The organism is Alteromonas sp. G4i13 (assembly GCF_054960505.1).
Genome location: NZ_JBHNYX010000025.1, coordinates 1 through 57,671 on the forward strand (window position 1 = coordinate 1; position 57,671 = coordinate 57,671).

47 protein-coding genes (1 of these 47 running past the window's edge) are annotated in these 57,671 nt (G+C 45.0%); 19 read left to right on the forward strand and 28 right to left on the reverse strand.

Annotated elements, in window-relative coordinates; all coding sequences use genetic code 11:
• Positions 1–593: hypothetical protein (locus tag ACFI6J_RS13155; protein WP_278344581.1), on the reverse strand; the 593-nt coding region annotated here is incomplete at its 3' end.
• A gap of 460 nt (positions 594–1,053) precedes the next feature.
• Between ACFI6J_RS13155 and ACFI6J_RS13160 the strand changes: the two genes are divergently transcribed.
• From ACFI6J_RS13160 to ACFI6J_RS13170, 3 genes are all read left to right on the forward strand, one after another.
• Positions 1,054–2,175, forward strand: a complete 1,122-nt coding sequence (locus ACFI6J_RS13160) for a zinc-binding dehydrogenase (RefSeq protein WP_039228082.1) — start codon at positions 1,054–1,056, stop codon at positions 2,173–2,175.
• Between the two features lie 206 nt (positions 2,176–2,381).
• Positions 2,382–3,203, forward strand: coding sequence for an endonuclease VIII (gene nei / locus ACFI6J_RS13165; RefSeq protein WP_321824725.1), 822 nt, complete (start codon positions 2,382–2,384; stop codon positions 3,201–3,203).
• Positions 3,204–3,297: 94 nt separating this feature from the next.
• Positions 3,298–4,233, forward strand: coding sequence for a bifunctional helix-turn-helix transcriptional regulator/GNAT family N-acetyltransferase (locus ACFI6J_RS13170; protein ID WP_462558383.1), 936 nt, complete (start codon positions 3,298–3,300; stop codon positions 4,231–4,233).
• A 242-nt stretch (positions 4,234–4,475) separates the two neighbouring features.
• On the opposite strand, the gene ACFI6J_RS13175 is transcribed toward ACFI6J_RS13170, so the two are convergent.
• The 6 genes from ACFI6J_RS13175 to ACFI6J_RS13200 form a co-directional block, all read right to left on the reverse strand.
• Complete coding sequence (locus ACFI6J_RS13175) at positions 4,476–4,898, reverse strand: TraR/DksA C4-type zinc finger protein (protein WP_039228088.1); 423 nt, start codon at positions 4,896–4,898, stop codon at positions 4,476–4,478.
• Positions 4,895–5,113, reverse strand: coding sequence for a hypothetical protein (locus ACFI6J_RS13180; protein ID WP_014979965.1), 219 nt, complete (start codon positions 5,111–5,113; stop codon positions 4,895–4,897). Before ACFI6J_RS13180 ends, ACFI6J_RS13175 begins: the two co-directional genes overlap by 4 nt.
• 11 nt (positions 5,114–5,124) lie before the next feature.
• Positions 5,125–7,290 carry a M3 family metallopeptidase gene (locus ACFI6J_RS13185; RefSeq protein ID WP_321824723.1) on the reverse strand — a complete coding sequence of 722 codons (2,166 nt, stop codon included), beginning with the start codon at positions 7,288–7,290 and terminating at the stop codon, positions 5,125–5,127.
• A gap of 160 nt (positions 7,291–7,450) precedes the next feature.
• Complete coding sequence (locus tag ACFI6J_RS13190) at positions 7,451–8,620, reverse strand: sugar efflux transporter (protein WP_462558388.1); 1,170 nt, start codon at positions 8,618–8,620, stop codon at positions 7,451–7,453.
• 190 nt (positions 8,621–8,810) lie between these two features.
• The gene (locus tag ACFI6J_RS13195) at positions 8,811–9,485 is read right to left on the reverse strand and encodes a nitroreductase family protein (protein ID WP_014950337.1); all 675 of its coding nucleotides are present in this window, start codon (positions 9,483–9,485) and stop codon (positions 8,811–8,813) included.
• Positions 9,486–9,680: 195 nt separating this feature from the next.
• On the reverse strand, positions 9,681–10,049 hold the full coding sequence (locus tag ACFI6J_RS13200; protein ID WP_014977175.1) for a hypothetical protein: 369 nt from the start codon (positions 10,047–10,049) through the stop codon (positions 9,681–9,683).
• A 332-nt stretch (positions 10,050–10,381) separates the two neighbouring features.
• Here ACFI6J_RS13200 and ACFI6J_RS13205 point away from each other — a divergent pair, with 332 nt between their 5' ends.
• Positions 10,382–10,840 (forward strand): aspartyl protease family protein, encoded by a 459-nt coding sequence (locus ACFI6J_RS13205; RefSeq protein ID WP_462558391.1) that lies wholly within the window; start codon positions 10,382–10,384, stop codon positions 10,838–10,840.
• A gap of 92 nt (positions 10,841–10,932) precedes the next feature.
• Here the strand turns inward: ACFI6J_RS13205 and ACFI6J_RS13210 are convergent, their stop codons facing one another.
• The 3 genes from ACFI6J_RS13210 to ACFI6J_RS13220 all read right to left on the reverse strand — a co-directional run bounded on the left by ACFI6J_RS13210 (position 10,933) and on the right by ACFI6J_RS13220 (position 12,467).
• Positions 10,933–11,343 (reverse strand): hypothetical protein, encoded by a 411-nt coding sequence (locus tag ACFI6J_RS13210; RefSeq protein ID WP_462558393.1) that lies wholly within the window; start codon positions 11,341–11,343, stop codon positions 10,933–10,935.
• A 267-nt stretch (positions 11,344–11,610) separates the two neighbouring features.
• Positions 11,611–11,919, reverse strand: a complete 309-nt coding sequence (locus ACFI6J_RS13215) for a hypothetical protein (protein WP_462558395.1) — start codon at positions 11,917–11,919, stop codon at positions 11,611–11,613.
• Complete coding sequence (locus ACFI6J_RS13220) at positions 11,919–12,467, reverse strand: YaeQ family protein (protein WP_039232321.1); 549 nt, start codon at positions 12,465–12,467, stop codon at positions 11,919–11,921. The genes ACFI6J_RS13215 and ACFI6J_RS13220 overlap by 1 nt, the downstream gene beginning before the upstream one ends.
• Positions 12,468–12,723: 256 nt before the next feature.
• Here ACFI6J_RS13220 and ACFI6J_RS13225 point away from each other — a divergent pair, with 256 nt between their 5' ends.
• On the forward strand, positions 12,724–13,365 hold the full coding sequence (locus tag ACFI6J_RS13225) for a peroxiredoxin-like family protein (RefSeq protein ID WP_049587913.1): 642 nt from the start codon (positions 12,724–12,726) through the stop codon (positions 13,363–13,365).
• 185 nt (positions 13,366–13,550) lie between these two features.
• Here the strand turns inward: ACFI6J_RS13225 and ACFI6J_RS13230 are convergent, their stop codons facing one another.
• Positions 13,551–14,459: a hypothetical protein gene (locus ACFI6J_RS13230; RefSeq protein ID WP_462558398.1), complete on the reverse strand. Its 909-nt coding sequence runs from the start codon at positions 14,457–14,459 to the stop codon at positions 13,551–13,553.
• A 304-nt stretch (positions 14,460–14,763) separates the two neighbouring features.
• Between ACFI6J_RS13230 and add the strand changes: the two genes are divergently transcribed.
• Positions 14,764–15,759, forward strand: coding sequence for an adenosine deaminase family protein (gene add, locus ACFI6J_RS13235; protein ID WP_462558400.1), 996 nt, complete (start codon positions 14,764–14,766; stop codon positions 15,757–15,759).
• A 141-nt stretch (positions 15,760–15,900) separates the two neighbouring features.
• Entirely contained in the window at positions 15,901–17,331 is a 1,431-nt protein-coding gene (locus tag ACFI6J_RS13240; protein ID WP_435786709.1) for a glycoside hydrolase family 28 protein, read from the forward strand.
• An 85-nt stretch (positions 17,332–17,416) separates the two neighbouring features.
• Here ACFI6J_RS13240 and ACFI6J_RS13245 read toward each other — a convergent pair whose 3' ends face one another.
• The 4 genes from ACFI6J_RS13245 to ACFI6J_RS13260 form a co-directional block, all read right to left on the reverse strand.
• On the reverse strand, positions 17,417–17,986 hold the full coding sequence (locus ACFI6J_RS13245; protein WP_462558403.1) for a sortase family protein: 570 nt from the start codon (positions 17,984–17,986) through the stop codon (positions 17,417–17,419).
• Positions 17,987–18,029: 43 nt separating this feature from the next.
• The gene (locus ACFI6J_RS13250) at positions 18,030–20,027 is read right to left on the reverse strand and encodes a marine proteobacterial sortase target protein (RefSeq protein WP_231513101.1); all 1,998 of its coding nucleotides are present in this window, start codon (positions 20,025–20,027) and stop codon (positions 18,030–18,032) included.
• Between the two features lie 389 nt (positions 20,028–20,416).
• Complete coding sequence (locus tag ACFI6J_RS13255; protein WP_342340387.1) at positions 20,417–21,112, reverse strand: LytR/AlgR family response regulator transcription factor; 696 nt, start codon at positions 21,110–21,112, stop codon at positions 20,417–20,419.
• A complete protein-coding gene (locus tag ACFI6J_RS13260; protein WP_156086741.1) occupies positions 21,109–22,968 on the reverse strand; it encodes a sensor histidine kinase in 1,860 nt (619 codons plus the stop codon). The genes ACFI6J_RS13255 and ACFI6J_RS13260 overlap by 4 nt, the downstream gene beginning before the upstream one ends.
• 200 nt (positions 22,969–23,168) lie before the next feature.
• On the opposite strand from ACFI6J_RS13260, the gene ACFI6J_RS13265 reads away from it, so the two are divergent.
• Entirely contained in the window at positions 23,169–24,611 is a 1,443-nt protein-coding gene (locus ACFI6J_RS13265) for a serine hydrolase domain-containing protein (protein ID WP_156086740.1), read from the forward strand.
• Positions 24,612–24,639: 28 nt separating this feature from the next.
• Here ACFI6J_RS13265 and ACFI6J_RS13270 read toward each other — a convergent pair whose 3' ends face one another.
• The gene (locus ACFI6J_RS13270) at positions 24,640–25,800 is read right to left on the reverse strand and encodes an MFS transporter (protein ID WP_156086739.1); all 1,161 of its coding nucleotides are present in this window, start codon (positions 25,798–25,800) and stop codon (positions 24,640–24,642) included.
• Between the two features lie 162 nt (positions 25,801–25,962).
• Positions 25,963–26,916, reverse strand: a complete 954-nt coding sequence (locus ACFI6J_RS13275) for a YihY/virulence factor BrkB family protein (protein WP_101565449.1) — start codon at positions 26,914–26,916, stop codon at positions 25,963–25,965.
• Positions 26,917–27,314: 398 nt separating this feature from the next.
• On the opposite strand from ACFI6J_RS13275, the gene ACFI6J_RS13280 reads away from it, so the two are divergent.
• From ACFI6J_RS13280 to ACFI6J_RS13295, 4 genes are all read left to right on the forward strand, one after another.
• A complete protein-coding gene (locus ACFI6J_RS13280) occupies positions 27,315–27,869 on the forward strand; it encodes a type 1 glutamine amidotransferase domain-containing protein (protein ID WP_156086738.1) in 555 nt (184 codons plus the stop codon).
• Positions 27,870–27,885: 16 nt separating this feature from the next.
• Positions 27,886–28,578, forward strand: a complete 693-nt coding sequence (locus ACFI6J_RS13285; protein WP_156086737.1) for an SDR family oxidoreductase — start codon at positions 27,886–27,888, stop codon at positions 28,576–28,578.
• Positions 28,579–29,014: 436 nt separating this feature from the next.
• Positions 29,015–30,406: a peroxidase family protein gene (locus tag ACFI6J_RS13290; protein ID WP_231506540.1), complete on the forward strand. Its 1,392-nt coding sequence runs from the start codon at positions 29,015–29,017 to the stop codon at positions 30,404–30,406.
• 413 nt (positions 30,407–30,819) lie between these two features.
• A complete protein-coding gene (locus tag ACFI6J_RS13295; RefSeq protein WP_014977153.1) occupies positions 30,820–31,707 on the forward strand; it encodes an SDR family NAD(P)-dependent oxidoreductase in 888 nt (295 codons plus the stop codon).
• A gap of 67 nt (positions 31,708–31,774) precedes the next feature.
• On the opposite strand, the gene ACFI6J_RS13300 is transcribed toward ACFI6J_RS13295, so the two are convergent.
• The 4 genes from ACFI6J_RS13300 to ACFI6J_RS13315 are packed head-to-tail and all read right to left on the reverse strand — an operon-like array spanning position 31,775 to position 36,649.
• Complete coding sequence (locus ACFI6J_RS13300) at positions 31,775–33,190, reverse strand: ABC transporter ATP-binding protein (RefSeq protein ID WP_156086736.1); 1,416 nt, start codon at positions 33,188–33,190, stop codon at positions 31,775–31,777.
• Positions 33,187–34,056 (reverse strand): ABC transporter permease, encoded by an 870-nt coding sequence (locus tag ACFI6J_RS13305; RefSeq protein WP_156086735.1) that lies wholly within the window; start codon positions 34,054–34,056, stop codon positions 33,187–33,189. The genes ACFI6J_RS13300 and ACFI6J_RS13305 overlap by 4 nt, the downstream gene beginning before the upstream one ends.
• Complete coding sequence (locus ACFI6J_RS13310) at positions 34,053–35,036, reverse strand: ABC transporter permease (protein ID WP_156086734.1); 984 nt, start codon at positions 35,034–35,036, stop codon at positions 34,053–34,055. Before ACFI6J_RS13310 ends, ACFI6J_RS13305 begins: the two co-directional genes overlap by 4 nt.
• A 2-nt stretch (positions 35,037–35,038) precedes the next feature.
• Positions 35,039–36,649, reverse strand: coding sequence for an ABC transporter substrate-binding protein (locus ACFI6J_RS13315; protein WP_156086733.1), 1,611 nt, complete (start codon positions 36,647–36,649; stop codon positions 35,039–35,041).
• A 375-nt stretch (positions 36,650–37,024) separates the two neighbouring features.
• Here ACFI6J_RS13315 and ACFI6J_RS13320 point away from each other — a divergent pair, with 375 nt between their 5' ends.
• Both ACFI6J_RS13320 and ACFI6J_RS13325 read left to right on the forward strand, forming a co-directional pair.
• Positions 37,025–40,279: a VPS10 domain-containing protein gene (locus ACFI6J_RS13320; protein WP_156086732.1), complete on the forward strand. Its 3,255-nt coding sequence runs from the start codon at positions 37,025–37,027 to the stop codon at positions 40,277–40,279.
• Between the two features lie 159 nt (positions 40,280–40,438).
• The gene (locus tag ACFI6J_RS13325) at positions 40,439–42,454 is read left to right on the forward strand and encodes a TonB-dependent receptor (protein ID WP_231506537.1); all 2,016 of its coding nucleotides are present in this window, start codon (positions 40,439–40,441) and stop codon (positions 42,452–42,454) included.
• On the opposite strand, the gene ACFI6J_RS13330 is transcribed toward ACFI6J_RS13325, so the two are convergent.
• Positions 42,449–43,006: a PepSY domain-containing protein gene (locus tag ACFI6J_RS13330; protein WP_156086731.1), complete on the reverse strand. Its 558-nt coding sequence runs from the start codon at positions 43,004–43,006 to the stop codon at positions 42,449–42,451. The genes ACFI6J_RS13325 and ACFI6J_RS13330 overlap by 6 nt on opposite strands.
• Positions 43,007–43,119: 113 nt before the next feature.
• A complete protein-coding gene (locus tag ACFI6J_RS13335; RefSeq protein WP_156086730.1) occupies positions 43,120–44,163 on the reverse strand; it encodes a catalase family protein in 1,044 nt (347 codons plus the stop codon).
• Here ACFI6J_RS13335 and ACFI6J_RS13340 point away from each other — a divergent pair.
• From ACFI6J_RS13340 to ACFI6J_RS13350, 3 genes are all read left to right on the forward strand, one after another.
• Positions 44,162–45,520 carry a radical SAM protein gene (locus ACFI6J_RS13340; RefSeq protein ID WP_156086729.1) on the forward strand — a complete coding sequence of 453 codons (1,359 nt, stop codon included), beginning with the start codon at positions 44,162–44,164 and terminating at the stop codon, positions 45,518–45,520. The two genes, ACFI6J_RS13335 and ACFI6J_RS13340, sit on opposite strands and share 2 nt — an antisense overlap.
• Positions 45,521–45,530: 10 nt before the next feature.
• Positions 45,531–47,327 (forward strand): DUF1223 domain-containing protein, encoded by a 1,797-nt coding sequence (locus tag ACFI6J_RS13345; protein WP_462586210.1) that lies wholly within the window; start codon positions 45,531–45,533, stop codon positions 47,325–47,327.
• A gap of 123 nt (positions 47,328–47,450) precedes the next feature.
• On the forward strand, positions 47,451–48,380 hold the full coding sequence (locus tag ACFI6J_RS13350) for a dienelactone hydrolase family protein (RefSeq protein ID WP_156086727.1): 930 nt from the start codon (positions 47,451–47,453) through the stop codon (positions 48,378–48,380).
• A gap of 38 nt (positions 48,381–48,418) precedes the next feature.
• Here the strand turns inward: ACFI6J_RS13350 and ACFI6J_RS13355 are convergent, their stop codons facing one another.
• From ACFI6J_RS13355 to ACFI6J_RS13365, 3 genes are read right to left on the reverse strand one after another with little or no spacing between them, the layout of a single operon-like run.
• Entirely contained in the window at positions 48,419–50,632 is a 2,214-nt protein-coding gene (locus ACFI6J_RS13355; protein ID WP_156086726.1) for a xanthine dehydrogenase family protein molybdopterin-binding subunit, read from the reverse strand.
• Positions 50,619–51,644: an FAD binding domain-containing protein gene (locus ACFI6J_RS13360; protein ID WP_156086725.1), complete on the reverse strand. Its 1,026-nt coding sequence runs from the start codon at positions 51,642–51,644 to the stop codon at positions 50,619–50,621. Before ACFI6J_RS13360 ends, ACFI6J_RS13355 begins: the two co-directional genes overlap by 14 nt.
• Positions 51,644–52,153 (reverse strand): (2Fe-2S)-binding protein, encoded by a 510-nt coding sequence (locus ACFI6J_RS13365; RefSeq protein ID WP_039228167.1) that lies wholly within the window; start codon positions 52,151–52,153, stop codon positions 51,644–51,646. Before ACFI6J_RS13365 ends, ACFI6J_RS13360 begins: the two co-directional genes overlap by 1 nt.
• Before the next feature lie 60 nt (positions 52,154–52,213).
• Between ACFI6J_RS13365 and ACFI6J_RS13370 the strand changes: the two genes are divergently transcribed.
• Positions 52,214–53,047, forward strand: coding sequence for a YehS family protein (locus ACFI6J_RS13370; protein WP_231513097.1), 834 nt, complete (start codon positions 52,214–52,216; stop codon positions 53,045–53,047).
• A gap of 169 nt (positions 53,048–53,216) precedes the next feature.
• Entirely contained in the window at positions 53,217–53,765 is a 549-nt protein-coding gene (gene gloA / locus ACFI6J_RS13375) for a lactoylglutathione lyase (RefSeq protein ID WP_156086724.1), read from the forward strand.
• A 170-nt stretch (positions 53,766–53,935) separates the two neighbouring features.
• Here gloA and ACFI6J_RS13380 read toward each other — a convergent pair whose 3' ends face one another.
• Positions 53,936–57,370, reverse strand: a complete 3,435-nt coding sequence (locus tag ACFI6J_RS13380; RefSeq protein ID WP_231506534.1) for a DUF748 domain-containing protein — start codon at positions 57,368–57,370, stop codon at positions 53,936–53,938.
• Between the two features lie 145 nt (positions 57,371–57,515).
• Positions 57,516–57,671 carry the 3' end of a DUF2780 domain-containing protein gene (locus tag ACFI6J_RS13385; RefSeq protein WP_014950298.1) on the reverse strand. 435 nt of this gene lie beyond the right edge of the window, so the window shows 156 of its 591 coding nt (coding positions 436–591); its start codon lies off the right edge, out of view — the gene reads right to left on this strand; its stop codon occupies positions 57,516–57,518.

The following is a 57,671-nucleotide window of genomic DNA, read 5'->3' on the forward strand; positions in this document are numbered from 1 at the left end:
TATTCATATCCCCAGGGGGCGCTTGGCGTTGCTATAGGGTTTTTGAGATCAAAATCTACCTGTACTTCGCGGGCAGGGCGAATTAGTCGGTAGCTAAAGCGGCTAGGGTAGATCATCATTTGCCAGACGTTATCTGTTGATGCTGCAATTCCCGATTCTATAAATAACGCTTTTGAATATACATCTGCAGGAAACGACTGCACTTGGGGGAACCCTTCATCTACGGTGTGGCCGCCATACATGGTTGAAGAATGAAAGCTGCCATCTTCATTTCTATGATCGTGCTTCAGCATAAGACCCGCGCCGGTTTTCGTTAGAATCCAAGTGCGGGATGCATCTTCACCCACGTGAAATGGAATTTGAATTTCCGAGTCTGTGCACTTTCTTATGTGCATAACAAGCTTCGCATCACCGAACGTATTACCCACATTGTCTTTGCTAACCTTGCCCTGAAATGCTTTACCGCAGTGGGCCTTTATCGCATTAAAAAATGCATCGTGAGTAGGAATCGAGACCAACGGTGCCTCTTTAGCAAGAGCAGCATTGCTTATTACAGCAAGCCCAAGTAAGACATACGCACAATACTTTTTCATTTCTTAATTCATCATAGCAAGTTGATACAGGCTTAGCAGTGTAACCCATCTGAGTAATGGGGTCAGAGTACTTTATTGATAAAGACTGTGGCGTATTGTGCTATAGAGAGTGGCGGTATCAGTTGGTGTAGCTGTTGGGGTGCTACTCGTAAACACTCGCAAAAAATGTACTCTGACCCCATTTTTCTGAGGGGGCAGTTCAATACTTGAAGTAATGGGGTCAGAGTACTTTATTGATAAAGACTGTGGCGTAATGTGAGATAGGAGAGTGGCTGTATTACTTGGTGTAGCCGTGGGGTTGCTACGCGGAAAAACTCGCAAAAATGTACTCTGACCCCATTTTTTGGGGTGTATAAGTGGTCGAAACGCATATGTATTCGCAATATAAATATTGCTGATAGTTGTGGCGTGTTAGCTTAGCACTACATTCAGCGTTTAATTTTCAGGGCGAAATAATCACATGAATAAATCAAAACAACTGTTTACGCTAATTACCTCAGAAGGTGAACTTCAGGTATCGTTAAAAGAAGTTGATGTTCCAGAGCCGAAGCCGCACGAAGTGATAGTGCGCATGGAAGCTTCTCCCATCAACCCTTCAGACATGTGGCCGATGTTTGGCCCAGCAAGCCTAGATAAAGCGACCTTCGATACAGATAAAAGTGCGTTGGTTGCGCCGGTGCATAAGCCTTTGTTAAATCGTATTAAGTCGCGTTTAGACCAGACTCTGCCTATCGGAAACGAAGGTGCAGGTACGGTTGTTAAGGCGGGTGATAGCCCAGAGGCACAAGCTTTAATGGGCAAAACCGTATCTATTCTTACTGGTGCAGCGTATACCGAGTATGCCTGTGTGCCTATGCAGGCATGCTTGCCTCACCTAGATAGCACAACGCCACAACAAGCAGCGTCGTCATTCGTTAACCCTCTGACCGCGCTAGGTATGGTTGAAACCATGCGTATGGAAGGTCACAAAGCGCTTGTACACACCGCAGCGGCATCGAACCTTGGGCAAATGCTGAACAAGATTTGTTTAGAGCAGGGCGTAGAGCTTGTAAATATTGTTCGCAGCCAAAAACAGGTGGATATGCTTAAAGAGATCGGCGCGAAAATTGTGCTCGACTCAAGTAGCGAGAATTTTAAAGCCGAACTTTATCAAGCTATCGACAGCACGGGCGCAACACTAGCGTTTGACGCCATTGGCGGCGGTGAGCTAGTTAGCGATATCCTCACTATGATGGAAGCGTCGGGCAGTAAAGATGCAAAAGGCTTTAACACTTACGGCTCTGACAGCAATAAACAAGTGTATATCTACGGTGGCTTAGATTTCTCGCCTACTATTTTGAATCGCGCTTACGGCATGACGTGGAGCATTGGTGGTTGGCTATTAATGCGTTTCTTAGGCAAGCTTGATAAGAAGCGTGTAGGCGAGCTTTACCAGAAAGTTGCTACGGAAATTAACACTACCTTTGCGTCGTCTTACACCAAAGAACTGAGTCTTGAGGAGGCATTACAGCCTGAGAATGTAGCGCTTTATAACGCTAAAAAAACCGGTGAAAAATACCTGATTGTGCCAAACAAGGGCTAATCAGCGCAGCGTTTAAATACGGCATTTTCAGCTAAACTTTGATTAATAAAAGGGTCTGTTGATCTTTGATGTACAAACTTCGGTTTAAAGTACATCAAAGGGCTACAGGCCTTTTTTGTATTCGTTATCATCCAGCTGCAAAGAAGCTGAAAATGATGCGAAGTAACCAGTAAACAGTAACCGAGATAAAAGGTATTTGAGACAGCATGCCTGAAGGCCCAGAGATTCGTCGCGCTGCAGATAAAGTTGAAGCGGTGATAAAAGATATCCCCCTAGAAAAAGTAGAGTTTGGATTAGCTCAGCTAAAACCCTATGTTAAACAGCTAGAAGGCGAAAAAGTCTTGCGCATGGAAACCCGTGGCAAGGCGCTAATTACCCATTTTAGCAATGGGCTCTCTATATATTCACACAATCAACTCTATGGCGTGTGGCATACCTGTAAACGCAACGAAATACCGGGTACTACCCGCCAGCTAAGGGTAGGGCTTCATACCGAAACACACAGTGCTATTTTATATAGTGCGTCTGACATTAGCATTTGGCCAACACAAACTATTCATGAACACCCTTTTTTACAAAGAGTTGGGCCCGACGTACTCAACAATTCGGTGTCAGAAGAAATGGTATTAGAACGTTTACGTTCAAAAGCTTTTTATAACCGCGCACTAAGCGGCTTGTATTTGGATCAGCGTTTTATGGCGGGGCTGGGCAACTACCTTCGCAGCGAAATATTGTTTGCAGCAGGTGTTCATCCTTCACTCAAACCTTCTCAGTTAGCTGATGAGCAGCTGCGCAGGTTGGCACATCACACCTTAGCAATATGCAAACGCAGCTATGAAACCGGTGGCTATACCGTGTACACAAAACTACGCGAAGTGCTTGAAGCAAAAGGCGTTAACTTTGAAGGTACGCGGTTTATGGTGTTCGACAGGGAAGAGCAGCCTTGTAGAGTCTGCGCCACTCCAATAAAACGCCAAACGTATAACGGGCGACGCCTTTATTGGTGTAGCCAGTGCCAGGCGAAGTAATCTACCCCAATTTTTTATGATCAATAAATAATCTTTTTGACTTATTTCCAATTACAATTAATTATATCCGTAACTGGTTACGGAGTTTTGTGAAGTGAAGTCATTTAATGAATTGGGGCATATTGCATTAGGTACTGTCTTACGTCAGCTAGCCGCGCAGGTGTCAAAGGATGCAGAAAATACTTATGCGAAATTTGGATTTGCGATAGAGCCAAAGTGGTTCCCCGTATTTTATGTGCTCGCGTCAAAAGGTGCTGATTCCGTTGTGAATATCGCTAAAGAGATAAATCATTCTCACGTGTCGGTGAGTAAAATCGTAAAAGAAATGAAAGCACGCGACCTAATTGAAAGTTACAAGTCGAGCGACGACTCACGGGTTACGCTGGTGGCTTTAAACGATAAAGCGAAAGCGATGGTGCCCCAAATGGAAAAGCAGTGCGATGCCATAGACGCTGCTATGCGCGAACTAAAAGATGAAACGGGCATCGATTTATGGGAAGCGGTGAGCGTAGTTGAACGGCACCTTCGATATCGCCCAATTAGTGCAAGAGTGGACGGTGACTCGCCTGATATTAAGGTAGTCGATTATGCGCCAAAGTATCGCGAGGCATTTAAATCGCTCAATGTTGAATGGATAAGTAAATATTGGGAATTGGAAGAGCCCGACTTTAAAGCGCTCGACGACCCTGAAGGCTACATTTTGAATCAGTCGGGTGTGATATTGATCGCGTTAGATAAGGGCGAACCCATAGGCTGCTGCGCACTTATCAAACAAACTGACGATACGTTTGAACTTGCCAAAATGGCGGTGTCTCCCAAAGCTCAAGGCAAAGGGGTAGGGCTGCTGTTAGGTAAAAGTATTGTCGAAAGAGCGAAACTGATGGGGTTAAAGCGGCTTTATTTAGAGAGCAATTCAGTACTTAAGCCCGCAATACGTTTGTACGAAAAGATAGGGTTTAAGCATATTAAGGGGGCGTCATCGCCTTACGCGAGATGTGATGTGCAGATGGAGCTTTATTTAAATAAGTAATTGTTACCGTGAAGTGCAGCGATAAGTAAAGCCACACAACACCACGGTCACTGTTTTGGTTTAACTGAAGGTTCAATACCACCGTTATCAAAACGGTTAACTCTCGGCTTTCATTATAAAATGATAAAAAGCTGAGACGCATTCAGTCCATTCTTGTCAAAAGAAGAGTGTGCGCCTTGTTAACCGCACACTCAAATTTTCACTTAAATATTCACTCAAAAACTCTCGGGCAGAAAGTATCATTACTTTCTTTGTGAGTAATAATGCTGCTCTCTGCCTTCGTTTACCATTTTCACATCGGCGCAATATTCAGAGACCGGCCTTATCAGTAACCTAGGAATGCCAATGGGTTCTCCGGTCTCCAAGCAGTATCCAAAAGACTTGTCTTTTATTCGTCGCAACGACTTATCGATTTTAGGAAGTAGCTTTCGCTCCCTGTCCAAAATTCGAAGAGAAAGCCTGGATTCTTCTTCATACTGCGCCCGATCAACTTCATCGTTTATCTCAGGAGGTTGGCTTAACGATGCCTTCATCTCTTCAATATGAGCCATGGTTTGCTGTTTTAAATCGTTGAGCAATGCCTGAAAAAATTCAAGCTGCTCATCGTTCATGTAGTCGTCTTCACTGGCGGCAAGAAGCGCTTCTTTAGTCAACGTTTTACTCATTTCAGCTCCACTAAGGCTTGATGAAACCAGCCTAAAACCTGCTTATAGTGTGCCTCGCCATACAAACGTAGGAATTGCTTTGTATGCTGATCCTTCATGTTCGAAAGCGCCGCTATCCGTGATTCTAAAAACGCTTTGTCTAACGTTATGCCACAATCGCGGACAATACAGTTTTGCCATTCAACGAAGTTAGACGGTATTACCGGTGAATTCATGAGGCCTCCTGTTAGTCGAGTTTGGTTTTAAGCCCTCTGCGAATAAGCAGAGCATCTGTTGTTGGCGCTTTTCCTCGAAATGCTTTATAAGACTCCATCGGGGGACGAGAATTGCCGGTAGATAAGATTTCCTTTCTATATTTCATACCGTTTTCTAACTTTAATCCGCCGAGTTCTTGCATATAGGCAAAGGCATCAGCGGCTAAAATTTCACTCCACATATAGGCATAGTAGCCAGCGGAATAGCCGCCACCCATTGAATGTGCAAAGAATGCTGACTTATAACGAGGCGGTACATAAGACAAGCCAACATTATGTTTCTCGAGAGCTTGGGCTTCAAAGGCTTGGATATCTTCAGGCGCCTGATCGGCAGAGATAGAATGCCACTCCATATCAAGCAGTGCTGCAGACATATATTCCAATGTGTCATAACCCATATTGAATGTACGTGAACGAATCACCTTTTCCAGCAGAGCCTCTGGAATAGGCTCGCCAGTTTCATAATGCTTGGCATAGTTTGCAATAACGTCAGGGTGGGCTGCCCAGTCTTCTTCGAAGGTAGAAGGGAACTCCACATAGTCTCGCGAGACAGATGTGCCGGCCAACGTTGGGTAATTCACGTCTGATAGCATGCCGTGAAGTCCGTGGCCCATTTCATGGAACATGGTAGTAACATGATCGTAACTGACTAATGTAGGCTCGCCATCAGGCGCTTTGTTTATGTTCATTACATTAACCACAACAGGCTTTTGCGAGAGCAATTTCGACTGTCCTACGAACGAACTCATCCAAGCTCCACCGCGTTTACCTTTGCGAGAAAAGTAGTCGGCATAAAAAATCGCTAAACTGTCACCATTTACATCGAACAGCTCGTAAGCCTTTACATCAGGGTGGTAAACCGGCAAATCTGGACGGAGCTTAAAGCGCACTCCGTACAATTTATTCATGGTGAAAAACACGCCATCTTCAAGCACGCGATTAAACTCGAAGTATTGTTTCACCTCGTTTTCATCTAGCTCGTATTTAGCTTGTCTTACCTTTTCTGCGTAGAAAGCCCAATCCCAAGGTTTTAGTTCGAAGTTATTACCTTCCGCTTCAATCATTGCTTTAATGTCAGCGGCTTCTTTTTCAACGTTTTTAAGCACAGCGGGCACCATACTGCCTAGCATGTCGTATACAGCACTTGGCGAACCGGCCATTTGTTTGTCCAGGCTGTAGGCCGCCCAGCTTTCAAATCCAAGCAATGCTGCTTTTTGTGCGCGCAGTCCTGCCAATCGGCGAATAATTTTGGTGTTGTCGTATTCCCCAGACTGGTTTCGGTATGCTGACGCTTCCCACACTTGCTGGCGAAGTGCTCTATTTTCTAGTGAAGTAAGGACAGGTTGACGAGTAGTGTTCGTGATACTTAGAAGATACTTGCCTTCTTTATCAGCAGCTTTAGCAGCATCTGATGCGGCCTTTATTTGGCGCTCTGACATCCCTGACAGCTGCTCTACGTCATTTACTACCACCGCAATTTCAGATGACTCTGCCAGTAGGTTTTGAGAAAACTGCGTGGTTAAGGTTGAATGTTCTTCGTTTATTTCACGTATCTTCTGTTTATCTGATTCATTGAGTTTAGCGCCAGCGCGAACAAAATCAGAGTAATACTCTTCGAGTAGTCGGGTTGATTCAGTATCTAACTCCAACGCGTCGCGCTGGTTGTATAGCGTTTCAATACGCTTAAAAAGCGCACTATTTAAATTAATGGTATCGCTGTAAGCCGCCAGCTTTGGCGCTAGAATTTTTTGGATTTCTCTGCGTTCAGGCGAGCTATCTGTTCCTACTAAGTTGAAAAATACTCGGCTAGTTCTGGTGAGTAAACTTCCGCTTTTTTCAAGCGCTAGCAGCGTATTATCAAAGGTGGGGGCGTCAGGGTTAGACGCTATTTTTTCTACTTCTTGTAAGTGCTGTTCCATTCCTTTTTCAAATGCAGGAATGAAATGCTCGTCCTTTATCAAATCAAATTGCGGCGCGCCGTAAGTCAGTGAACTTGTCATAAATAAAGGGTTCGTCTGCTCTGCTTTTGCTGAGTCAGTCTGCGTTGTAGCAGTCTTATTCATTGTTGACGCCTGTTCGGTGCAGCCTGTTGCCAAAAGTATAGAAGAAATCGTGGCTGAAATAATGAGCTTTTTCATAGGGTTCCTAAATTTTTAGGGTAATTAATTGTTTGTGAGTGTAATGTTATATTGTAACAATTGTCAATTATGAGAAAGTGCGAAGAAATTAAAGGAAGCGATAGAAGTGCTGCTGGGTTACGCCTTAACTAGCGATCTGCTAGTTTTTTTTGAATAAAACTTAGCGTGCTTCTCGTTTTACAAACATGAACACTAACATCACGTTTAAGCCAAATATGGCAATGCACAACGACCCAATAGTGGCATCTCTGAAGCTAAAAAATTGAGCCACGGTGCCTGCGCCAATGGTGCCTAGCATCATACCCACCCGAGTGGCGTTTGAATAAAACGCTGAAGTGAATCCAGTTAAGTCGGGCGCTTGTTGTTGCAGTAAGGTCAATCCAATACCAGCATATAAACCGTAGAACAGCGCGTTCAATATTTGAAGGGTCAATAACTCCCAATTTGACTGAGAAAAGTACACGCCAACGTAAAAGCAACAGCCGAAAATAAACGCCACAGCCATGATACCCGCAGGTGGGAACCGTCGGGCTAATTTGGCTGCTAGCAGCATGGTAGGTATTTCAAGTGCTGCCACAACCCCCATCATTAGCCCAGGCAAATTTTCCGGCAACCCCAGTTCATTCATTACGTACAAAGGCATGGATGATAAATACATGACATTGCCTGCCATTCCGGCAAGTATGGCTAACCCCACAAGCCAAAACGGCAGTGATAGCGAGCCTTTAAGCGTTGTATTGAGTGACTGTTGATTGGCTTTTTGAGGCGGCACAACGTTCACCACAAAAAGCGTTGCAACAATCACGCATGCAATGGCCACCGAGAAGGACGCTGCGAAGCCAAAATTGGCAACCAGCGTATATGCTAGCGGCGGGCCTACCACCCAAGCGAGAGAGATGGCAGCGCGAACTTTTGAGTTAAATGCAGCTAAGTCAATGTCTTGGTTTTTTGCCCATAATCCCGAAACGGTCAACATTTGAGACACGGCTCCAGCGCCCACCGACATAAACAAGACGCCAGCGAGAAATACGTGCCAAAACTGTTTGCTAAAGATAAAGGCGACCATGGCAATGCCCACGCAAATCATGGTTAGCCCGTAAAGGCGATTTGCGTTAAAACCTTTGTCTGCCAAGTGCCCGAGGTACTGACTGATCACCAACCCTGATAGCGTAACGGACACCATATAAATACTTATATAAATAGGCTCAACGTTGATCTCATCAATGAGGAAATAGCTCATCAGTGGCGTAACAAACGACGATGTTAGGCCAGTTAATAGACTTAACAGTAAAAAAGGAAGTTGTGGAGAGAATGCGTGACGCGATGACATGAGGATACGAGCTCCGAGGGACTGTTAAACGTGGTTGACCGAAATTCGTAAAGAAAAGGTCGCAGCCCTTAATAACGAGGGCGCATTATAAGTGCTGCGTATCTCATGTCTATGACAAAGCTTTTATTAGTTATGCCGTTTTAAATACTTAGTTTACTTCATGCGCCCAGGCCAATAGCGCTTTTTAAATTTAAAGAAAGCTCGCAATTTCGCTAAGCGACTTTTTCTGCATGGCGTGTGCAGGAATTGTGGCGTTATCCGCCGGATAACCTGCAATAATCAACATGTAAGCACGCTCGTTATCAGGCCGTTGACAGACTTCGGTTAAAAAGTTCATTGGCTTTGGTGTGTGGGTCAAGGTTGCCAAACCTGCGTTGTGGAGTGAAGTAATTAGCATACCCACTGCGATACCCACCGATTCGTGCACATAGTAGTTTTGGCTTTTTTCGCCCGTTTCTGTCTCTCCAAACTTTTGACTGAATACGGCAATAAGCCAAGGCGCGGTTTCCAGATAGGGTTTACTTGCGTCAGTGCCTAACGGCTTTAAATCATCTAGCCACTGTTGCCCAGCACGCCCATTATAAAAACCGCGCTCATGCGCTTCAGCCTGTTCGCGTATTTGTTGTTTTACTTCGGGCGACTGAATGGCGGCGAAATGCCAAGGCTGATGATTCGCTCCACTAGGTGCAGTGCCAGCAGTCAAAATACAGTTTTCAATTACCGCTTTATCAACGTGCTTGTCACTAAAGTGACGAATACTGTGGCGGCGCTGCATGGTTTTCAAAAAATCTTCGCTTCGGGAAAGCATTTGCTCTTCAGGGTACTCAATGAAATCACTGAGCGGAGAATGGTCGTGAGGCTGCATTTATAATCTCGTTTTTCTGCTTTTTTACTACTCTATCGTTAGTGACGGGTTATTAAAAATAAAAACGCGCTAACTAGAGCGTGTTATTTACATCGAAATAAAAAATAGCGTAAACAAGTATGCACAATAAAAAAGCGACTCACTCAGGCAAAAGTGAATCGCTTTGGTGCAATTTGTTGGTAGTAGAAAACGCTGTTAGTGGCGTTTGAACGGCGGACGAGTGCCGCGTTTTTGCGTGTCAGTTTGCTCTTCTAGCATTTCAAGTTGGGCAACGTCATACACAGGCATCATGGTTGTCACTCTGCGATACGGTGGCTTACCGCGCATGATGACTTCTTTCACTTCTACGTATTCAATAGCTTCTTGCCCTACTGATTCCAATTGCGCTACATCGTTAACCGATAAGCTTACGATCTTGCGTTTAAATGGCGGCTTTCCTGAATAATCAACTACTTGTACATCAACCGTTTCATCAGTTGATGATGTCATAGCTTGCGCTGCGTTTGCAGAAAAACCAAGTGAAACAGCCGTAATTAATGAACCCAATACATAGCGTAATTTCATGTCGTGTCCTCTCGTTGACATACTTACCTTTCTACATTGTATGAGCGAAAAAGTTCTAAACAATGACGATTGGTGATAGGTGATTTCTATCACCTAATTGGATATAAAGAATTTGAGTAATCAAGAGAATGGAGAGCAGTTGAAAGAGAAGCTACTGCGTTGAAAACGGAGTGTTTAACGTTGGTGCGGAGTAAATGGTTTTGTGCACTATTATGGTGCTGTGGCACCGTCTGGTGTTGTAGAGTTTCGGTAAAATCAATCATTTACCCTTTGGTCTTTATCTTGCTGTTAATCAACACCTATGTAAAGTGTCGACAAAGGGTGTATGTGCGGTGAGTGTAAAATTTAAAATCCCCTTATTTTTTCTGCTAACTTTTTGGTTAGCGTGCACATCTGCCGTGTCAGCGATAGAGCAAAATATTCCTCTTTCACAAAGCAAAGGTGGAACACTGTATCTAGAAGCGACCCTAGAATCGAACATAAAGGCTTCGTTTCTATTAGATACGGGTTCAAGCTTATTAACCCTCAATCAAGCTACGTTCGACGCGCTAACAAAAAATCAAAAGCTTCTTGCCACCAGAACCTCTGCTGCCAGAATGGCAAATGGAAAGATCGTTAAAATATCTCAGTATCAATTAAACTCGATTCGTATAGGAAATACGTGCGAAGTGGGGCCAGTGGAAGTGGCCGTGCTTCCCAAAGGAAACAATATTTTAGGTATTAATACGTTGCTGCGGGTCGCACCTTTAACTATAACACCAGACGCTGTGATTTTAGCCGGGTGTGAATAGCGTGAATGATTCACTTTTGTTTGATTAAACACCAACAAAAAAGCGAACCCGTAGGCTCGCTTTCAAATTTACTTTTTTGCTGAAAGATTAAATTAATCGTCGCACTCGCTAACGTCGCCGCCCATTTGCTCTTTCATTTTTACGCAAGCTTCATAAGCTTTCTTCGCTGCGGCGTCTTTAAATTCGCCTGCTTTCTCAGCCGTTGCGTCATACGCGTCAGAGGCCATTTTCTTGCCATCTTCATATGCGTCTGAAGCCATCTCTTTGCCGTCTTCATACGCCTCAGAAGCCATTTCTTTACCGTCTTCATACGCCTCAGAGGTCGCGTCTTTGGTTTTATCCCAAGAATCTGCAGCACTTTCTTTTGCACTGTCATAGGCATCAGCTGTTGCTTCGCCCGCTTTTTCCATCTCTTTTTTTACTTCGCTTTTTGTCTCTTCGCTAGACTCAGTACAGCCCATTAAAGACAGTAACAGTGCTAACGCCATTGCTTTGGTTTTCATTGTGAAGCTCCTTTTGCTGGGATAGTGGCTTATTTCGAAGCCAGTCAACATGGTGTGGCCGAATAGGCATTGTGAAACCACTTGCTACGTGCCATTTTATGGTCATATTCGGCAAGCTGCATATTCGACGAATCCAGTCTAGCCTACTTACCAGGTAAAGTGTAAGTAGACTTTATGAGGAAAAATGAAAGGTTTATAACCAAAAACAAACCTAGCTAAGATTGAACAAAGAAGTTGGATATCCTGTTCTGCAAAGCGTGATGTGGGTTACTCTTCTGGGCCTTGTGTGGTGAATATAAGATGTCGACGCATATCTTTTAACACTACGCCTTTTTTAAGCAGCGCTGCGCTTAATTTTCGCTGCCACTTCTTTAGCTCGGGCTCAGCGTTTGACACCGCTTCTTCATTTTCGAATTGAAAGCGAAGCAGTAAAGAACCCGGGAATTGATGATACTGAACGTCAAACCAACACTGTTGCATACCTATTAACTCTTCAAGCGCTTGTGCTTCAAGGCTATCGGCTACACTAAAAACCAGTGCTTGCTGTTTGAGTTGAACGGCAGAAAGTTTTTTCATTACAACTGCTTCTCTATAGACACTTCAACGCTCTCGGTGACATCCGCACCTTCAATGGTTAGCCACATTTGCCCATCTTGAATAGTAACCTGTATTTGCATAGAGCGATGAACAGCATTGGCCAAAGTAGCGGCAAGCGACTCTGGCAAAGTGAAAACTGATAAGTTCTTTTTGGTCTGTAGCTTGTTATGTTCTTTCTTCCACCACGCGTCGAAGCTGTTGTCGGCGTAGGAATAAATCATCATTTGTTGGCTTTGATTGCAGCCCTTTTTGATGCGCTGTTCAGAGGGTTGGCCTAACTCAATCCACAGCTCTATTTCATCGCTAAAACTCTTTTGCCATAAGTCTGGAACGTCATCGTCAGACAGCCCTTTGGTAAACTGTAGGCGTTCATGAGCATTAACAATAAACGCAACCACGCGCAGCATCATTCGTTCGTCATTTTCAGAAGGGTGACGGGCAATCGTAAGGTTGTGGTCGTTATAGTAATTGCGATCCATATCCGTTATGGATATGTCAGCTTTAAAAATGGTCGCTTTAAGAGCCATGGTGTTCCTGCTTTGTTCTTAGGAGGCTTGAAGTTAACCCCGTGTGCTATGTAAAAAAGTGGCATAGCAAGTTTTGGCGCTATAGTAGCAGTAAAAAGCAAATTTCGCTGTAGGTGAGTAGCGCCCATTACAAGTATTTGTCGGTTTATTTATTGGAGTGCGAAATTTCTAGTGAAGCTTCTCGGTCATATTGGACATCGCGCAAAGCGCGGATAACCAAAAACTAAACAAACAAAAATGATAACGGAGAGGGTTGATGAAGAGACTAGTGGCTATGGCGATGTTAATGTTCGGCTGTATAGCAGGCGCATCAAATGCGTATGCTTTGGAGCGCGGCACTATTGCAGAAGATGCAGATTCAGTAACGCCGTTGCTTAATGGTCAAGTGGCGCCTAAAACAACGCTTAAAATGGCAGATGGCTCGCCGGTAAGCTTACAAGCGCTTACCATGCAAAAGCCCAGCATTGTACTTTTTTATCGCGGTGGGTGGTGCCCGTATTGTAATGAGCAGCTTGCCCAGCTTAAAGATATTGAAAAAGACTTGGTGGATATGGGCTATCAGATTTTGGCCATTTCACCTGAATCACCAGATCGCTTGCAAGAGCAAAAGCTTGAAACAGAATTCTTGGTTACGCTTTTATCCGACGACAAACTAGACACTATTCGTGAGTTCGGCGTTGGATTCTATTTAGATACTGTGACTGAGTTAAAGTACAAAACCTATGGCATTAACTTAACAAAAGATGAAAGTGGTAATAGTGTTTTACCAGCACCCAGCATCTTCATGCTCAATAAAAAAGGGCAGGTTTTGTTTAGCTATGTTAACCCAGACTTCAAAGTTCGCCCGTCGGCAGACCTAGTTTTAGCGGTTGCGAAAACCCTCAAAAAAGAAATGTAATGCGAATAGCCTTACCAAGGCGTTGTTCTTGGCAAGGCATGCCAAAAGAACTCTATGATATCGAGCACTACATTTCATCGCGTCTTATAATGATTAAGTTAGATTCGCACGTATTTGACTGTCATAACGAGCTGTACTTAACCATTCACCGAGTCACCTTATCTCAAACTGTAAGGAGTAAGCATTTACACTGAGATCAATGAAGTGATGTGCGCGGCTAGACGTTTAGGTTCAATATAAGTGTCGCCTTTACAGTTGTTTACGACGCTTAATAGCTGAGTAAGTAAATGTTTATTCGCTACGTTCCGCTGACATATAGCGTGAACTGTATTGAGTTCAAGTGTACTTGCTAACGCGTACACACCTTTCAAATTGCGATTTATTAGAAGCGCGTTTAACACGCGGTTAGCGGTGTATCGACGCCACGCCATATGAAAGCTGTCGAAATCGCACGTTAAGTCAACACTTAACGCCACACGAAGCGCCCAAGACAATGGGCGAAAGTGTAAAAGATGTTCGGTTAGTAAGAATATTTCAAGTGCGTGGTCAACAAACAGTGACGGCTTCGCAGTATCGCTTAGCTCAATAATGGGGAATAGCCCTTCAGCAGCGAACATAGACTCTACGAATTCAAAGGTGTAATACCCGTTACCATGAAGAGCAAGAAGGCATGTCTCAATTTCATCGAGAAGCGTTTTATCGAGGGTATTAGCAATGTCTTGAAGCGTTAGGTTATCTAAAAACTTCTCAATGTTCGGGTAGAGGGCATTAATCTCAGCCCATTTACTTTCTTTTGAATGACGTAAGGCCCTCTGATATTTGAGAACGTCGTCATGCCGTGTTAAATCGATTTGGGTGTGCAATTCGTTTCTCGAATAAATCCATCCTGCCCAAGCTATCATTGGCGAGTCCGCTAATCCAAGTGCGTGGAGCTCATAGAGCGAAGAACCTAATGAGCATACCGCTTCCACCAAGCCATGGGCTGCCTTTACATCTTTCCCCATAAAATCGGGTTCTTCTTGCATATGTTCGAATGAATACACGCCATTACGCCAGCCTGCTAAATAGCAGCCTTCTATACATTTTCCGCACATGACTGTGCTCCTGTTAGTGTTTGTTGGTGATAATGAAGAGGCCTGTTGCTCTTTGGTGGTATTTAGCCTGTTGACAAGGCGCACGCCAACGAGCAACTGGCTCGTTGCTACTAAAAATTATGAAAAGTAATCAAGAAAAGCATCGATAGAGTGAAGTTAGATGCCAAGAGCGAACTTAAAACAAATTTTGTTTCAAAAAAAGCACTGTTTTGTCCCGCTATAAAAAAGTTATTTTCTGCAAGAGTGCGAGGTTTACAGCGTCAAGTGGTATAGTAGGGCTTACGCCTTAACTCATCGTATTTCCATGATAAATAAAAACTTTCCATTACTTGATTTACATCGTCATTTAGATGGCAATGTGCGTCTGCAGACGATTCTGGAGCTTGGTCAGCAATTTAACATTTGTTTGCCAGCTTATTCGTTAGAGGGCTTGCGACCGCATGTTCAAGTAATGGAGATCGCCCCCGATTTGGTGTCATTTTTAGATAAGCTTACTTGGGGCGTTAAGGTGTTAGGCAGTCTCGACGCCTGCAAACGGGTGGCGATAGAGAATGTAGAAGATGCAGCTAAGCAGGGTATTGACTACACAGAGCTGCGTTTTAGTCCTTATTTTATGGCTGAAAGCCACGGGCTACCAACACAAGGTGTGATTGAGGCCGTAATAGACGGTGTAAAAAGCGCAACTAAAGATCACGATGTTAAAGTTAATCTCATCGGTATTTTGTCGCGTTCTTATGGCGCAAAAGTATGTCAGCATGAGCTAGATTCAATCTTGGCCTGTAAAGCGCATATAACTGCAATTGATTTGGCGGGCGATGAAAAAGGCTTTCCTGGCAACATGTTCATAGAGCACTTTACAAAAGTGCGCCGCGAAGGGCTGCCTATCACAATTCATGCAGGTGAAGCAGTAGGCCCACAGAGTATTTGGCAAGCCATTAACGACTTAGGTGCTGTGCGAATAGGGCACGGCGTTAATGCTATTAATGATGCTAAGCTAATGGACTATTTGCGCGACAACCGTATTGGTATTGAAAGCTGTTTAACCAGCAACGTATTGACGAACACGGTCACATCATTAACAGAGCACCCGTTATCCACCTTTTTGGATCACGGCATACTCGCCTGCCTGAATACCGACGACCCGGCAGTTCAAGGTGTAGAGCTAGATCACGAATTCTCCGTTGCAGCTAAGCAAGCTGGCCTTATGCCTTCTCATATTAAACAAGCGCAAGAGAATGCGCTTGCAATTGCTTTTTTAAGTGAAAGCGAAAAAGCCGCACTTAAGCGCAAAGTAAATTAATCCGAAAGATAAAAATCGTGCCGTGGTTAAACGGGCAGTAACATTATTTTGATTAATAATGCCACCGGTGGCATTATTGTCGTGATGTGAATATTTTGTTTCTTAAACGTAATCAGTTACGACTTAAATAATGGAGCTTTTATGCTGCGCTTTATACCTGATGTTGACCGTTCTATGAGTAGCTACCCCAGCCGTTTCACACACCGCCGGGCTTTGGGATGGGTGGCGTTTATTGTGACCCTTCTAACTTGTTCCTATGCGTCGGCATCTACTGGCGAAGACTGGAAAATTGCTGAGCAAATTGTAAATCAGATTCAGCTGCCGAATATTCCAAATGAAAAATTTGTGGTTGATGTGAGTGATACTTCACTAAGCGCAGCGCGAGCGCCAATTCAACGTGTAATTGACAAGGCTTCTGCCAGCGGCGGCGGTATTGTTGTGGTGCCTAAAGGAACATGGCAAGTAGACGGTCCTATTCGTCTTAAAAGCAAAGTGAATTTGCACCTAGAGGAGGGCGCTACTCTGCTTTTTTCCGGCGACCCTTCGCACTACCTACCCGTGGTTAAAACCCGGTGGGAGGGGACTGAGGTATTTACCTATTCACCGCTAATTTACGCGCTAAATGTAGAAGATGTGGCCATTACAGGTAAAGGCACTATCGACGGAAATGCCCAATCGGCGTTCATTGGCTGGTATGAGAAACAAAATACAGACATGCACGCGCTTCGTAAAATGGGGTTTGATGGCGTTCCAGTAGAGAAGCGTCAGTTCGGAGAAGGGCATTACTTGCGCCCTCCGCTTATTCAGTTTTTCCACGCCAAGCGAGTGCTGCTTGAAGATTATACGGCCCTGAATTCCCCGTTTTGGGTTAATCATCTGGTTTATACGTCTCATGCTACGGTAAGACGAGTGAAGGTAGAAAGTCACCTGTACAATAACGACGGGTTAGATATTGAGTCGAGCCAGTTTGTGCTTGCTGAAGATAATCACTTCAGAACCGGTGATGACGGTATCGTTATTAAGTCTGGCAGAGACGCAGACGGTCGAAATATAGGTATACCTAGCACAGACATTGTTGCACGAAACAATGATTTAGGCGGGGAAGACGGCATTGGTCTTGGTTCCGAAATGTCGGGCGGCATTAAGCGCGTATTTTTCGAGAACAATGTCTTGCATGAGGGAGACTCAGCATATCGTTTTAAAAGCAACTTAGACAGAGGCGGGCGCGTAGAAATGGTTCGAATTAGAGGCAGTAAAGTGGCTTCGTTTAAGCACTTATTCTGGTTCCAGCTAAACTACCCAAGTAATTTACACGGTAATTTTCCGGCTACCTATACCGACATTATTATTGAAGATTTAACGGTAGAAAATGTAGGAACGGTTTTGGAAATTCACGCTCCAGACGCAGCTCCTGTGCATAACGTTAAGTTTAAAGACATTAAAATCAAGGAAGCAGAAGAAATTCTTATCCTAGAAAATGCCGACGATATTAGCTTTGAAAATGTCACCATAGGTGAGCAAATCTGGAACGGCACGTTTTCTTCGCTGCACATTGAATCTGTTACTCGCTAGAAAACAGGTTAAACGCGATAGGTTGTTCGCATTGGTCCTTTATTTTCGCCCAATCAAGCGGTTAATTAAATGTGGGCGAACCTATTCAGGTTCGCTGGGTTTCAGTTTCGATCAGCTCAACAACAAGGCGTAAATTACTTTGTGTTGATACCGCATTAAATGGGTAGCAGGTAACTAAATAGAGCTGCTGCCCATTTACATCTACTTTCATTGCCGAGTCGGCATCGACTATCGTCTTCGATACAACCCGATAGGTTACCCACTGTGAGTTCGGCAACTGTAATTGCATAATATCTCTGGCTCTCACCTTCTTTAAGAACGTGAAGTGAGTATCTCTATGCCCGCCAATCACACTACCACCCTGTCCGAGTGGGGGCGAGTCGGTGTGGTGTCCAGGGCCAAATGCAAGGGCGTTTCCCTGTGCGCCTTCTAGTACATACAGCTGCGTCTCGCTTTTTGCATGAACCAGCTTGCCCACTGGCCAAGTATCAGACCAACGCCAAGGCTTCTGGTTAGCGCCAGTGGCTAGCGTTTCTTCCCACGAAGATTGAATTAAATATTGCGCCAGTTCAGCTTTCAATAATATCCAGCTAGCTTTGCCAAAACTGGCTGTGGCGATCAAGACTAAGATGATGGTAAAAGCGTATTTAATCATTGTTTGTCCAAGCCATATTAAGTCAAAAAATAAAGAAATGAGTTTAAGGTGCTAACCTCGTCCCCCCCTTGTTTCGCAAAAAGGCGATGCTGTGAAAAAGCGACAATAAAAGTATGGCAATCATGCCTAATACGACATGTTCAGATACACCCGCTGCGGTTTGGGGGTAACTGATTTGTCTGAATTGCGTTCCCTGTGGCATTAGGTTTCTTACGTTTTCGGTGGAAGACGGTATGCGCTGTGTATTTGCTATTTTTTCTTCAATAGCAACGAAGCTGGTGAACTCCGTTATAAGTTTATGGGGCAGGGCTACAGCAAGAATGTCTTGTTTTACTTCATCTACATTTCGCCCTAACGCTTTTTCATCCATTAACGCCGCCACTTTCTTTCTTGCCCACGCAGTCGCTACGCCAAGGTGTTGAGTAGAACCTGTCGACGTTGGCGATATTGCTACCGAACGGGTCCACTCGCGAGCGGTGCCCTGCTTGTCTACTAGTGTGCCTTGAAGGGTTATTTTTCCGCTTGTATCGGCGTTATGAGGCAGTTTCACATTCAAAAGTAAAGGAACTCCCGCGTATAAATCAGGGATTTTAGAAGGGTAAATCTCTGCTGACTGTGCATAGCCAGCCGGAAGATTGAGGCTTAAATCACTCAACACAGGGCTTTCTAATTTATAAAGCAAGCTATCCATTTGCTGTTTAATATCTGCCGTATTGCTAACAAATACATAGCTTCCGCGACCAAACTGAGCGGCTCGGGTCATAAAATAGCTATTAGGCGCGCTGCCTATGCCTACTGTAAAAAGGCGCGCATCACCCAGTTCGTTCTTTATTTGCGAGAACAATGCAGCTTCATTGCCTACCGCACCATCGGTAATAAAGACAACTTGTTTTATAAAATCTTTAGTTGTCGTGCGCTTAAGTGCGGCATTAAGCGCTGGCGCCATTTCAGTGCCGCCCCCTGCATTGAGGTGCTTTACAAAATCCCTCGCATATTGCTTGTTTCGTGTTGTTCCCTCTACGGAGGTTTCAAACAAACGCGTGGTATCATTGTTAAATGCAACAACATTAAATCGGTCTTTCTCACTCAAGCGGTCTATCGCTAATTGTAAACTCTCTTTTGCGTCCACAATCGGGCGACCTCCCATAGAGCCTGACGTGTCGATAACGAAGGTGATATCGCGATCAAAATCCTGTAAATCTTGGCTCTTCACTTGTGGCGGCATTAGCATAACAAGGGCGTAGTCATGCTGACCCTTCGATTCAGTGAAAATAGCTGCTTGTGGTGCACTAGAGGGCGAAGGCTGCCACTCTAGCCAAATGTCTCTGTCCATTTTGATATTGCTTTGATTAAAGGTGACAAGATAATTACCTGTGGATTCTGACCAATTCACACGGTGATTTCTGCTAGTGACGCTATTAAGCGTTAAACCAGTATTTAGTGTTGCGTTGAACGTAAGTTGCGGGCCTCCATTGCCTTCTCTCATATAAGGCGTGATAGATCTGGCATCGGGTACCTGATCTGTGGGTTCTCCCCAACCTGTACCTGATATTTCAGCCTCTATGTTCTCATTAAGCTGATTTAGCGGAGTGCCGGGCGAATAGCGAGGAGTGAGCGTAGTAGGCAAGTGAAAAGTAAATTTACCATCGCGGTAGTCTACTTGTTGTACATACTGAAGTGTCACCGTTATTTCCTCACCTGGCGCTATATTCGCGACCTGCTGGGTGAATAAATTTGGGCGTTGTTGCTCTGTTAAACTGGATTTCTTTCCCGCTTTTTTGGCCGCTTCAAATGCTTCTTTCGCTTCTGCCTTCGGCTTAATTTGACCCCGGATTATTCTGTCTCCTATACGCATTTCCATACTGTTAATCGCCGCGTTTTCATTAAGCGGAAAGGTGTAAACGGCATGCTTCCATTCATTACTGGTGTTAGTGAATTTTTGAGAGTAGGTAACGTGCGCAATCATGCCATTCACCTGTAAATCCACGTCAGTTGAATGCAAAAGAGCGGGGGAAGACTCACCGTCTACGCTTTGCAGCATCAATTCGCCAGACTCAGCGCGACTTAGCGGGCTAACTACTATGCCAAGCAAAAAACAGAGGAAGGAAGTAAGGATAAGCAACCTGTGATTACGCGGCTGAGTTACATGTTGCCGTTCCCTAAACCAAGGTTTGTGAGTATTGGAAGGTGTTAAATAATCCCGTTTGGGTGTTTTGGAAAATAGCATCAGGTAAGCTCGCTTTAGTATCGATACTTACCATTAAACGCCCTGAATAGGGCGAATTGTGAACAAAGATTATGGCAATTTAATGGGCAATGGTGGCGAATAGCAGATTTTAGAAATTAGTCATTTGTTGGTTGAAGCAAGATGGTCGCTGAAGTCCCGAGATATAGGAATAACGAAAAAAGTATGCAGTTTGTACTTTTGCTTTACTGGCCCAGAGCATCAACCAGCGTACTGAATTTAGTTCTTCCTACTGGAACACTCGCGCCCGAGTGCAGGTGTGCAATGTACTTCGCGCCTGAGTGTTGTTCAATATGCTTAACTTCATCAAGAGGTATCGCATAAGAGCGATGAACTCGCATAAATCCTTGAGGTAGAATTTGCATTAACCTGTCTAAATGCTTGTCATGCAATATGGTTTGATTGTCTTTAGTGGTTATTTCACTGTAGTGCCCAGCGGCTTGAATGAATTGAATGTCATCAACTTGAAGAAAGCAGAGCACATTGTTTTTGCGATATGACAACCGCTGACATTGGCCCTTAAATTGATGCAGAGAAAAGCGTTCTATCGCTTTACTTATTCTTTCTTGAGTAAATGGCTTACCAATAAAATCGAGTACGCCAAGCTCAAACGCTTCTAAAGCCCTGTCGGTATTCGCTGACACCACCACGGTGTGATAAGGGGCGGCAAGCTGTTGATGAATTAATGAAAAACCGTCTTTTCCATGCAAATTCAAATCTAGAAAAAGCAGGTCTGTGTCGCGGTTAGACAAATGCTCTTCTGCATCATCGAGGTTGGAAAAGCGATGAATAGTGGTTTTATCGTCGGTACACTGGTCGATAAAACGAGCAAGTCGTTTGGCAACCATGGGTTCATCTTCTACTAGGGTAATATTCATCATAGCGTTTGTAAGGTGATTTGTTCGGTCTGCTCGGCGTGCGCGTTACTTTGCTCACCCGAAACGAACGTTGTTGGAAATGTGAGCTTAGTTACCCAATACTTATCTTCAATAAATTCCACTAGCTTCCAGTTATTACCAAACGCTTCTGTGAGCCGGGCTTTAATATACTTGGTGCCAACACCGGTTCCTTCTTTATTCTCTAATGCTGATGTCTGGTAAGAATAGTGTTGAGTAAGCTGAGCTTTAAACAGCAAGGTAGTTGAATGTCTTTTATTCTTATCATGCTTGGCATTCTCTACGGACACACCCTGTGCTTCATCCTCTTGTTGTTCAGAAAAGCTGAGACTAAATAGATACTCTCCCGAGCCGTATCTGTTGTGGCTAAACGCATTTTCTATGAGGGTGAGTAATACTCCGGGAGGAATAAGCTGCTGCCCTTTGTTTTCTGACATCTCCGGCTTTTGCAGTGAAAAGTGGGCGTCGAAGCGGTATCCCATAATTTTAAGGTGACTTTCACAAAGGGCGACTTCCTGCTGTAAAGCAATTAAGGCTCTATCGCTTAAGCTGGCCATTTGGCGAAACTCCGATGCTAACGCCTGAATAAACCCAATGGCTTCTTTTGGGGCGATTTCAATCCACTCTTCAATTGCCGTCAGGGTATTGAGAATAAAGTGAGGCTGTAGCTGCTTCTTTATAAGCTCAAGCTGCAGACGCTGGGTGGTAAGCGTTGACTGCGTAAGTGCACGCTGTCTCTCAGCATGGGTTTGGCTTAGCACGAGTAGTAATAAAAGCGCTAAGCCACTAAACGAAACAAAGAAATATTGGTCCATAAACGAAAACCGGTTAATGAGAACGGGTGAAACAAATACCACTATTCCCATGGTCATTAACCACGCGTACTTCTTCCGTTTATAAATACTGGCCACACCAATAATAAAGCTAATGAGCAAAGACACACTGAACAACAAAAAGCTGCGGTAATCGTAACCATCGAAATATAACAATACCCCACAACTAGCCATAACCAACACAAGCAAGGTACTGATAAACCATGTTTTTGAATAGCGGAAGAAAGACAGGAAAAAGAGCGGTAGCACCAGGCTGATAACAAGGGTTAAGCCAAGGACGATTTCCATTCTAAGGATGTGCCACTGGTAGCTGTAACCGAATAGACCTCGCCATGACTCGGCCAAGATTAATAGAATCAGCATGGTGCATAGGCAGCTAAACCACAGGTATGCAGGCTCTTTGAGCGATGAAAAGTACACCACAAATGAATACATGGCGACAAGAACCAAGCCACTTAGCATCATTAAGGGCAATCGGATACGCCACTCATTAATGGCGGCAAGAGTTTCGAAGTCGTCTGTAAATACCCAATATCCACTACTTTGCGCGGTATCTGGACGAAATTTGCTGCTCAGCCTTACCATCACCGTGTTATCACCAGTATTCAGGTGCTGTGAAGGTAGTATGAATATACTGTCTATTTCACCTGGCAATTCTTTGCTCTCGGCTGTTGCAGGCATGCCGTTATCACCAATGTGATAACCGTTCAAATAAACAGAAAACGCGCCAAGTATAGAAACAAACAAGCCTTTAGGCGCACTCTCGGTTTGTTGTACACCTTGTGACCCATTTGATGTTGCGTTGAACGCAAGTGTGAACTTGAGCCACCTTACTTCATTAGACAGTTCGATGTCCGACTGGGAGTGAGCCTGCCATCGAGGATCGTTCTCCGCTGGTACTTCCTCTTGCCCAGAATAGAGGATGCTGACCTGAGAAGGAAATGTCAGTGAATGGGTGGGCTGTTCGTGCAAAAGTACAACGCCCCAAATGAGCATTGTCATAAGCATTAAGTAGAACCAATTGAGTTTTTGCACGGGAAGTTAGGGCGTGTTGTTTGTTGTTATTGTTAACACAGTACACAGTTTTTAACTGTTAATGAAGTCGAAGTAATGCACTTGGGGAATGCCTGATGCAGTTCAGGAAATAGGTTGCCGTAAACCGAATAATTGACGCTAAATTTGGCTGAAATTTATACGGAGAGTAATGTATGACACCCATTAATAAACTAGTAGCCTTTATCCTTTTACTTTTGTGGTATGCGCCACTTGAAATAGCCCACGCAAATGACAACCAACTGTTGTCTCAAGCAGAACTCAACGAGCTCTTAAAAGAATACAAATTAAGTGGCGTAAGCGTCGCGGTAATCGACGACTTCAATGTTGTCTATTCCGCCACAGCTGGGGAAAAGGTGTTCGGTTCAGGTGATTCTATTAACCAGTCAACGGCCTTTTCTACCGCTTCTATTTCCAAGCCGGTTACCGCGCTACTAGCGGCTATGCTCGAAGATCAAGGCAAGCTTAGTTTAGACGACTCTGTAGCTAAGTATCTCACCCGTTGGACACTGCAAAAAGAGCAGTTTCCCAACCCTGAGGAAATTACTTTTCGTCGGTTGCTCAGCCACACTGCGGGCACCACACAAAGTGGGTTTGCTGACTTTTATAAAGGAGACGCTGTGCCAACGGCTATCGATAGCCTAAATGGAGTAAACGTCCCCCGTTATGACTCGCCCATTAGCTTAGCATTTAAGCCTGGTGAAAGTTGGTCGTATAGCGGCGGTGGCTACGTTATTGTGCAAATTGCGCTGGAAGATCTAACTGGAAAGACATTGCCTGAATTAGCAGAAGAAATGCTATTTAAGCCGCTTAACATGGTTAACACCACAATGTATCAACCTGACAGCCCGCTATTTTTGCAAAATGTGGCAAGCGTTCATCACGACGATTTGAGCGTGATCCAATCTGGATATCCAATTTGCCCGCAAATCGCGCCTTCGGGAATGTGGAGTAATGCTCTTGATATGGCAACATTGATTATTGAAATGCAAAGAGCACTAAATGGCGATGATACAAAGGTAATCTCGCAAGCAGTGGCGCGTAATACTACTCAAATTGAAACCCTCGATGTTGTAGGTGGTTGGGGACTAGGCTGGATGCGTCTTGAGGCTAAAGGCAACCTAGAGTGGTTCTCTCATGGTGGTTCAAACACGGGAACAGGAGGGCAAATCATGGGCACAATGCGCGATGGTAGAGGTATCGCTATATTCGGTAACGGCGGCAACCCTGCTCGAATTCCGGTTATTGAAACAGTTATTGCAACGGTTGTGGAAAAGCTCGACTGGAAGAAAAGCTTGCCCGTGGTAAAGCAACAGATTCCCCTTAAACTGTTAAATGACTTTGAAGGTAAATACCTCGCAGGCTTTGGAGAAACCATCGAAATCAGCAAGCAGAATAACCAGCTTTTCTACCAAGGAAGACTGTTGCTGTGGAGTCATATTGAAAGTGGGGAGCTTGTTTACCTTGGTGACGGAGAATTTGGTGTGGAAGGTTATCCAAACCGACTTTCTCTTGAAACAGTAAGCGGTAAAAAGCGGCTGAAAGTGTCGCGAAAAGGAAGCGATAAGGTGTCGTATTTTGAATCTGCCCCAGAATAGGGGCAGTAAGATGGACAAGGCGAGTGTGTTACTCGCCTGCCATGGCGCGCCCTTTGGTTTTAACACTGGCTATCAGCATATAAATACTGGTAGCAAGTAAGCACGCAAATAAGTAACCCATCAACCCTTGAGGGCCTACTAAAAAGTTATCGGCAATAAGTGGGCCTACTACTGAACCCACGCTGTAGCTGAAAAGCATGACCTGTGTGGCGCATACAATGAAGCTAGCATCGAGTTTGTCGCAGGCCAGATTTATTGCCACTGGGTATAGGGCAAATATTGCCATCCCTAATAGAAACAGACCAGCTCCCAAAGCGTATATACCACTAACCGCTGCGGTTAATGTTATGGCGGCGACACCTAGTAAACAAAATAGCGCCATGAGTAACGTGCGGCCTAAATGCTTGGATAACGCAGGAATTAAAGGTTGAACTGCCATAGCGCCTAAAATAATTAAGGCCATTAAGCTACCCAAATCGTCATGAGCAATGCCCCGGTTTAATAGTTCAAGAGGCATTAAGCCGTAAATGGCACCTAGGGTTAAGCCTGACACTATGCAACCAATAATTGCGGCATGATTTAGTTTCGATATTTGCTTTAGCGACAGTGGCGTACTGTGGGAAGCTTCAGGCTGCTCGCTCTTTGCAAACAAAAGTACGCCAATGGCTAAAATCAACATGGTGAAAATGGCAGCAAAAGGAAGCATGCCGCCTACGCCAATAGCGCCAATACCTAACTGACCTAAAGAGCTTCCCCCGTACAGTGCGCCCATGTACAAGCCTAAACGTTTGGCTCTATCGGCTTCGTCGCCGTGTAAAAGCCACGACTCTACGATAACAAATACACCCGCTACAGCAACGCCAGCCACTAACCGAGCCACAAGCCAAACTGCGGTGTGAGCAAACAAAGGCATTACTACAATAGTTAGTAATAGTACGCCTAAACACAGCGCAAAACCGTGCTTGTAACCAACGCGGGTTACCAACGGTTCAATACTAAGGGCACCCACTAGTAGTCCAGCGTAAAAGCTGCTAGCCAGCCAACTGGCGATAGCCGTGTCTAGGTTGTAATGGCTGAGCATTAGTGGGATCAGACTCATCAAATAGCCAGACGCAACTGCGTACATACCCAGCGCAATAACGGGAACAGAAACCCGCGCTTTGGCTGGCGGGATAAGGGTGTTGTCCAAGGTAATGCCTTACATCAAAGGAAAGAGAAGATAATTTCGCGGCGCGAATATGAGGCAAATTCAGATATAGGTAAAATGAAAAGAAATGCTCGTAAAGATGCTAAAAATTGATGGTGAGGAAGGCGCTGCTAGATAGTGCATGCGCCTCAGATAGTTTAAGCATTAGCGCCTTAAATCATCCGGTGTATGGTCTGCCACAAATGCGTTTCTTTCGCCCATGGGTCTGTCTTCACCCACCGTACTGTCTGCAGTAGTTTGGAGCTCTATCGACGAGTTCACCTCTGCACCGATTAGAATGATATAGGCGGTTAAATACAACCACATAAGCAAAATAATAATGCCCCCAACGGAGCCGTAGGTTTTGTTGTAGCTTCCAAATTCATTGAGGTATATCGAAAAACCATACGAGGCTACCACCCATAATAAGGTGGCAAAAACTGACCCCGGCGTCACCCAGCGCCACTGGGCTTCTCTTCGGTGAGGGGCATATCGATATAGGGCTGAAAGCGCAATATTAAATAGGGCCAGCATAACTGGCCAAGTCACCCACATGGCTTGCTCGGTACTAAGGGCATTTGACGTCATCCAGTTTAATGCTTCGGGTAAAATAGTGATGCAGGCAAGGGACACAATTACAGTAAGGATCATAAATATGGTGCAGGTGATGCGTGCCAGGATACCTTTGAAAAAGCCTCTTCCTTCCGCCTCGCTATAGGTAATGTTGCATGCTTTTATCAGTGCGTTGGCGCCTTTGCTACTGCTCCACAGTGATAAGAGCAGAGTAAATAAAAAACTCCAGCCCAATGCAGTATTCGACTTCTCGGTTAAATTTTTAAGCTGTTCTTCAATGATGTAGCGACTGTCATTTGGTACTACATTTACCAGCAATGCCATGTGGCGTTGCAGTTCATCGGGAGAGACAACGAGCCCATACAAAGCAATAGTTGCCCCTAGTAGTGGGAAGATAGCCAGCAAGCAGTAAAAGGCAACGCCAGCGGAGATAAGAGGAATGTTGTCTTTTTGCAGGCTAGTGAAAATACGCTTTGAAATACTCCACCAACTTTTCAAAGAAAGCTCGAATGCAGATTTAGCGTGGTTGAAACGTTCCTTGCTCATGTGTCCTCATGTTTTGCCTAAACGATAGAACTCTTAGAGCTTGATACATGAAAACTTCGCTGTCGGCTTACATTAACTTAAAAAAGGAGCGAGAAAGAAGCTCTGTAAATCGTTCACAAAATCTGAATATGTGCGTGGCTATCAATGGTGGTGAAATTGTTGGTATTTCATTTATTGTAATTGAATCAATGGTTTGCGTTTCTTGGTTTGGATGGTTTGTAATTTGCACCTTCAACAGCATCGTAGCTAGATAGTAAGAGCTAGGTTATGCCATGCACAAACTAACGCGTTCACCTGATGGGATTTGCTAAAGGTGGTAGGCGGACAGTTATTCCTATTGTGTGGCGCCCCCTGTTTTTACTAGCTTTACATTTCGTCTTTCAAAAGGAGTGAACATTATGAGCAACACCCAAAACCTTAAAGGCAAAAAAATCGCTATTTTGGCAACCAATGGTTTTGAGCAAAGTGAGTTGATTCAACCAAGAGACAAGTTTATTGAGCAAGGTGCTGAAGTTGATGTGCTATCTATTGATGATCAGACAACAATTAAAGCATGGGACGAAGACAACTGGGGGAAGGACGTCAATGTTGATAAACAAGTTACGTCCGTTAATCCTGAAGATTACGATGCCCTTGTGCTACCTGGCGGTCAAATCAATCCCGATGTGCTGCGTACCAACGAAGATGCAGTTGCCTTCATCAAAAATGCAAACAGCGCGGCAAGTATTAAAGCTATAGGTGCTATCTGTCATGGTCCATGGTTGCTGGTGGAGTCTGGGTTAGCGAAAGGTGCAACACTCACTTCGTTTCCTAGTATCCAAACAGATCTCAAAAATGCTGGTGCGACCTGGGTTGATGAAGAAGTGGTGACCCACTCAAAACTAGTCACTAGTAGAAACCCAGATGATATTCCAGCTTTCGTAAGCAAAATTAGTGAATTGGTTGCCCAGTAAAAAAAGGAGGAAGTGTATGTCCACCTCAGCTACAAATAAAAAGGTTATCGCGATAACGGGGGCTTCCAGCGGCATTGGCGAAGAAACGGCAAAGCAATTGGTAGATAACGGTTTTAACGTTGCCCTCTTAGCGAGAAGTGAGGACAAACTGCGTGCCTTGGTTGAAGAGCTTGGCAATGATAATGCATTTGCTGTCAAAGCTGACGTAAGCGACTTTAATGAGTTAGATAAGGCGTTTAAACAGGTAAGCGAACATTTCGGTCGTATTGACGGCATTTTCGCCAATGCAGGGCGCGGCGCGAAAGCCGCCGGCATTGAAAAGGGGGACGTAGATGACTGGGATGGCATGCTGGGCGCAAACGTAAATGGACTGCTTTATACCGCAAAAGCCGGATTGCCGTACTTGCGCGATACGCAAGGCCACTTCATCATTACGTCTTCGGTCGCCGGTCGAATAGCTCTCAAAGGCTCTGTATATGGGGCAAGTAAGTGGTTTGCTTATGGTTTCGGTCAGAACCTCGCAGAAGAAATGCGCGAGTGGGGCGGCCGCTGTACAACTATCTGCCCTGGTATGGTGAATACGCCATTTTTCGATGAACCTAAGGAAGATAAGCTTCAGCCAGCGGATATCGCAAAATCGGTATTGTTTGCCCTAAGCGCAGAAGAGTCAGCCTGCGTTCGCGAGGTTTATGTTATGCCGGCGAAGTAAAGCAAAAGGCTAGTTGAGTATAATGATGTACCGTGTTTTTACAGTTCTTAATTGGCGTCAGCACGTTAACAAATGGGTCAGAACTGAATTTTATGTAGCTTTTGGCCTATGTGAAACCTCATGCAGAGGACGGTTGAGTTTAAACCGTCCATCTTTTTTTTTTGAGTTTGGAGCCAAGGAAACGGAGACAAACGAAGGGGTATTCGCTGGTGAATTTACTCAACGATCATTTTCTATAACAGCTTAAGGTTATCTTAATTGTTGAAAAAATGAACACATCGAGATAGTCTAATATAAGCCTTGAGCTGGTCTTGTTGTTCAAAAAGGGAAAGCAGAGTATGGATGCTCATGATGTTTCCGAGCAATAGATTATCAATAACTTCCCCATTTTTAGTGTTTATCAGTGAAAAGGTGATAACTAAAATGGAGACTGAATATGATACATCATGGCATCAATACACCTAGCGGTATGACCCCTAAATGCACCCATCATCAATCACAAGGCCGATTCAGGCGTCTATTTCCTCAACTCCCTCGACTTATCAGTAACTCGCATGATCTTCGTGAATGCGGTAAAAAGAACGGACCCATGGATTCCGAAGCAGAAGCCAAGTTGTCAAATATTGACCTGGGTTACGTATTCTTAGGCCAATTCATCGATCATGATATTACCCTTGATGTTACATCGAGTTTAAGTTCACGAAATACCCCTGATGACATCAATAATATCCGAACGCCTACCCTGGATTTGGATTGTATCTATGGTTCGGGTGTTGAAGGGACACCGCATCTCTACTATCACGCACCACCAAACGCCTCCGGCAAACCTAAACAAATAGACAAGTTGCACCTGCTGACGAACGGTGATGATTTACTTAGAGCAGAGAGTACTCCTCAGGGGCATTTAAACCAAGTGGCGTTGATTGGCGATCCACGTAACGATGAAAACCGAATAGTCTCTCAGCTTCAATTACTGATGCACTATTTTCATAATACGGTTGTCAATGAGTTACTAACGAAGGGCACTTATACGACGAAAACTGCTCTTTTCGAAAAGGCGCGAGAGATCGTGACCTGGCACTACCAATGGGTCGTTATTTATGACTTTTTACCCAAGCTAGTAGGTCAAACGGTCGTCGATGATATTATGTGTAACGGTCGACGATTTTTTACTGAAGATAACTCTCCATTTATTCCGGTTGAATTTTCCGTCGCCGCCTATCGCTTTGGTCATACAATGGTTACCAACCCATTAGACTTTAACGAAAGTCATAAAGGCGTAACGATGTTTGGTAGCGAGTTAGGTACAGGGTTCCAGAAGAATACGGCAGGAGCGATTAACTGGAGTTGGTTTTTTGGAGAAGATTCTCAGAAAGCGGGGGCGGTCGATGAAAAACTTCCTTCAGAATTACTGGAGTTGCCGTTTATCAAAAATGCTGAGGCATCGCTTGCCGTAAGAAATTTGCAACGTGGTCAGAGCTTTTCACTGCCATCAGGCCAGTCAGTGCACAAATACATGGAGTCTGTTTTAGGCGTAAGCCTGGATTCTCCCGATATGTCGATGTTCGAACTGCCGGGCAACTTAGCTCAAGCAACTCCGCTGTGGTTATACATTCTTTGCGAGGGAAGCCTCTCAGGAGGCAATCATTTGGGGTCTGTTGGAGGTTATATTGTAGCTGAAGTGCTTATAGGTTTGATTGAAAGTGACCCTCACTCGTTCTTAGGATCTAACCCTTCATGGTATCCAGAACTAAAAGTACAGGGCAGTCAACCCGCTGGAGCTTTCGAAATGGCTGACATCATCAAATATACTGATTTCGCGGCTTAACAAACAAGCGGAAGTATTTACTGAGGCGTGAAGATATCGACTCCTGTAAGTACGCTCTGTCAAAAGCCATTGTTGAGAATTAGATTAGTAGCACCAGAGTAAAATCGAACAGTCGGTTAGGTTGATGTAGAACGGATGAGACAGTTTTCAACATAGAAATATAGTAGCGGGGTAATGCAAAGGGCAGGGTTAGTCACTGCCCTTTTTTATTTGCCCCGCCTTTACGTTTAACCTGACTTATTAATTTCATGAAGCTATTCAGATTAGCCAAATAAAGTATTTTCCCCATCCTGTTACCCCTAATCTAGGTGTGTAGATAAGCGCTAGTTGAGTGAGATAGGCGATTGCAAACTCCTCATTGAAATGGCTTTCCCAAAGGGCCCGCGGCGCAATAACAATAACAGGAGAGTAAGATGTCTAACGAATTTACGGGTAAGACCGCTATTATTTCTGGCGCCGCTGGCGGCATAGGGTTAGCGCTGGCAGAGGCATTGGCAAGGCAGGGTATGAATATCGTCATGGGCGATATTGATAATGCTGCATTAACCGAATCGGGTAACGACTTACGAGAGAAAGGTTTTGATGTATTGACTTGCGCCCTTGATGTTACCGATTACGCTCAGTGGGAAGATATTGTAGCTAACGCCAAAGAGAAGTTTGGCAAGGTTCATATGGTCATCAATAATGCTGGTGTTGGCGGTACGCCGGGGAAAGTCGAAGATTCGGAGCATGAGACCTGGCGCTGGGTAATGGACGTCAACGTTATGGGCGTACTCTATGGCGCACAAGCATGCGTGCCAGCTATTAAAGAGCACGGCGAAGGAGGTTGGGTGCTAAACGTGGCGTCGATGGCAGGAATGATGGGCATGCCATATGCGGCGGCCTACTGCGCATCAAAGGCTGCGGTTGTCTCTATGACGGAAAGCTGGGTACCAGAATTAAAACCTTTTGGAATCCATACTTCTGTATTGTGTCCAGCATTCGTGAAAACCCGCATTCACGAGTCGTATAGAAATAGGCAGCAAAAATATGCAGTAGCCGCTGAAAAACGCATTGATAAAGAGAAGCTTAAAGCCGGAGCTCAAGCAGCCACTAAAGCAGTAGAGTCGGGAATCGATGCCTCTGTGCTAGCTGAACGCGTGATAGAGGCGCTTCAGTCAGAGCAAACTTATATTTATACCCACCCGAATTATCGAAAGGTTACTACGGCGCGCTTTAGCGCGATTGATAGCGCCTTTGTCGATGCTGAGCAGAGTCAGGCTGTAGGTCATCTTATTGATGATGAAATCGTGACTTTTTAGTTCATTCGCGGCTACGGTTTGCGTATAAACACACGAAAGTCCCCTGAAACTTGTCTTCCAAAAGCCGTTATATAACGGCTTTTGATGTTGTGAGAGTCTGAAGGTCAATGACGCGGTCACAGACTTTTTCTAGCTGTGTTCTATCGTGGCTGATAAAGAGCACCGTGCAATTTTCTTCTCTGCATTGATCGACAAGTAAGTGAGTAATTGCCTTACTTGTAATGGGGTCGAGCCTAGATGTTGGCTCGTCAGCTATAAGTAGCTTGGGCTTTAGTAGCAGCGCGCGCAGCAATGCAATGCGTTGAAGCTCACCTCCACTTACCTCAGAGGCGCTGCGCTCAAACAATCGCTGGTTAAGGCCTAGTTGAGATGAAAGTAAATCGGCACGCTTTTTAGACACCTTGTGGAGCTTTATTACGTCATCAATCAATGATTTAAGCGTAGTGTGATCGGCAAATGAACTGGGGGGATCTTGATACAGCTTTAGGGTTTGATAACGGTGTAAAAGCGTATGAAACGCAATATTGCCTTGATAGGGTAGAAGCCCAAGTAGAGCATCACCTAGAGACGTTTTTCCACTGCCGCTATCACCACAAAGCCCGACAATTTCGCCTTCCCCTAAAGAAAAACTAAGGCCAGTAAATAGTGTACGGTTACCTCTCATAATTGTGAGATCATTCACCGATACCAGCGGTGCAAACCTATGCGTTTTTTTTGTGGTAGCCGTCCAGTGTTGCGGAGCCGACGCAATAAGGGTTTTGGTATAGTTTGAAGACGGGGAGGACAGTATCTTGCGGGTATCACCTGTTTCAACCAGTTTCCCGTTTTTAAGCACCATACATTTACCACCCAGTGCCTCTGCCACTGAAACATCGTGCGTAATGGTAAGTAGCGTACCGTCGTTAGCTTTTTGCTTTAGTTGCTCAATAATATGATGTTTGCGTCCGGCATCTAGCCCTTTTGTGGGTTCGTCGGCTAGAAATAAAGGTGCATTAGTCGCTGATGCACAGGCAAAAGCGACACGCTGTGCCATTCCACCGGAAAGTTGAGAAGGGACCTTATCACTGTCGTCTTTAAGAGCCAGGTTTTCTAGCTGTGTCTTCGCACTCTTTTGTGCTTCGCGAGCACCGTTACCCAATGTAAACCGAAAAACTTCGGCGACTTGCTGGCGAATTTTCATCATTGGGCTTAGAGAATGCCATGGCTCTTGCGGCAGCATAACAATGTCTCGCCCCCACAATTGTTCACATTCACGTCGGTTGGCACGAAGCATATCTACACCGTTTACCAGAACATTTCCCGTAACCTTCAGTGCAGACGGTAAGTCGCCCATAATTGCTTGCGCTAGCAGACTTTTACCTGCCCCGGTTTCACCCAATATAGTCAGTGTCTCGCCTTGTTCAAGGCTAAGGGATAGATCCTCTACAATAATGGTGTCTTGCGCGTAAATTGATAAGTGTTCAATAGCAATGTATTGGCTCACAGTTTGCGCTCCAATGCATCATTCTTTGATAGTCTACTGCTGCTGTCAAAAATGAACTTATTTAAACGAGGTGTTTTGTCACTCTTCGCAGAAAGTAAGTGAAAGCCCAGTACGAGAACGAATAGGGTGGAAATAGGTTGTGCGAGCAGCCAAGGTGCTTCGTGATAGTATGGAAAAAGCTCAACTATCATCAGCCCAAGCTCAGGGCTGGGTGGTTTTAAACCAACATAAACGAAGCCCACCGATGCCATGGCGATAATTGAGGAGGAGGCACCAAAAGCAGCAAGTGATAACACGTCTTGTCGAATGGCGGGCCATATATGCTTATTAAATAAATAGCGTTTTGGAAAACCCATTAGCGCAGAGTTTTCCAGTGCAGGGCCTGTCACTACTGGTAGAGTGATAGCACGTACCAGCCTGAAGTACTCGACGGCCAGTACTAAGGAAATGGCTAAATACAGCATAATGAAAGAGCCTGGTACTAGCGCCGCGAAAAGAAGAATAAGTACCAGTCCGGGGAGCGCCAATATTGTATTGGCAATGAAATTCAACGTCGTATCTACCCAACCTCTACACCACGCTGCAATTACGCCCGTTAGCACGCCAATGATTGATGAACTTAGTACACACAGTGCAGCGAGAGAAAGTGATATGCGCAGACCCTCTGAGATTCTGGCTAACATGTCGCGTCCGAACTGATCTGTACCTAACCAATGTTGCGCACTTGGGGCTTCGAGCACTTGCTTTAAATTTTGTTGATTACCGTTTGTTCCCAATAGAACAGGCTCGCCCAACGCAAGTAATAAGAGCAGCATCAAAAGTGAAAAGCCAATCACTTTTTCAACAGGTAAGGCGGGTGTCTTCATTGGCTATACCCTCGATTCTCTCTCACCCTTGGGTCGAGTGCATACTGACTTAAATCGACTAGTGTGTTGACCAATACGAATAAAATGCCCATCAGCAAAGCTGTGCCTTGCAACATAGTGATGTCGCGGGCAAAGACAGCATGGGAAAGTCCGTGTCCTATGCCGGGCCAAGCAAAAAGGCTTTCAATCATAATTACGCCTTCAATTAACCCGATAAGCTGTATGCCCATGAAGGCTAGAGCAGGTATTACAATGTTAGGTAGCGCATGGCACCTAAACGCCTCTAGAGCGCTTAACCCTTTTATCTTGGCGAAATGGAAGTAACCCGATTGAACCGCATTAACAGTACTATTGCGAATTACGCGGTTTGATATAGCCGCCAGGCTTAACCCTAAGGTCATTACAGGTAATATGGTATAGACAAAGCCTGAAGAGCCCGCAACCGGAAGCCAGTTGAGCTCTAGAGCAAAAATAAAGATGAGAATTAGCCCCAAGCAAAAGACCGGTTGAGAGCGCACGAACGTGGAAAACACTAATACTGCTTTATCAAAAAGAGAAGCACGGCTTTTAGGAGTATTTTCACTTTTTCGAGCGCTTCTGATGCCGCTATAAATTCCCAGAGGAAACGCAATTAATGCGGATACCAGAATAGCGAGTCCAGCGAGAACAAGGGTGTAAGAAAGCTGATTTTGTAGCTCAACAACAATGGGGGCCCCCGTGACCAAGCTATTGCCTAAATCCAGTGAGGCTAAATCAGTCATCCAGCTTACGTACTGTTCGAAAGCGCTTCTGTGCAGACCAAGTTCTTCTGCTACGGCGTTAGCGGCACTTGTGCTTACCGCATCGTCACCGTAGCGGCCAGCCGCTATTTTGTAAGCCATATCTCCAGGTAGTGAACGGGTTATAATAAATGTGAGTGTGCCTACACTCCACGCCATCAGTACAGCTTGAAGCAGCCGTTGAAGTAGGATTTTTCTCATTATTATGGGGCTATTCTCATTTGAGATACGCGAAAAGAACGCTCGTAAGGGTCGAAGCTGAAGTTTCTTAGTCGGCTAGATGTCGCCGTTTGCTGCACATAGTACATAACGGGGATAAGAGGAACGTCTTGCTGAACTTCTTGCATAATTGATGATATCAATGATTTGTAAGCGTGTTCATCCGTGGTGTGACTCAAGGTCTTTAAATCGCTAAACACTTTTTCATTTTGCCAGTTCATTGGCCCCCAATCGCCGCCTTCTTTTGAAGAAAAGTCAGCCAGCATTATACCGAGAGGGTCTGGGATGTTAGCAAAGTTACGCGCCATAAGTGCAGTTTGCAATGTACCATCAGCATGCCCTGAAGGAATGGCACTTACATTTTCCATATGGACAGAGAGCTTCACTCCAATGCTAGCCCATTGATCTTGAATTGCCGTGGCAATGGTAATGAGTTCTGGCCGATTGGCGTAGGTAATCATGTCAAGCGTTAAAGGTGAGCCATTTTTGTAGCGCACTCCATCCTCACCTACTAACCATCCCGCGTCGGTTAGCAGCTGTGCCGCTTTTTTCCTGTTTAATAATAAGTCGCCATTTTCAACGCTATTTTTAATTGTTGGATTATTGTCAGCGTCACCCATTGAAATAGTATTGGTAGCATTATCTGTGGCAGTAGACCGAATATGCCAGTCTCGAATATTTGGGCCAAATAGCTGATCAGCAGAGATATTCGATATACGCATTACGCCAGATGCAATGCCTTTTCTGTCAATCGCTAAACTCAATGCTCGCCTTACTTTTACATCTGAGAGGATAGGATGGCCGCTATTTAACTTAACTAGAGTGGTGCGAGGGATCCTGTCGCTAAACACGTTTACGTCAGAGTCAGTGCGCAACATGCTAACCGCGGCAGGGTCGAGGTTGTACACAATATCTGCTTGCCCCGTTCGTACCATAAGCGCCCGCGTTTCAGAGCGGTGACCCGTTACGTACTCAACGTTTTCAATAACAGCGGGCTCGCCCCAATAATTGTCAAAGCGCGTGGTTGTAATATTGTGGGGAGGTTCAAAGTGCGTAATCTGATAGGGGCCTGTACCTATTAAGGTTTTAATTCGATTGAACTTGCCGAAGGTAGCAGGTGCCACGATCGCAGTTGCATAATTACTTAACAGGGAAGGGAAAGGACGGTAACTTTGGTTCAAGGTGAACTTGATAGAATATTCTGATACCACCTCCATGTTGGCGATCATATCTTTTGAAAATGGCGTTGGTTTACCAAACGCGACCGAAAGGCTTTTGTAGACGGCGTCGGCGGTCATTAACGTGCCGTCATGAAAATACACATCAGGACGTAAATTGAATGTCCAAACAGTAAAGTCCTCATCATTTGACCATGAGCTAGCAAGTCCTGGGATAAGCTGACCTTGGTTGTCCACGTCTATGAGAGTTTCCAGAATTTGCATTCGCGTAAACATGTAGCCGGTACTTGCCGGGTCGTTATTGACTGGTTCAAAAGGACCACTGATCAGAATTTTGTTTGTAGGTTGTGAAGGTGTGCAGGCACTAAGTAGAACGCTGGCAACGACGAGTAAAATTGTTAGATGTCTAATCCGCATATTATTTTTATGTATTCCCTTCGAGCCTTTAAGCTTTTTCGTGTCTATTTGAATCCTGTGAATCAGTATCAGTATTCTTAGGCTGACGCCCTGAATAGTAAAACAAAGATCCAGATTGGATAATATACGATTTGTTGAATAAATGTACAGATTGAGTCGGTAGGGCTAAACTACTTTTTGAAAAAATGCACTGGCTAATGACCATCAAGATATTAAGTAATGTTAAGTCGGTGCACAATATTTTCAACTTTTGTAATGGGCAGTTGGTCGTATGTTACATTGTAACTTTAAGCATTTATTAGTAATGCTATAGAGTGATAGTACTACAAATTAAAAAAGGGTTTTGAGCCCTATCAAACACACTGGATAACAATAATGAAAAAGCTTCTTAAAGCGGCAGTTGCTGTATCAGTTGCACTTGCGTGCACCCCCGCCTTTGCAGACAAAAACGACAAGAATGAAGTCTTCAGCAGTTCAACATTCAAAGCCATGGAGCTGAGAAATATTGGGCCTGCGTACATGTCTGGGCGTATCGCTGATATCGCAGTCGATCAGAACAATCCCTCAACATGGTACACCGCGGTGGGCTCGGGTGGCGTGTGGAAAACTACCAACGCGGGTACGACCTGGACTCCAATTTTCGACGACCAGCCAGTTTACTCCATTGGTGACGTGACCATTGCGCCAAGCAACTCAAATATTATTTGGGTAGGAACGGGCGAAAATAATGGTGGCCGTCACATTAGCTTTGGCGACGGTGTATATAAATCGCTAGATGGCGGTCAAACCTGGAAGAATATGGGTCTGAAGAAGTCAGAGCACGTTTCTGACATTATTATTCACCCTACAAATCCAGATATTGTATGGGTATCTGCCCAAGGGCCATTGTGGAGTGGCGGCGGCGAGCGTGGGCTTTATAAGACGACCGATGGCGGTGAAACGTGGAAGCAAGTGCTTAAGCCAGCTGACGAATGGACCGGGGTAACATCACTACTTATTGACCCGCGTAACCCAGACAAACTTTATGCTGCAACGTGGGCGCGTCAGCGTTCAATTGGTGCCTATGTGGGAACGAACGAAGGCGCAGGTATCCATACTTCCAGCGACGGAGGCGAAACCTGGACTGAACTTAAAACAGGTTTACCACAAGGCAACATGGGTAAAATTGGTATGGCTATATCACCCATGAACCCAGATGTGATTTATGCCACCATTGAAACCGATAATCGCGGTGGTGGCTTCTACCGTTCAGCCGACCAAGGTGCTAGCTGGACTAAAATGTCAGATGAAGTAGGCGGTGGTACAGGTCCTCACTACTATCAGGAAATATTCGCTGACCAACATCAATTTGACCGTGTTTATATTGCCAGTAACTACAGCAAAGTGTCGGATGACGGCGGCAAAACGTGGACGCCCATCAACACTAAACGCAAGCACGTAGACGACCACGCCATGGCGTTCCATCCTACCGCCCCAGATTTCGTATTGATGGGATCCGATGGTGGTATTTATATGTCTCACGACAGAATGGCGAATTGGCGCTTTATGGCGAACCTTCCATTAACCCAGTTCTATAAAGTAGCGCCAGATGACTCTAAACCATTTTATAAGATCTACGCTGGCGCACAGGATAATTCCACCCAAGGCGGTCCTTCGCGCACTATGCGTGAAGAGGGGATAAAGAACAAAGATTGGTTCTTAACCTTGGGCGGTGATGGGCACGGCCCAGCGGTAGAGCCTGGTAACCCTGACATTATGTATTCGCAGTGGCAGCAAGGAAATTTGGTGCGTGTCGATACGACTACCCGAGAAGGGGTGTATGTTAAGCCTCAGCCACTACCAGGCGACCCTGCAGAGCGGTTTAACTGGGATGCGCCGATTAATGTATCTGCACATGATCCTGCGCGTATCTATTTTGCCTCACAGCGGGTTTGGCGAAGTGATGATCGCGGTGACAGTTGGACGGCAGTGTCGGGTGATCTCACTAAAAACGGCAATCGCATGCATTCGCCACTTATGGGGCGCACGTGGTCAGTAGAAGCCGGCTGGGACCTGTATGCCATGACAGAGTTTCATACCATTGCCAACTTTGCTGAGAGCCCAGTAGATGAAAATATTCTGTGGGCAGGTACCGACGACGGTATTATCCAAGTGACCACTAATGGTGGTAAATCTTGGAAAAAGATTGAGCTAGATGACATTAAGGGCATTCCAGCCAACTCTTACGTGAACGATATTCGCGCAGATTTGTTTGATCCCAATACGGTGTACGTTGCCCTTGATAATCATAAATATGGTGATTACAAACCTTACTTAATCAAGTCGACTAATTTAGGGAAAAGCTGGACTTCATTAGCTGATGATTTACCTGAAAAGCACTTAGTGTGGCGTATTGTACAAGACCACGTAAATAAGGATTTATTGTTTATCGGTACTGAATTCGGTGTGTTTTTCTCGGTAGATGGCGGTAAAGACTGGGTTGAGTTAGACGGTGGTATGCCGACCATCTCAACCCGCGATGTGAAAATTCAACGTCGCGAGAATGACTTAGTCGCAGGTACGTTTGGTCGCGGTATCTACATACTTGATGATTATGCGCCGCTGCGTTCATTAACCGAGAAGTCGATGCAAAAAGACGCCATCTTGTTCGCGCCAAGTCGACCGGTTAAGTGGTTCCAGTTAGATGATAATCACACAGACTCTGATGGTGACGATCGCTTTGTCGCCGAGAACCCCGAGCACGGTGCAACCTTCACCTACTATTTGAAAGACAGTCTGCTAACGGCCAAAGAAAAGCGCCAAGAAGCCGAAAAGAAACTTATAGAAGACAAAAAGTACCCTAAGTATCCAAGCTGGGAAGCGGTTGAAGCTGAAAACCAAGAAGCTGCCCCAGCAGTGTATGTCGAAGTACGCGACAGTGATGGTGACTTAGTGAAGCGTGTAGAAGGTAACACAAAGAAAGGCTTACACCGTATTACCTGGGATATGAAATATTCACTCACTATTCCGCTTACTGACAAAGACAGCAAGAACAATGGACTCATGGCGCTACCAGGCAGCTATACCGCGACGTTATTTAAGCGAGAAGGCTCCACGGTAACAGCGCTTTCTGAGCCAGCGTCATTTGTATTGGAATCTATCTACGACGGCGCGCTGAAAGGTGCTACGCATGCTGAAATTGAAGCATATGGTAATGCGGTGAACGATGCGCAAAAACGTGCATTATCATCGACGACTGTACTGAAGCAATTAAAAGAAACCATGGACCTTTTGCGTACCGCGATTGATCGCACGCCAAGTGATGTGAACAGTCTTGAAGCGCAATACGCTGCTATTCAAGATGAAATTAACGGGGTAAACAAAGTTCTGTTTGGCCTTTCATCTCGCGATAAAATGGGTATTAAGCCTGCAAATGTGTTGAGCCGATTGAGCTATGCCCGTTCTGCACTAGGGTCTTCTTACGGACCAACACAGCAGCATAAAGGCCAGCTCGGTTACGCCAACGATGGTCTAGATGATGTAGTGAAACGAATCGGTACATTGCAGCAGCGTACTGTACCATCACTTCAACAAGCGGTGATTGATGCTGGTGGACCGTGGACTACGGGTCTTCCTGTAATCGCCAAATAGCGGTAATTAATCATCATTTTGCTTAGTACGCGGCGGTAGTTTTACTGCCGCGTTTTTCATTTTCTTTGCCAACTTTTTCGGTGCACACTTATTTTCACAGGTATGTATCGCGTAGTGAGATCATCATTGTTTTCTTTTTTGCTAGATTCAAGTTTTTCAGTGTCTTCTAAATCCTCGTCTGGTTTATCGGTATCTATTGCTGCACTACCTTTACTGCTTACATCATCTTTTAGCGTTGCCCAAGGTGCACCGCTCAACGAGGTAGAGCGCTACACAGTAACGGCTGCACGACCCTATTACGACGAGACGCTTTCGCGCATTTTTCCGCAATATGAGTTTGATAAAAGTGGCCTAGTAGCGCCGTTACATACCAATGATGTCTTACTTCAATCTCCTTCTGTGTCGTTAAATGGGCAGGGCGGGCAAATACAAAGCATCAGTATCCGAGGGTATTCGCGGTGGCGAATTCAAACCCTGCTAGACGGCGTACCGATTGTGAGCGACAGGCGGGCAGGGTCTAGCATAGGCTTTATTCCACCTGACTTTATTTCAACAGTATCTGTGTTACCGGGCGCCGCTTCCACTTACCTAGGCTCGGGAGCGATAGGTGGCGCGGTGAACTTGCATTTTGGGGAAATTCAAAAGCCTCACCTACGCGTTGGCTACAGCAGCAATCAACAAATGAAGGCGCTGAGCTATGCTGGCAGCACACGCCGTGCAGACAATAGCAACAGCCTAACTGAAGAGAGCGAGACAGACTGGAACATTTCATACAGAAGCGCCGACAATGGAGAAGATGCGAATGGGGGCTCGCTGTTTGATCAATTCGAACAATCAGGGCTATTTGTTAGACACAGGCCGGTAGATAGCGTCATAAAAGAGGCGTGGACGCTTTATTCTGATAATAACGACATTGGTAAGTCGAGCAGTGACTTCCCAGAAAGCAGAATAACCACCTACCCGGACAACACGCACTGGCTTGGCAAAATAGCGTTTGAAAGTCATCTATTTACTGGAAATGTCTGGTGGCATAAATCTAGCCTAGAAACCTCGGTGTTGCGACCAGAAAGCCGCATCAACGACAGCGAAAACAAGGCGTTTGACTATGGGTTTAACATAAGCACAGATACGCAGCTGAAAGACTGGGATTTGAACTGGCAGCTGCAAGTTACTGGTCGAGACGGCGTAGTGGCAGATGAGAGAGAATTCACATTAACACCAGCGGAAAGCGCGTTACCTGACACCACATCGCCCCGTTTCATAACAAACGCATTTGAAGCAGAGCTTGCCTATGAAGTGCGTACTCTCGATGCAAGGGAGATTACTACCGCAGCGGTTGCTGATGCCTCACGACAGTGGCAAAGCTTGTCGCTCGCCCTTGGCGCACGGGTTGACTGGCAGCGCCAGTCTGATGATTCAGATGCCAATACATTCCAATCTAGCACTGCTCAGACTAACACTAATCTAAGCGGGTATTTAGGCGCAAATTATCAGCTTTCTCAGCATTGGGCGGCCGGTATGTATGTGTCTAGCGCGTTTCGAAATCCTTCTTTAACTGAACGTTTCTTCGCTGGCGAAACGCCTCGCGGTACTGTGTTGGGCAGCCTCAAACTTGAAACAGAGCAAGCGTTAAATATGCAAGCCAGTGTTGCTTACAGCAGTGAGCAACTGCAAGGCTCGATTGAGGTGTTTAATCAGAAAATTGATAACTATATTGAACGCATTATGGTTGCTGAAGATGTGCTTCAATATTCTAATTTAGACAGTGCAACGATAGAGGGGGTGAGCTATCAACTTAGTTGGCAATCGCACAATGACGCAATAGACGCTCGACTTAGCGGAATGTGGATTAGCGGTGAAGACGATTTGGGTAATAGCATCGCAGATATACCTGCAAACAGTCAGAGGCTTGATTTAGGCGTTCAATGGCAAGCTGTGCGGTTTTTTACGGTATTTGCCTATCGTGCAAGTAAGACGGATATTGCTGACGGAGAGCGAGCTCTTGATGAGGTATTTACGCTGGACATGGGCGCTGATTGGCAGTTACACGAGCGGGTTCAGCTTCAAGTTAGCTGGCGCAACTTAACCAATCAACAGTATTACACCAGTGCCGATGACAAAGCGGCATTTGCGCAGGGCGAAAGTGTTCAACTGGCGATAACTTATCCGTTATGAGTTGTTTAAGGGCTGACGAAATTTGTTCTTTCGATATTTACTTTTCATGGTGGTGTACAGCATGACAAGGCCAGTTACCCACAGCACAAAAAGCAATAGGGCAGCGGGCAAAAACAGCCATAGCTTAGCGCCCTCAAAGAACCAACTACCGTCATGAATAGCTTCAATGGTGTCTGTGCGTCGGTACGCAACCTGAAGTACATCACCATTTTGTGCATTCAGTTGAACTTCCCAATGGTTCTTCCCTCGCACTTTAATGATGCCTTTTGTGGGGCGCACGTCTAATCGGTCTATATCTTCCCAGCTGTTTAAATTAACCTCAGGCACTTGTTTTACAGCGTGTAGCACGTCGTCGAAGGAAATCGTAGGCCCGTTGGTTTGGGTATTCTGCACTTTTTGTGTTGGTGGTTGGATCCAGTCGAATTCTTTTTTAACCTGCAATAATAAACCGCTCGCAATAACAATGATCACAGGAATAAAAATAACCAGCGACAGCCACAAGTGAATACTGCGGCTGTATTTGCGACTGTTCTTGCGAAAGGAACCGGACATGAAACAACACTAATACTAAAACAATGAAAACATTGCTCACTATACGGTAATCTCAATAGGCAGTAAAAACACTCTAACGCGAGGTTTACCCATTTAAACGGAATTGCTTAGCGTCATTTGATTGCAGGGTGATTAAAGTGAAGTTTCGTGTCGCAGGTAAGGGAGGCCACAGATTCAGTCAATGTCATTTCACCTATCTCTTGCCATTGGGCTTTATCTATCCCTGCATCGTTAAAATTGGCAGCAGATAAAACCCAAGATAGCGTCTTATTTGGGTAATGCTGCAACGACAATTCATCCCTAAAATCATCTTTATTCACTAGCGGTGTATCAGGTTTTAACGACGCTTTTAGCCAGTAAGGACCTTGCCTCACGTTATTCGCTATTTCGTCGTTGGGGAGCAATACTTCTGCCAAATGTGAAACAGATCTGAAACGCGCATTCGCATTTTTTCCGCTAAACGCTTGATCTGCTTCTTCAAGATCGCTTTCCAAGCGATAAGCGGTGAGTAATTGACTGAAAGGCGGCAATTCGCCCAGAGCGGGCTCGTTGGTCATAGGTAAGTTGGCCACGTGCTGGGTTTTAGTGCCACCCAGCGAGTGCATTAAAAATATGTTTTCAGTAACCGTACTTTGGGTATTGGGGAAAAGCTTGATTGCCATACCAAAAGCACGCTTATCTCGCTGCTTTGTGCCGCTTAAGCTGACTGACGCTCTTACGATAACCGGCACGTTTGTGCGTGCTTGAAAAAGCCCGGAGTAAGGGCTGCTGTGATTAATTTTCCATGTGCCAGCGAAGCAAATACCATTAGCTTGAAGTAGCTTATGCTTGGTACCTAATTCTATAAAATTTGCGTTGGAAGAAAGGGTTCTTTTAGCGTGACTTAGCAGCAGGTTTTCACCGTCAGCATCGAAGTGTTTCCGCGACACTGCATATTGCGGTAGCGCCGAATAGGGATCTGAAAAAACACGGCTTTTTACTTCTTCGAACGAAGTCGACGTTGTTGTGAATAGCGATTGGTTTTCAGTTGTATCAGAAGAAGCGAGTGCGTTGCATGACAATAAAACTAGTGCAAAAAAACGGCACGCCGTGAAAGTATTTTTATATGTAATAGGTCTTTGTTGATACTGTGTAGTTCGAAAAAGGCGCATTGACATGGCGTGCTCCCCTGGTATCACTAGAAATCAACAACTTCTTCATACCCAAAAACGCATGGGTGAACATTTCACCCCAAATCAGCTGCTGGGCCGCACGCACACCATAGGTTGTGTTGCTGTTGAAATCACGCAAAAGTGTAATCTTGATTGCACCTTATGCTATTTATCTGAGCATTCGCAAGCGGTTCGCGACATTCCCATTCAAGAAGTGATTAAGCGATTAGACAATGTCTTTCCTCACTATGGTCCTGGTACCAGTGTACAAATAACCGGTGGTGACCCTACGTTAAGAAAGCGCAGCGAGCTAATTGAAATTGTCGAATATGCCAATAAGCTCGGCTTACACACTGCACTGTTTACCAACGGTATTGCAGCTTCCCGTGACCTGCTTGCAGCTTTAGCTAAAGTTGGCTTAAACGATGTCGCTTTTCACGTTGATACCACCCAAGAACGTAAAGGTTTCCCTGATGAAGCATCGCTAAATGCTATTCGCGAAGAATACATAGAACGGGCCAAAGGCTTGGGGCTTATGATTATTTTTAACACCACCGTGCACACCGATAATTTCAAAGAATTGCCCATGCTGGTGGATTTTTTTGTGCAGCATGCAGACGCCGTAAGTTTCGCCTCATTTCAGCTACAGGCAGAAACAGGCCGAGGGGAATGGGGAGCAAGAGCTGATGTAATTGACCCCGTAACGGTGAAAGCCGCTATAGAAAAAACAATTAGCAAAGCGCTGCCGTGGGAAAAAGTACGTATTGGGCATAACGACTGTCATAGCTACATGCCAACGTTAGTGGCTGATAAACAGGTTTATTCCGTCGTTGATGATGCACACTTATTTGCGCAGTTCATTGAGGATTTTAAGCACATACAAACAACCCGGCAGCACGGCACGGCACAGATCATATGGGATTACAGTAAAGCACTGCTTGCTAGGCCAAAGTGGATTTGGAAGCTTGCAAAAGCGACCTCATTGAAGCTGTTTGAAATGCGTAGCAGCCTTTTCAAAAGCAAAGGACGTGTGCACAAACTGTCGTTTTTTGTTCAAAATTTTATGGATGCCAACGCCCTTCAGCAAGACAGAATTGATGCGTGTTCATTCATGGTTATGACCGCAGATGGTCCCATCTCTATGTGCAAGCACAACGCCGAGCGCGATGAACATATATTGAAACCTCTGACATATACCGACCGCCATGGGCAGAAAAAGCAGTACCAGCCATTGGGAGAACGTTACAAACAAAATAATGTAATACCCATTCGCGAAATCCCAGATACAGCTACACCTAGTTTGCTGTCAGCAAATGCGCTTAGTACAAATGGCAAGCGTCACCATCCAGCCAAAAGCGTGTAAGGAGAAGATCATGAAGCCTCGCCGATTTCCTCAATTTGGGAGTGTGTTAGCCATTATCTTGTCCATGCTGCTGTTGTATATTTTACCAGCTGCCAACAGTAGCCAGGCGTCTGATAAGCAGATAATTGACTACAGTGTTGAAACCGCAGCGATAAAAGAGCTTAAGCAAGCCTATCGAAAAGCATCGCAAGACTGGGAATATGTACTCCAACACTATGTAGATGAGCAGGGACGAACCGATTTCAAAGGGTTATCTAAAGATATAGCGCCCCTTGAAAGCGTCATTAATTTTATTAGTTTTGCTAGCCCTGAAATGACCCCTGAATTGTTTGACTCACCACAATCCATAATGGCCTATTACATCAATAGCTATAATGCGTTAGCCATGTACGGTGTCATTGAAAAAGGTATTCCCGATGGCTTTACCAGTTTCTTTTCACGAGCAGCTTTTTTCAAGTTTCGCGATGTGGTGATTGGCGGTAAAGTCACAAATTTATATGATTTTGAAAACGATGTAATTAGACCGCTTAACGAGCCCAGAGCCCACTTTGCGCTTAACTGCATGGTAAAAGATTGCCCAAGGCTACCGCAAACGCCGTTTTATGCAGAAACCTTAGACGACACCCTTGAACAAGCCACCCGTGAGTTTTTTGGGAGTAAGAAACACTTTTACTTTGATGACAAACGCAAGCGCGTGTACGTTTCGGAAATCCTCGATTTTTATACTGAAGACTTTGTCGCTTCAGGCAAAGTAAAGGACTTGCCTCAATACATTAACCAGTATCTAGCCGAACCTATTCCTAAGAATTATAAACTGCGGTTCATTGATTATGACTGGCGTATCAATGCGCAACCGGAAAAACCGAAGGTTTCAACATCTACAAATAGCGACGTTGATAATGCTTCAAGTCAAGCCACAACGAACCCCATAGTTAAAGCTGCCCTTACTCTGCATTCTAACGAAAGCAAAGTGTCAGGTTCAGCCCATGCACTAGCGTCAGAATCAGCGCTATTAACTACGCTGTCATCTACGCCGCTGCTAGAAACAGACGTAGCGACAGACGTAGCCATGACCGAATCAACAGACGTGCCCTTTATACTTACCAGTTCGCCCAACCAAACAATCGTCTTGGAACTTTATACATCCCAAGGTTGCAGCAGCTGTCCGCCTGCGGAAAAATGGATTTCAGGGTTTGTAGAGAGCGATAAATTATGGACAGAACTGGTTCCCATAAACTTTCACGTGGACTACTGGGATTATCTAGGCTGGAAGGATCCATTTGCTGACAGTACTTTTAGTAAACGGCAGCGAGACTACAAGCGTGTAGGCAAAGCAAACACCATTGCCACGCCAGGTTTTGCTTTAAATGGTCGTGCTTGGAATGGATGGTTTCGGGGGCAGTCGTTACCTAACCGAGTCGCCCCTCTGTCTGGTGCGCTTCATGCTTCGGTTCAAAACAACATCGTTGATGTGTCCTTCAACAATACCAACAGAAGTACATCGAACACGCTAGTTGTTCACGCTGCGTTAATTGGCTTTGGCATAGAAACCTCGGTCAAGCGGGGAGAAAACGCTGGGCGTAAACTCACTCACGACTTTATAGTAGTCGATTATGAAAACGCGTTATTGAGTAGCAACGGCGACAATGCTCATACTCAGCAATATGTGGCTAGTCTGCCCTTGCCCAGTAATACTCATATAAAAGCCAAAAAACACGCCCTCGTTGTTTGGGTCTCTGATACTAACGACCCCTCGCCACTTCAAGTTGCCGCGTCTTGGTGGTTACAAGGTTCTGAGTCTATGTGACGTAGATAGTTATTGTTTTAAAAATGAATTGCGCTTTGCTTTCTTAGTTATCCCACGTAGAGTAGATGTTATCGACAATTTTCGGAGCACGGGGTTTGTGCTACCACATTAGGGTTAAAACAGATGAAGCGAAACAACACCCCAAAACCGCAAAAATTATCGCAAGAAGCATCACTTAGTATCCCTCAAGAAGCGTTTGATTGGTACGATGAATACGCCCACGGGGACATAGACCGTCGAACGTTTTTAACCAGGCTTGCTTCGCTTTCAGTTGCAGGTTTGACCGTGAGCGCTATTGGTGGCGCACTGATCCCTGACTATGCCAAAGCAGAACAGGTTTCGTTTAACGACCCTGCAATTAAAGCGACTTACGAAGTTTTTTCCTCGCCCAAAGGCCATGGTGAAGGCGGCGGTTATTTAGTGCAGCCCACTAGTCTGCCGGAATCTGGCGTTGCGCCTTGCGTTTTAGTGGTACACGAAAATCGCGGGCTTAACCCTTATATAAAAGACGTAGCCAGAAGGCTCGCTATGCAAGGCTATGTAGCGTTTGCACCTGACGCGCTGTTTCCGTTAGGTGGCTACCCGGGAAATGATGACGATGGTCGTGCTATGCAAAAGAGCCTTGATAAGGACAAGATAGAACAAGATATGGTAGCGGCAGCACTGTGGTTAAAAGAGCACGAAAAAACCACAGGCAAGCTTGGTGTAGTAGGTTTTTGCTTTGGTGGGTATATTGCTAATTTTCTAGCAGCCAGCATACCTGACAAGGTGGACGCTGCTGTTCCTTTCTACGGGACCCCAGCGAAACAGCCCTTAGTCGATCAAGTAAAAGGCCCTTTATTGATTCACTTTGCTGAAAACGATAAGCGAGTGAATGCGACATGGGAGGAATACAAAGTAGTATTAGAAAAAAATGCTGCTGAGTACGAGGCCTTTACTTACGCTAAAGCACAGCATGGCTTTCACAACGATTCAACAAGTCGTTATAGTCCCAAAGATGCTGAACTAGCGTGGCGTCGAACGGTAGACTTTTTTGATAGCCATTTGAAATAGTAAAATGTGAAGCGGCCTTGTTAGGCCGCTTTTTTTGCTTAGTTTTTACCTGCGATTATTTTATCCATGGTAATGGGGAAGTCTCGTACTCTCACTTTGCATGCATCATAAATTGCGTTAGCGATGGCGGCGCCTGCTCCAGTAATGCCTAGTTCACCAATACCTTTTGCACCCACTGGCGATGCGGCATAATCTGCCTCTTGTAAGAAATCCAGGCTAACTTCGGCAATGTCCCGATTGACTGCCACATGATATTCACCAAAATCTGGATTTACAAAGCTTGCCGTGTCTCTATGGTGATAGATCCCTTCAGTAAGTGCGTAGCCAGCGCCCCATACCATTCCCCCTTTTATTTGAGATGCAGCTGTTTTCATATTCAAGATTTGCCCCGCGCTGAACATACCGTATTGGCGAAGTAGCCTAACTTCACCCGTGTATTCATCTACCTCTACTTCCGCGAAATGAGCGCCACATGAATACTGCTCATCATCGCTGGTGTCATCTTCGGATACGCTACCGGTTGCTGATATGGGGAATTCGCTGTCGGACATAAAGTTGGCGAGTAATACCGGACTACTTACTTCATCATCATCACCTTGTGCAAACGAGACTAACTTTATTTGCCCATCTAAAATTTGTACTTCAGCTTGGCTAAGAGCTGGGGGCAACGCACTTTTTATGCTATCGATAAGCGCTTCACAGGCTTTTTTAACCGCCGAACCAGAGCTTGCTGCGCCAAATGAGCCACCTGAACCACATGAAGCAGGGTAGCGGCTATCACCGAGTTTTACTGTGACATTGTCTACCGACGTATTTAAAGTATCGGCGGCAATTTGTGTGAGAATAGTGTAGGTGCCTGTACCAATATCTGTCATATCAGTGCGAACCGTTACCTCACCGGTAGCACTCAATTCCACTTCAGCGGAACTTTCCACCAGCACATTCATACGCATAGCACTCGCTACGCCATGGCCGATTTGTTTACCCGGTGTGGGCTGTGTTTTATGCTGCCACTTGAAGTTTTGCGCGCCTTGACGAAGGCACTCACCTAAGTTGTGGGTGGTAAACCGCGTGCCTTTCATAGGGTGAACTACCGGCAGGTTTTTTATGCGAAACGTAAGCGGGTCGACACCAGCTTCGTGGGCAAGTTCATCAATGGCCGATTCAAAAGCAAGGGAGCCAATGGCGTCTCCAGGAGAACGGGTAGAGTCGATAAGCGGCAGGTCTACGTCTTTGACCCTATGCGTACTTTCAATGAACTGAGATTTATAGGTAACCCGTGCGCCAGCCCCTGTTGCTTCGGCAAACTCATAGCCCTTGGCTTTTGGCATAGCGCTTTTGTGTTGTACGCTTAACAGTGCATGATCATCACCAGAAGCAAGGCTGATTTTCTGTATGCTGTGCCCTCGATGAGGGGTGTTATAAAAGACCTGACGCCTGCTTAACACCACTTTGACAGCCCGCTCTAAATACCTGGCCCCTATACAAGCGAGCGTTGCATCGTAATGAAGACCTAGCTTAGAGCCAAACCCGCCACCTACAAAGGGGCTCTGCACTACGATGTCTGCTTCATCCATTTCAAGCGTAATCGCAAGCGCCTCAACAGCCGTCGCTATAATCTGAACGCTACAATAGACCTCAAGCTTTCCATCTTTAAAGTCGGCAACCGTGGCGTGAGGCTCCATAGCAGCAGAGATTTGGCTGGGTGTAGTATAAGTTTCGTTAATGCTTGCTTGGATATCACTTTGCTGCGGTTTATCACCGCTAGACGCATCTGCCTCAAACCCACCATCTAGCGACGCTGGTTTTTGCGTTGCATCATCGAATTCTGTCAGCAAATCTGGTATTTCACCGTCTATGGTGAAGGTTACTAGACTTGCGGCATAGCGTGCTTGCTCCAACGTATCAGCAATAACTAGAGCGACCGGCGCACCGAAATGACGAATGTTAGGTTCGTTAAGTACGGCGCGACTTTGAGTAAACCTGCTTTCATCTGCAGGCTTGCTAAATGGCTTAAGAGTACCTGCATTTTTATACGTGATAACTGCATGTACGCCTTCGGCCTGTTCCGCTTGCTCTGTATTAAGGGATGTGATTTTACCTACGGCAGTATCACTTGATACAACCCAGCCTATCAAAGGAGTGCGATCGCTCATATGCTCCGCAGCGTACCTTGCTTGACCTGACACCTTTGCTGAACCATCAACTCGATTAACTGGCGTCCCTACAGTTTTGGCATTATGCGTTGTCATATAAAGCTCCTTCATGTCCTGGGTGCTTTACCTGATGTTCTGCTAACTCTAAAAGCACTTTTGTTAACGTCCTGCGCAATAGTTCTGGTTTAAAGTCATTACTGCCAAACGTTTTTGCTTCGGATAACTCAGCTTCCGCGGCTTGCAATATGACTTCTTGGGTTGGTTCCGCGCCTTCAAGAACACTGATTGCTTTTTGCGGATACCAAGGCTTGGTGCCCACACCACCAAAGGCGAGAGAAAGGTCTTTAAAACGACCATCTTCAATTTTCAATCCAGCCGCAACAGAAACGAGTGCAAACGCATAGGAAGAACGGTCGCGTACTTTGTGATAGTACTGAGTACCGTTTGCTTTTTTCTTTATGCTGACATGGGTGATAAGTTCATCTTCGTCTAATTGGGTTTCTATGTGCGGCGTTTCGCCCGGCTCACAGTAGAAATCTCGTAGCGCGATTCGACGCGTTTTGCCATCAGGTTGCTGCGTATGTACCTGTGCGTTAAGCGCAATCATGGCTACGGCCATGTCGGAAGGGTGTGTGGCGATACAGCTCTCGCTAGTGCCAAATATGGCATGAATTCTATTCATGCTGTTATATGCGTTACAGCCAGTGCCTGGCTCTCGTTTATTACAGGCTTTTGTGGTGTCGTAAAAATAATAACAGCGGGTGCGTTGTAGCAAATTGCCTGCAGTGGTTGCCCTATTTCTAAGTTGAACTGTTGCACCGCTTAATAAAGCTTGCGCAAGTAAAGACACATTGGGCTGCGTGTGAGCGAACTTCGCTAAGTCAGAATTAGTCACCATGGCGCCAATATAATAGTAATTGTCATCTTCGCTGATAGTGTTAGCTTTATCCCATTTCGCAAGACTTACTAATGTTTTAGGCGTTTCTACCTGTAGTTTCATTAAATCTATTAGGTTTGTACCTCCGGCCAAAAAACGTGATCTTGTGTCCAGGGGCAGGCTACTCAACGGCTTTTCGCCGTTATAATGATGAAGAGTGAATGGCTGCATTATTGTCTCTCCAAAGCAATGACATCGGTTATAGCATCCACAATATTAGGGTAGGCGCCGCAGCGGCATAGGTTACCGCTCATGCGTTCGCTGATATCTTCTTTCAATGAAGCTTTACTGTGACGAGTTTGACTATAAGTAACTGCGCTAGGGTCTTCATTTTTCATTTCCCTAAGTAGGGATACGCCTGAACATATTTGACCAGATGTGCAATAGCCACACTGAAACGCGTCACGCTCGATAAAAGCTTTTTGCAGCGGATGAAGACTCTCACCTTCACCGATGCCTTCAATAGTTGTGACTTCAGCGCCTTCTAACTGGAATGCAAACACTAAGCATGCATTAATACGCTTGCCGTCAGCGATAACGGTACAAGCACCACATTGTCCGTGGTCACAACCTTTTTTGGTGCCAAAAAGTGATAAATGCTGGTGGAGAAAATCTAACAAAGTCGTTCGTGGATCATCGGGAAGACTGACGTCTCTCCCGTTGAGATTTAATGTTGCCATGGAAGTATCCTTCTACCAATGAGCTCAATTTCGGTACGCCGATGAAATGAGCGAAACCAGATGTACAATGTCGTTACGCCAAGTACGTTAATTTGGTTTCACTATGTGTTGGTAGAAATTACGCACCCGACAGCCAGCGATAGATGCAAATGGCCAAGTAGTGTAAAATATGCGAAAGCGCACGTAGCGCTACACTGTAATCCATACCAATTATTGGCTACTCCACTTTTCAGGCCCATTTTCATGATCCACAACGATGTTTTACGTCGCCTTCGTTATGCATTAGCTATCAACGATACCGCCGCCATAAGTATTTTTAAATTAGTGAACTACGACATGGAAATTGATTATTTACATGCTGTGATGAAGCGGGAAGGCGAAGAGGGCTATCTGCCGTGTCGCGATAAGATTATTGCGCTGTTTCTAGATGGATTGATTATTAAAAATCGTGGTCGTCAAGAAGGGCAAATGCCACAAGAGCTGGGGCCAAAAGAGCGATTAAGTAATAATGAAGTACTGCGCAAAATCCGTATTGCGATGAGTTATAAAGATGACGATATGATAGCGGTGCTTAAATTAGCAGACTTTAGAATGAGTAAAGGTGAGCTGTCGGCGTTTTTTAGAAAGCCAGACCATCGCAACTTTAAACCTGCTGGCGATCAAGTGGTTCGCAATTTGTTGCAAGGTATGGTGAAAAAATATCGACCGGAGTCCACGCGACAAACTTCGCATAAAAAATCAGATAGCTCAAGTACTTCTGGTACTAAGCCAAGCTCATTTAATAAAGGCGCTAGCAAACAAAAAGAAGCGGCTGGCAAAAACACCAATACTAAAGTGTCGCCAGTGAAAAAAAGTGATGCAGGTTCGGTTTGGGGAAAGCTCCCTAAAAAATAAAAGCGCTGTAAAAATAGGCGTTGAATAAAACGCATCTGAGGTAAAGCGCGTAAGAGGATAGACTAAGTGCTGTTGTGAAAAGAAAATTACCCCTCACTTCTATGCACTCGTTTTTAGGCAAAGCAAGATTGCCTTGCCTTAATTATCTATATCGCTAAGGACGACTATTATGAGCCGACATTTCGATAAGGCCGAAGGCCTGTATGAAGAGAAAGATGCCGCGACACAAGGTTTTGTGTTCAACCAAACTATGCTGCGCATTGCCGACCCCAAGCGTTCGCTAGATTTCTATACGCGAGTTATGGGAATGACGCTAATTAAGTGTCTAGATTTTGAAGAAATGAAGTTCAGCCTTTATTTTTTGGCGGCAGGTGATGATTTCTCTGATATTTCTGACGATGTAGACGAACGTACTCAGCAAACTTTTGGTCGCCCGGCCATGTTGGAGCTAACCCACAATTGGGGCGATACACCAGAAACAGTGGATTATCATAACGGAAATACAGAGCCAAAAGGTTTTGGGCATATTGGTTTTCATGTGCCTGATGCTGAAGCTGCATGTGCACGATTTGCATCACTAGACGTTCCTTTTCAGAAAGGGCTTAATGATGGTTCTATGAAAGGGATCGCATTTATCAAAGACCCAGACGGCTATTGGATCGAAATTTTCAACGCGTCTAACGTATCCGCAACTTGCGCGCCCCATTTGAAGAAGTAGGCGAGGCACGCACTACGGTACCATTTGCTAGCTGGGTTTTAAGTAGCAAGTAGTATCAGAAGTCACTGTTTACAAAAAAGGGTAGCTTAACTGAATAAGCTACCCTTTTTTGTTTAGTGACCTTATGGAACCCTAAATTATAGGGTTTTATTTTCAAGCCAACCCGTTCATTACTTCGCTTCTAACGTTAATTCCACACCGCTAAATTCGGTATGTAAGTCGTGCTGGGTATTAAGCAAGAATAAGCGATTCGCTTCTACCTCAGCTTCATTTGCCAAATAACCTTTCACCGCTTTACTGCGCGCGTCAGCCAGAAGGATTAAGTCACTTTCAGGGATATCAATGTTGTTACGTAGTTTGTTGTATCGGGCAATGCTTAATGCTCGGTTTACACTTTCTTCGTTAATGACTTCCTTATTGTTATCAGCACTCTTTTGGCTCTGTTCATTGTCTGAATTTGCGAGTTCAGGGTAAAGCTGCGCCACCATGTTGTCATATTCTTGATTAAGGTCAGGTGTAAACACCTCAACATAGTAGGATAAAAGCGCATCGGCTAACGGGCCTTCCAGTGGGATATTACTGCCACTTATTGAGTCTCGCTGTACGCTGCCAGGGGTGTTGGAACTTTCATTTTCACCGCCAGCAAGAGAATTTTCGTTGGTACTAGCGTTGCCGGAAGTAGCAGATGCATCAGCATCGCCGCTTCTTGTTAAAAGTGTAGTGTTTAACTGACGTTGGGCTAGGGCACTTGCATCAGACATGGCGTTGACAGTACCTTCGATATTAACCCTAAGTCCTGGACGTTTTTTAAGTGCTTTGGCAAGGGTATTCAGTTTTTCTTGAGCGTCCGCATTTAGCGAATGCTCTCCAAACCCAAACTCAACGTTGTCGAGTTCGTCGTCACTGCCAACCAGGTTCGCAAGTAGCGAAAAGGGTGCAGTAACAGCTTTTGTAATAATATTGCCAATAGCATTGAGGATAATGGAGCCGAAACTGAAGTCCGGACTATCGATATCGCCAGACACATCCAAACCCAAATCGATAACGCCGTTTCTGTCTTCTAATAACGCAATAGCAAGGCCAAGCGGTAGGCTTAATGCCTGATCAGAGTTCGACTTCTTGCCCAACGTTAATTGGTCAATAACAACATGATTTTTACCTTCCAGTGCCTTACCGTTTAGTTTGTATTGCACAGCCAATGACAGCAAGCCTTTGTCAATGTAATAGCCCATGTAGGTGCCTGAGTAAGGGTTAACTGAAGTCAGTTCGGCGCCTTTGACTGAAAAATCTAAATCAAGGTCTATATCATCTTTTAATGGATGAATAGTGCCTGCTAGTTTGACCGGAGCATAGTTGTCTATCTTTCCGGTGATATCAACATTGGCAGGGGAAGTTGAGCGAGAGTCAATTCCCAAAACTCTGCCATTTAAACTTTCTATAGCAGACGCAAATTTTGGCGTTAATGAATGGTCAGCAAAGTACGCTTTGCCGTTTTCTATTGATATGGTGTTAACGGCAATGGCCAATTCGTTGGCTTGTGAAGGCTCAGCTGTAGTGCTTGCATGCACGTTTGCGTTTGATGCTTTCGACGTGGTTGCGCTGCCATTTTCGCTGGCACTTTCACTGTTAGCGGACTTGTCTGATGAAGCGACAATCAGCTTACTCACATTGGTTTGTTTAGCTTCATCAATAATAAGTCGTGCAAATGGCGCTTGTAGGTGAATGTTGTCTACGCTTAGCTGGTTCGATGCGTGGTCAAATTCGATGTTGTCTACATTTAAGGACTGCCACTGTAGTAGGGGAGAGCTGTCGTCATCCAGTACGCTTAAATTATTAATGCTAGTACTCGCCTTAACGTTTAGTGAGTCGATATTTTCTTTATCAGCGGCGTTCATAAATGCCCCATCAAACTCAACGTTTAAATTAAATAGCCCTTCTTCAAGGGTCACATTTGCGTGGGGGGAAACGTACTGCTGGAAATGACTTAGCACCAGTTGCTCAATCGCTGCTTTGCCCTTTATGGTTTGTTCGGCAATAACTATTTGGCCGCTGCTGCTTAGCACACCGTTAGGTGCATCGCTAAACGTTTGTGGATTGGCAGAGACATGCAAACTTGTGGTGTAGGAAATGGGTTTAGAGAAGTCAGTAGTGACTTTTCCGCTTTTAATATTGAGGTTGCTGATGCGGTAGTAGGTCCCGTCACTTACGCTACGCTCTAAAAGATCAATGCTACCGTCATTAAATGCAAATTGGTGAAGCTCAACATACCACGAGGTCTCATGTGCTAGTTCATTTGCGCTGTCGGTTGCTACGTTGGAAACATCCTCATCTTCTGTTTCACTATTTCCTTCTTGCGCTGCGCTGGGGTTAGCGTTAGCTGATGTAGCATCTGCCGCTGGGCTTTTTGGGGTAAACAGACGCTGTAAATCAAGCCCTGACTTGTCAAATAGACCCGACACTCGAACGTTGTCAAAAGCAACTTCAGCAATGCTAACTTGCTGTTCTAATGCGTTTACGTTTATATCGTGTATGGCAAACGCGGGTATGGCAATGATCTCTTGCGAACTCTTGGCGGTGCCTGTTGTGGCTGGCGAAGGATCAGCGTTAAACACAAGGTTGTTAACACCAAATTCGCCACGCTCTAGAATAAACTGGAAGGCTGTATCTTGTTCAAAAACTTCAGCATGTAAGCTTAAGTTAACCTTGCCGTCTACTAAATCTGCTTCTATCAAATCTTTCGAAAGTGACCAAAGCGGCGTAAGCGCTACATCGTTTATCGTGATGTCTGTCGTAACTTTTAGTGGAGATAATTGAAACTCGCCATCAATGGCGATGTTACCTTTCTCTGCGGTGAGCAAGTTAAATTGATATTGGTTGAACGCTAACTTACCTTTTGATTGAGCACTCTCACTTTTATCGCTTTTAGGGTTAGCGTTTTTGTTGCCAACACTGCTTGAACTGATCAAAGCGTGAGTATCCAAATCTTGCAAGTCAACGCTCAATTCTGGGTAATCAAGTAGGGTGTTGGTCACCTTGTCTTCAATAACCACTCGCCCTTCGTTAAGTGCAAAATCACGTAACGTAATTCGGGGAATTTGCCCTTCGCTAGTGTCATTAGGCTCTTCAGGTGCTTTTGTACTGCGTTTCTCTACGTGGGTAAGAATGTCAGAGAAGTTGAAGATTTGTGTGTCTTCACTTTCGCTTAAACGTGCAATGGAAACAAAAGGTTCGTCTATAGTTAGCGATTCAACGGCAGGAGTGAAGGTGAAAAGTGATTGCCAGAATCCAACGTCCAGTGAAACATTGCCTACGCTAAAAAAATGATTTTCTTGGTTCTGGATTACGGCGTTATCTTCGCTTTCATTTGAAGAGTGTATATTTGGATAGATAACAAAATTAGTCACTTCTATTTTTAGCAAGAAAGGGTTGATTGCAATATCTTCAACAGCAGCATCTCTTCCAGTGTTTTCTTTCACTATGTTGGGTAACTTTGCCTTTAATACCGCAGGCGTAACTACGCCGATAAGAAGCGCGTAAGTAAGGTAGATGAGAACAAGATAAGTGGATAGTCGAAACCATTTGGGCTTCGTAGAAAACCGAGACATTGCATTTTGCATAGGCGATTAGGCTGTGTATTTGAGTGTAAAAAGATAAACAGGAGTTGCTATTTCACCAAGCTAAAAGCCCCTGCAAAAAAGTTAAAGCGTATTAATTTGGGTTGTAGAAGAGAATTAATACGCCTTAGACAGGTTACAGAGCGGTTAGCAAATTATCTAGGCCAGATTTAAACAACGCCTGTGTTTCTTCATCTGCATTTACATTTAAATACGAGCTGATTTGAGTGACAAAGCTGGCAATCATATCGGTTGAAAGGCCTAGCGCTTCAAATTGTTGCTTTAAGTCGTT

Coding starts and splice junctions, on each gene's coding strand:
- ACFI6J_RS13160 (WP_039228082.1), top strand. CDS start 1,054: ATGAATAAATCAAAACAACTGTTTACGCTAATTACCTCAGAAGGTGAA.
- nei (WP_321824725.1), top strand. CDS start 2,382: ATGCCTGAAGGCCCAGAGATTCGTCGCGCTGCAGATAAAGTTGAAGCG.
- ACFI6J_RS13175 (WP_039228088.1), bottom strand. CDS start 4,898: ATGAGTAAAACGTTGACTAAAGAAGCGCTTCTTGCCGCCAGTGAAGAC.
- ACFI6J_RS13180 (WP_014979965.1), bottom strand. CDS start 5,113: ATGAATTCACCGGTAATACCGTCTAACTTCGTTGAATGGCAAAACTGT.
- ACFI6J_RS13185 (WP_321824723.1), bottom strand. CDS start 7,290: ATGAAAAAGCTCATTATTTCAGCCACGATTTCTTCTATACTTTTGGCA.
- ACFI6J_RS13190 (WP_462558388.1), bottom strand. CDS start 8,620: ATGTCATCGCGTCACGCATTCTCTCCACAACTTCCTTTTTTACTGTTA.
- ACFI6J_RS13195 (WP_014950337.1), bottom strand. CDS start 9,485: ATGCAGCCTCACGACCATTCTCCGCTCAGTGATTTCATTGAGTACCCT.
- ACFI6J_RS13200 (WP_014977175.1), bottom strand. CDS start 10,049: ATGAAATTACGCTATGTATTGGGTTCATTAATTACGGCTGTTTCACTT.
- ACFI6J_RS13210 (WP_462558393.1), bottom strand. CDS start 11,343: ATGAAAACCAAAGCAATGGCGTTAGCACTGTTACTGTCTTTAATGGGC.
- ACFI6J_RS13215 (WP_462558395.1), bottom strand. CDS start 11,919: ATGAAAAAACTTTCTGCCGTTCAACTCAAACAGCAAGCACTGGTTTTT.
- ACFI6J_RS13220 (WP_039232321.1), bottom strand. CDS start 12,467: ATGGCTCTTAAAGCGACCATTTTTAAAGCTGACATATCCATAACGGAT.
- ACFI6J_RS13225 (WP_049587913.1), top strand. CDS start 12,724: ATGAAGAGACTAGTGGCTATGGCGATGTTAATGTTCGGCTGTATAGCA.
- ACFI6J_RS13230 (WP_462558398.1), bottom strand. CDS start 14,459: ATGTGCGGAAAATGTATAGAAGGCTGCTATTTAGCAGGCTGGCGTAAT.
- add (WP_462558400.1), top strand. CDS start 14,764: ATGATAAATAAAAACTTTCCATTACTTGATTTACATCGTCATTTAGAT.
- ACFI6J_RS13240 (WP_435786709.1), top strand. CDS start 15,901: ATGCTGCGCTTTATACCTGATGTTGACCGTTCTATGAGTAGCTACCCC.
- ACFI6J_RS13245 (WP_462558403.1), bottom strand. CDS start 17,986: ATGATTAAATACGCTTTTACCATCATCTTAGTCTTGATCGCCACAGCC.
- ACFI6J_RS13250 (WP_231513101.1), bottom strand. CDS start 20,027: ATGCTGCAAAGCGTAGACGGTGAGTCTTCCCCCGCTCTTTTGCATTCA.
- ACFI6J_RS13255 (WP_342340387.1), bottom strand. CDS start 21,112: ATGATGAATATTACCCTAGTAGAAGATGAACCCATGGTTGCCAAACGA.
- ACFI6J_RS13260 (WP_156086741.1), bottom strand. CDS start 22,968: ATGCTTATGACAATGCTCATTTGGGGCGTTGTACTTTTGCACGAACAG.
- ACFI6J_RS13265 (WP_156086740.1), top strand. CDS start 23,169: ATGACACCCATTAATAAACTAGTAGCCTTTATCCTTTTACTTTTGTGG.
- ACFI6J_RS13275 (WP_101565449.1), bottom strand. CDS start 26,916: ATGAGCAAGGAACGTTTCAACCACGCTAAATCTGCATTCGAGCTTTCT.
- ACFI6J_RS13280 (WP_156086738.1), top strand. CDS start 27,315: ATGAGCAACACCCAAAACCTTAAAGGCAAAAAAATCGCTATTTTGGCA.
- ACFI6J_RS13285 (WP_156086737.1), top strand. CDS start 27,886: ATGTCCACCTCAGCTACAAATAAAAAGGTTATCGCGATAACGGGGGCT.
- ACFI6J_RS13290 (WP_231506540.1), top strand. CDS start 29,015: ATGATACATCATGGCATCAATACACCTAGCGGTATGACCCCTAAATGC.
- ACFI6J_RS13295 (WP_014977153.1), top strand. CDS start 30,820: ATGTCTAACGAATTTACGGGTAAGACCGCTATTATTTCTGGCGCCGCT.
- ACFI6J_RS13305 (WP_156086735.1), bottom strand. CDS start 34,056: ATGAAGACACCCGCCTTACCTGTTGAAAAAGTGATTGGCTTTTCACTT.
- ACFI6J_RS13310 (WP_156086734.1), bottom strand. CDS start 35,036: ATGAGAAAAATCCTACTTCAACGGCTGCTTCAAGCTGTACTGATGGCG.
- ACFI6J_RS13315 (WP_156086733.1), bottom strand. CDS start 36,649: ATGCGGATTAGACATCTAACAATTTTACTCGTCGTTGCCAGCGTTCTA.
- ACFI6J_RS13320 (WP_156086732.1), top strand. CDS start 37,025: ATGAAAAAGCTTCTTAAAGCGGCAGTTGCTGTATCAGTTGCACTTGCG.
- ACFI6J_RS13330 (WP_156086731.1), bottom strand. CDS start 43,006: ATGTCCGGTTCCTTTCGCAAGAACAGTCGCAAATACAGCCGCAGTATT.
- ACFI6J_RS13340 (WP_156086729.1), top strand. CDS start 44,162: ATGGCGTGCTCCCCTGGTATCACTAGAAATCAACAACTTCTTCATACC.
- ACFI6J_RS13335 (WP_156086730.1), bottom strand. CDS start 44,163: ATGTCAATGCGCCTTTTTCGAACTACACAGTATCAACAAAGACCTATT.
- ACFI6J_RS13345 (WP_462586210.1), top strand. CDS start 45,531: ATGAAGCCTCGCCGATTTCCTCAATTTGGGAGTGTGTTAGCCATTATC.
- ACFI6J_RS13350 (WP_156086727.1), top strand. CDS start 47,451: ATGAAGCGAAACAACACCCCAAAACCGCAAAAATTATCGCAAGAAGCA.
- ACFI6J_RS13355 (WP_156086726.1), bottom strand. CDS start 50,632: ATGACAACGCATAATGCCAAAACTGTAGGGACGCCAGTTAATCGAGTT.
- ACFI6J_RS13360 (WP_156086725.1), bottom strand. CDS start 51,644: ATGCAGCCATTCACTCTTCATCATTATAACGGCGAAAAGCCGTTGAGT.
- ACFI6J_RS13365 (WP_039228167.1), bottom strand. CDS start 52,153: ATGGCAACATTAAATCTCAACGGGAGAGACGTCAGTCTTCCCGATGAT.
- ACFI6J_RS13370 (WP_231513097.1), top strand. CDS start 52,214: ATGTACAATGTCGTTACGCCAAGTACGTTAATTTGGTTTCACTATGTG.
- gloA (WP_156086724.1), top strand. CDS start 53,217: ATGAGCCGACATTTCGATAAGGCCGAAGGCCTGTATGAAGAGAAAGAT.
- ACFI6J_RS13380 (WP_231506534.1), bottom strand. CDS start 57,370: ATGTCTCGGTTTTCTACGAAGCCCAAATGGTTTCGACTATCCACTTAT.